The sequence below is a fragment of the Photobacterium aquae genome (assembly GCF_001029445.1).
Taxonomy (GTDB): domain Bacteria; phylum Pseudomonadota; class Gammaproteobacteria; order Enterobacterales; family Vibrionaceae; genus Photobacterium; species Photobacterium aquae.
Genome location: NZ_LDOT01000008.1, coordinates 1 through 56,110, shown reverse-complemented (window position 1 = coordinate 56,110; position 56,110 = coordinate 1). Strand labels below are relative to the sequence as shown.

Annotated in this window: 54 protein-coding genes, 8 tRNA genes, 1 other RNA gene and 1 pseudogene; 50 read left to right on the top strand and 14 right to left on the bottom strand. The window is 54.7% G+C overall.

Annotation, left to right across the window (positions count from 1 at the left end; translation table 11 throughout):
• Positions 1–262: 262 nt before the first annotated feature.
• On the top strand, positions 263–1,159 hold the full coding sequence (mscS, locus tag ABT56_RS07965; RefSeq protein ID WP_047878348.1) for a small-conductance mechanosensitive channel MscS: 897 nt from the start codon (positions 263–265) through the stop codon (positions 1,157–1,159).
• 66 nt (positions 1,160–1,225) lie between these two features.
• Here the strand turns inward: mscS and ABT56_RS07960 are convergent, their stop codons facing one another.
• Together ABT56_RS07960 and ABT56_RS24645 are read right to left on the bottom strand one after the other, a co-directional pair.
• Positions 1,226–1,732: a YbaK/EbsC family protein gene (locus tag ABT56_RS07960; RefSeq protein ID WP_047878347.1), complete on the bottom strand. Its 507-nt coding sequence runs from the start codon at positions 1,730–1,732 to the stop codon at positions 1,226–1,228.
• Positions 1,722–1,829: pseudogene (locus tag ABT56_RS24645) on the bottom strand (amino acid transporter); the annotation flags it as partial. The gene ABT56_RS07960 and the pseudogene ABT56_RS24645, both read right to left, overlap by 11 nt.
• Before the next feature lie 131 nt (positions 1,830–1,960).
• On the opposite strand from ABT56_RS24645, the gene ABT56_RS07955 reads away from it, so the two are divergent.
• Complete coding sequence (locus ABT56_RS07955; RefSeq protein ID WP_047878346.1) at positions 1,961–2,659, top strand: oxidative stress defense protein; 699 nt, start codon at positions 1,961–1,963, stop codon at positions 2,657–2,659.
• Between the two features lie 67 nt (positions 2,660–2,726).
• Here ABT56_RS07955 and serA read toward each other — a convergent pair whose 3' ends face one another.
• The 5 genes from serA to zapA all read right to left on the bottom strand — a co-directional run bounded on the left by serA (position 2,727) and on the right by zapA (position 6,222).
• Positions 2,727–3,965 (bottom strand): phosphoglycerate dehydrogenase, encoded by a 1,239-nt coding sequence (serA, locus tag ABT56_RS07950; RefSeq protein WP_047878345.1) that lies wholly within the window; start codon positions 3,963–3,965, stop codon positions 2,727–2,729.
• Between the two features lie 263 nt (positions 3,966–4,228).
• The gene (gene rpiA, locus ABT56_RS07945; RefSeq protein ID WP_047878344.1) at positions 4,229–4,888 is read right to left on the bottom strand and encodes a ribose-5-phosphate isomerase RpiA; all 660 of its coding nucleotides are present in this window, start codon (positions 4,886–4,888) and stop codon (positions 4,229–4,231) included.
• Between the two features lie 179 nt (positions 4,889–5,067).
• The gene (locus ABT56_RS07940) at positions 5,068–5,670 is read right to left on the bottom strand and encodes a 5-formyltetrahydrofolate cyclo-ligase (protein ID WP_047878343.1); all 603 of its coding nucleotides are present in this window, start codon (positions 5,668–5,670) and stop codon (positions 5,068–5,070) included.
• Between the two features lie 59 nt (positions 5,671–5,729).
• A non-coding RNA gene (ssrS, locus tag ABT56_RS23540) (6S RNA) lies at positions 5,730–5,912 on the bottom strand.
• Positions 5,913–5,919: 7 nt separating this feature from the next.
• Positions 5,920–6,222, bottom strand: coding sequence for a cell division protein ZapA (gene zapA / locus ABT56_RS07935; RefSeq protein ID WP_047878342.1), 303 nt, complete (start codon positions 6,220–6,222; stop codon positions 5,920–5,922).
• Between the two features lie 263 nt (positions 6,223–6,485).
• Here zapA and ABT56_RS07930 point away from each other — a divergent pair, with 263 nt between their 5' ends.
• The 4 genes from ABT56_RS07930 to gcvH all read left to right on the top strand — a co-directional run bounded on the left by ABT56_RS07930 (position 6,486) and on the right by gcvH (position 10,160).
• On the top strand, positions 6,486–7,121 hold the full coding sequence (locus tag ABT56_RS07930; protein ID WP_047878341.1) for a UPF0149 family protein: 636 nt from the start codon (positions 6,486–6,488) through the stop codon (positions 7,119–7,121).
• Between the two features lie 30 nt (positions 7,122–7,151).
• Positions 7,152–8,339: a 2-octaprenyl-6-methoxyphenyl hydroxylase gene (gene ubiH, locus ABT56_RS07925; protein WP_240478279.1), complete on the top strand. Its 1,188-nt coding sequence runs from the start codon at positions 7,152–7,154 to the stop codon at positions 8,337–8,339.
• Between the two features lie 2 nt (positions 8,340–8,341).
• Positions 8,342–9,553 carry an FAD-dependent 2-octaprenylphenol hydroxylase gene (locus tag ABT56_RS07920; protein ID WP_047878339.1) on the top strand — a complete coding sequence of 404 codons (1,212 nt, stop codon included), beginning with the start codon at positions 8,342–8,344 and terminating at the stop codon, positions 9,551–9,553.
• A 217-nt stretch (positions 9,554–9,770) separates the two neighbouring features.
• Complete coding sequence (gene gcvH / locus ABT56_RS07915) at positions 9,771–10,160, top strand: glycine cleavage system protein GcvH (RefSeq protein ID WP_338048467.1); 390 nt, start codon at positions 9,771–9,773, stop codon at positions 10,158–10,160.
• Between the two features lie 55 nt (positions 10,161–10,215).
• On the opposite strand, the gene ABT56_RS07910 is transcribed toward gcvH, so the two are convergent.
• Positions 10,216–10,419 carry a DUF1107 domain-containing protein gene (locus ABT56_RS07910; protein WP_047878337.1) on the bottom strand — a complete coding sequence of 68 codons (204 nt, stop codon included), beginning with the start codon at positions 10,417–10,419 and terminating at the stop codon, positions 10,216–10,218.
• 525 nt (positions 10,420–10,944) lie between these two features.
• Here ABT56_RS07910 and ABT56_RS07905 point away from each other — a divergent pair.
• The 3 genes from ABT56_RS07905 to nqrM are packed head-to-tail and all read left to right on the top strand — an operon-like array spanning position 10,945 to position 11,917.
• Positions 10,945–11,253, top strand: a complete 309-nt coding sequence (locus ABT56_RS07905; protein WP_047878336.1) for a DUF134 domain-containing protein — start codon at positions 10,945–10,947, stop codon at positions 11,251–11,253.
• Positions 11,244–11,720, top strand: coding sequence for a NifB/NifX family molybdenum-iron cluster-binding protein (locus tag ABT56_RS07900; RefSeq protein ID WP_047878335.1), 477 nt, complete (start codon positions 11,244–11,246; stop codon positions 11,718–11,720). Before ABT56_RS07905 ends, ABT56_RS07900 begins: the two co-directional genes overlap by 10 nt.
• Entirely contained in the window at positions 11,717–11,917 is a 201-nt protein-coding gene (nqrM, locus tag ABT56_RS07895; protein ID WP_047878334.1) for a (Na+)-NQR maturation NqrM, read from the top strand. The genes ABT56_RS07900 and nqrM overlap by 4 nt, the downstream gene beginning before the upstream one ends.
• A gap of 41 nt (positions 11,918–11,958) precedes the next feature.
• On the opposite strand, the gene ABT56_RS07890 is transcribed toward nqrM, so the two are convergent.
• The 3 genes from ABT56_RS07890 to ygfZ are packed head-to-tail and all read right to left on the bottom strand — an operon-like array spanning position 11,959 to position 14,361.
• Positions 11,959–12,897: a LysR substrate-binding domain-containing protein gene (locus ABT56_RS07890; RefSeq protein WP_047878333.1), complete on the bottom strand. Its 939-nt coding sequence runs from the start codon at positions 12,895–12,897 to the stop codon at positions 11,959–11,961.
• Positions 12,898–12,919: 22 nt separating this feature from the next.
• Positions 12,920–13,381, bottom strand: a complete 462-nt coding sequence (locus ABT56_RS07885; RefSeq protein WP_047878332.1) for an aminoacyl-tRNA deacylase — start codon at positions 13,379–13,381, stop codon at positions 12,920–12,922.
• Entirely contained in the window at positions 13,381–14,361 is a 981-nt protein-coding gene (gene ygfZ / locus ABT56_RS07880; protein ID WP_047878331.1) for a tRNA-modifying protein YgfZ, read from the bottom strand. The genes ABT56_RS07885 and ygfZ overlap by 1 nt, the downstream gene beginning before the upstream one ends.
• 277 nt (positions 14,362–14,638) lie before the next feature.
• Here ygfZ and ABT56_RS07870 point away from each other — a divergent pair, with 277 nt between their 5' ends.
• The 3 genes from ABT56_RS07870 to ABT56_RS07865 all read left to right on the top strand — a co-directional run bounded on the left by ABT56_RS07870 (position 14,639) and on the right by ABT56_RS07865 (position 17,245).
• Positions 14,639–14,899, top strand: a complete 261-nt coding sequence (locus ABT56_RS07870) for an FAD assembly factor SdhE (RefSeq protein WP_047878329.1) — start codon at positions 14,639–14,641, stop codon at positions 14,897–14,899.
• Between the two features lie 28 nt (positions 14,900–14,927).
• The gene (locus ABT56_RS23885) at positions 14,928–15,293 is read left to right on the top strand and encodes a protein YgfX (RefSeq protein WP_157037801.1); all 366 of its coding nucleotides are present in this window, start codon (positions 14,928–14,930) and stop codon (positions 15,291–15,293) included.
• 122 nt (positions 15,294–15,415) lie between these two features.
• Positions 15,416–17,245 (top strand): methyl-accepting chemotaxis protein, encoded by a 1,830-nt coding sequence (locus tag ABT56_RS07865; RefSeq protein WP_047878328.1) that lies wholly within the window; start codon positions 15,416–15,418, stop codon positions 17,243–17,245.
• 34 nt (positions 17,246–17,279) lie between these two features.
• On the opposite strand, the gene nadB is transcribed toward ABT56_RS07865, so the two are convergent.
• Positions 17,280–18,899, bottom strand: coding sequence for an L-aspartate oxidase (gene nadB / locus ABT56_RS07860; protein WP_047878327.1), 1,620 nt, complete (start codon positions 18,897–18,899; stop codon positions 17,280–17,282).
• 497 nt (positions 18,900–19,396) lie between these two features.
• On the opposite strand from nadB, the gene rpoE reads away from it, so the two are divergent.
• From rpoE to acpS, 11 genes are all read left to right on the top strand, one after another.
• Positions 19,397–19,975 (top strand): RNA polymerase sigma factor RpoE, encoded by a 579-nt coding sequence (rpoE, locus tag ABT56_RS07850; protein ID WP_047878325.1) that lies wholly within the window; start codon positions 19,397–19,399, stop codon positions 19,973–19,975.
• A 23-nt stretch (positions 19,976–19,998) separates the two neighbouring features.
• Positions 19,999–20,658 (top strand): RseA family anti-sigma factor, encoded by a 660-nt coding sequence (locus ABT56_RS07845; RefSeq protein ID WP_047878356.1) that lies wholly within the window; start codon positions 19,999–20,001, stop codon positions 20,656–20,658.
• 10 nt (positions 20,659–20,668) lie between these two features.
• Positions 20,669–21,643, top strand: coding sequence for a sigma-E factor regulatory protein RseB (gene rseB, locus ABT56_RS07840; RefSeq protein ID WP_047878324.1), 975 nt, complete (start codon positions 20,669–20,671; stop codon positions 21,641–21,643).
• Positions 21,640–22,137 carry a SoxR reducing system RseC family protein gene (locus tag ABT56_RS07835; RefSeq protein WP_047878323.1) on the top strand — a complete coding sequence of 166 codons (498 nt, stop codon included), beginning with the start codon at positions 21,640–21,642 and terminating at the stop codon, positions 22,135–22,137. Before rseB ends, ABT56_RS07835 begins: the two co-directional genes overlap by 4 nt.
• A 76-nt stretch (positions 22,138–22,213) precedes the next feature.
• Positions 22,214–24,010, top strand: a complete 1,797-nt coding sequence (gene lepA / locus ABT56_RS07830) for a translation elongation factor 4 (protein WP_047878322.1) — start codon at positions 22,214–22,216, stop codon at positions 24,008–24,010.
• Positions 24,011–24,167: 157 nt separating this feature from the next.
• The gene (lepB, locus tag ABT56_RS07825; RefSeq protein WP_047878321.1) at positions 24,168–25,067 is read left to right on the top strand and encodes a signal peptidase I; all 900 of its coding nucleotides are present in this window, start codon (positions 24,168–24,170) and stop codon (positions 25,065–25,067) included.
• A gap of 10 nt (positions 25,068–25,077) precedes the next feature.
• A complete protein-coding gene (gene rnc / locus ABT56_RS07820; protein WP_047878320.1) occupies positions 25,078–25,752 on the top strand; it encodes a ribonuclease III in 675 nt (224 codons plus the stop codon).
• Positions 25,749–26,654, top strand: a complete 906-nt coding sequence (era, locus tag ABT56_RS07815; protein WP_047878319.1) for a GTPase Era — start codon at positions 25,749–25,751, stop codon at positions 26,652–26,654. Before rnc ends, era begins: the two co-directional genes overlap by 4 nt.
• An 8-nt stretch (positions 26,655–26,662) precedes the next feature.
• Complete coding sequence (gene recO, locus ABT56_RS07810) at positions 26,663–27,373, top strand: DNA repair protein RecO (RefSeq protein ID WP_047878318.1); 711 nt, start codon at positions 26,663–26,665, stop codon at positions 27,371–27,373.
• A complete protein-coding gene (gene pdxJ, locus ABT56_RS07805) occupies positions 27,370–28,101 on the top strand; it encodes a pyridoxine 5'-phosphate synthase (protein WP_047878317.1) in 732 nt (243 codons plus the stop codon). Before recO ends, pdxJ begins: the two co-directional genes overlap by 4 nt.
• The gene (acpS, locus tag ABT56_RS07800) at positions 28,101–28,481 is read left to right on the top strand and encodes a holo-ACP synthase (RefSeq protein ID WP_047878316.1); all 381 of its coding nucleotides are present in this window, start codon (positions 28,101–28,103) and stop codon (positions 28,479–28,481) included. The genes pdxJ and acpS overlap by 1 nt, the downstream gene beginning before the upstream one ends.
• 73 nt (positions 28,482–28,554) lie before the next feature.
• On the opposite strand, the gene barA is transcribed toward acpS, so the two are convergent.
• Entirely contained in the window at positions 28,555–31,314 is a 2,760-nt protein-coding gene (barA, locus tag ABT56_RS07795; protein ID WP_047878315.1) for a two-component sensor histidine kinase BarA, read from the bottom strand.
• Between the two features lie 187 nt (positions 31,315–31,501).
• Here barA and rlmD point away from each other — a divergent pair, with 187 nt between their 5' ends.
• The 13 genes from rlmD to rpoS all read left to right on the top strand — a co-directional run bounded on the left by rlmD (position 31,502) and on the right by rpoS (position 45,435).
• A complete protein-coding gene (rlmD, locus tag ABT56_RS07790) occupies positions 31,502–32,821 on the top strand; it encodes a 23S rRNA (uracil(1939)-C(5))-methyltransferase RlmD (RefSeq protein ID WP_047878314.1) in 1,320 nt (439 codons plus the stop codon).
• Positions 32,822–32,847: 26 nt separating this feature from the next.
• Positions 32,848–35,079, top strand: a complete 2,232-nt coding sequence (relA, locus tag ABT56_RS07785) for a GTP diphosphokinase (protein ID WP_047878313.1) — start codon at positions 32,848–32,850, stop codon at positions 35,077–35,079.
• 72 nt (positions 35,080–35,151) lie between these two features.
• Positions 35,152–35,952, top strand: coding sequence for a nucleoside triphosphate pyrophosphohydrolase (gene mazG, locus ABT56_RS07780; RefSeq protein ID WP_047878355.1), 801 nt, complete (start codon positions 35,152–35,154; stop codon positions 35,950–35,952).
• Between the two features lie 184 nt (positions 35,953–36,136).
• The gene (locus ABT56_RS07775) at positions 36,137–37,777 is read left to right on the top strand and encodes a CTP synthase (RefSeq protein WP_047878312.1); all 1,641 of its coding nucleotides are present in this window, start codon (positions 36,137–36,139) and stop codon (positions 37,775–37,777) included.
• An 81-nt stretch (positions 37,778–37,858) separates the two neighbouring features.
• Positions 37,859–39,160: a phosphopyruvate hydratase gene (gene eno / locus ABT56_RS07770; RefSeq protein WP_047878311.1), complete on the top strand. Its 1,302-nt coding sequence runs from the start codon at positions 37,859–37,861 to the stop codon at positions 39,158–39,160.
• Between the two features lie 236 nt (positions 39,161–39,396).
• Positions 39,397–39,669 carry a cell division protein FtsB gene (gene ftsB / locus ABT56_RS07765; protein ID WP_047878354.1) on the top strand — a complete coding sequence of 91 codons (273 nt, stop codon included), beginning with the start codon at positions 39,397–39,399 and terminating at the stop codon, positions 39,667–39,669.
• Positions 39,670–39,704: 35 nt separating this feature from the next.
• Complete coding sequence (ispD, locus tag ABT56_RS07760; protein ID WP_047878310.1) at positions 39,705–40,403, top strand: 2-C-methyl-D-erythritol 4-phosphate cytidylyltransferase; 699 nt, start codon at positions 39,705–39,707, stop codon at positions 40,401–40,403.
• A complete protein-coding gene (ispF, locus tag ABT56_RS07755; protein ID WP_047878353.1) occupies positions 40,403–40,876 on the top strand; it encodes a 2-C-methyl-D-erythritol 2,4-cyclodiphosphate synthase in 474 nt (157 codons plus the stop codon). The genes ispD and ispF overlap by 1 nt, the downstream gene beginning before the upstream one ends.
• A 66-nt stretch (positions 40,877–40,942) precedes the next feature.
• On the top strand, positions 40,943–42,004 hold the full coding sequence (gene truD, locus ABT56_RS07750) for a tRNA pseudouridine(13) synthase TruD (RefSeq protein WP_047878309.1): 1,062 nt from the start codon (positions 40,943–40,945) through the stop codon (positions 42,002–42,004).
• Positions 41,985–42,731 (top strand): 5'/3'-nucleotidase SurE, encoded by a 747-nt coding sequence (gene surE / locus ABT56_RS07745; RefSeq protein ID WP_047878308.1) that lies wholly within the window; start codon positions 41,985–41,987, stop codon positions 42,729–42,731. Before truD ends, surE begins: the two co-directional genes overlap by 20 nt.
• 11 nt (positions 42,732–42,742) lie before the next feature.
• Complete coding sequence (locus tag ABT56_RS07740; protein ID WP_205626064.1) at positions 42,743–43,363, top strand: protein-L-isoaspartate(D-aspartate) O-methyltransferase; 621 nt, start codon at positions 42,743–42,745, stop codon at positions 43,361–43,363.
• A gap of 6 nt (positions 43,364–43,369) precedes the next feature.
• Positions 43,370–44,386: a peptidoglycan DD-metalloendopeptidase family protein gene (locus tag ABT56_RS07735; protein ID WP_047878306.1), complete on the top strand. Its 1,017-nt coding sequence runs from the start codon at positions 43,370–43,372 to the stop codon at positions 44,384–44,386.
• Between the two features lie 56 nt (positions 44,387–44,442).
• The gene (gene rpoS / locus ABT56_RS07730) at positions 44,443–45,435 is read left to right on the top strand and encodes an RNA polymerase sigma factor RpoS (RefSeq protein ID WP_047878305.1); all 993 of its coding nucleotides are present in this window, start codon (positions 44,443–44,445) and stop codon (positions 45,433–45,435) included.
• A gap of 103 nt (positions 45,436–45,538) precedes the next feature.
• Here rpoS and mutS read toward each other — a convergent pair whose 3' ends face one another.
• Positions 45,539–48,148, bottom strand: a complete 2,610-nt coding sequence (gene mutS, locus ABT56_RS07725; RefSeq protein ID WP_047878304.1) for a DNA mismatch repair protein MutS — start codon at positions 48,146–48,148, stop codon at positions 45,539–45,541.
• A gap of 129 nt (positions 48,149–48,277) precedes the next feature.
• Between mutS and pncC the strand changes: the two genes are divergently transcribed.
• From pncC to ABT56_RS07655, 14 genes are all read left to right on the top strand, one after another.
• Complete coding sequence (pncC, locus tag ABT56_RS07720) at positions 48,278–48,760, top strand: nicotinamide-nucleotide amidase (RefSeq protein ID WP_047878303.1); 483 nt, start codon at positions 48,278–48,280, stop codon at positions 48,758–48,760.
• Between the two features lie 126 nt (positions 48,761–48,886).
• Complete coding sequence (recA, locus tag ABT56_RS07715) at positions 48,887–49,948, top strand: recombinase RecA (protein ID WP_047878302.1); 1,062 nt, start codon at positions 48,887–48,889, stop codon at positions 49,946–49,948.
• A gap of 92 nt (positions 49,949–50,040) precedes the next feature.
• Positions 50,041–50,502 carry a recombination regulator RecX gene (recX, locus tag ABT56_RS07710; protein ID WP_047878301.1) on the top strand — a complete coding sequence of 154 codons (462 nt, stop codon included), beginning with the start codon at positions 50,041–50,043 and terminating at the stop codon, positions 50,500–50,502.
• Positions 50,503–50,760: 258 nt separating this feature from the next.
• On the top strand, positions 50,761–53,385 hold the full coding sequence (alaS, locus tag ABT56_RS07705) for an alanine--tRNA ligase (RefSeq protein WP_047878300.1): 2,625 nt from the start codon (positions 50,761–50,763) through the stop codon (positions 53,383–53,385).
• 18 nt (positions 53,386–53,403) lie between these two features.
• Entirely contained in the window at positions 53,404–54,588 is a 1,185-nt protein-coding gene (locus tag ABT56_RS07700) for an aspartate kinase (protein ID WP_047878299.1), read from the top strand.
• An 84-nt stretch (positions 54,589–54,672) separates the two neighbouring features.
• Positions 54,673–54,870 (top strand): carbon storage regulator CsrA, encoded by a 198-nt coding sequence (gene csrA, locus ABT56_RS07695; protein WP_036818084.1) that lies wholly within the window; start codon positions 54,673–54,675, stop codon positions 54,868–54,870.
• A 228-nt stretch (positions 54,871–55,098) separates the two neighbouring features.
• Positions 55,099–55,191: transfer RNA gene (locus tag ABT56_RS07690), tRNA-Ser, on the top strand.
• A gap of 36 nt (positions 55,192–55,227) precedes the next feature.
• Positions 55,228–55,304, top strand: a tRNA-Arg gene (locus tag ABT56_RS07685).
• A gap of 51 nt (positions 55,305–55,355) precedes the next feature.
• Positions 55,356–55,432, top strand: a tRNA-Arg gene (locus ABT56_RS07680).
• Positions 55,433–55,442: 10 nt separating this feature from the next.
• Positions 55,443–55,535 (top strand) — tRNA-Ser (locus ABT56_RS07675).
• Positions 55,536–55,573: 38 nt separating this feature from the next.
• A tRNA-Arg gene (locus ABT56_RS07670) sits at positions 55,574–55,650 on the top strand.
• Between the two features lie 62 nt (positions 55,651–55,712).
• Positions 55,713–55,789, top strand: a tRNA-Arg gene (locus ABT56_RS07665).
• 38 nt (positions 55,790–55,827) lie between these two features.
• Positions 55,828–55,904, top strand: a tRNA-Arg gene (locus ABT56_RS07660).
• Between the two features lie 64 nt (positions 55,905–55,968).
• Positions 55,969–56,045, top strand: a tRNA-Arg gene (locus tag ABT56_RS07655).
• The last annotated feature ends 65 nt before the right edge of the window (positions 56,046–56,110 follow it).

Below are 56,110 nucleotides of genomic sequence, written 5' to 3'. Positions count from 1 at the left end.
AACGTGTTGATTTAAAAGCCCGCGAAAGCGGGCTTTTTTGTATCGGTCAAAATAGGGGTGTGACCTGTATCAAATAGTTGTTGGTGTTGTTCGCCGGTGACGTTATTATCCGGCGCGAAATATGGGCGGTAGCATACTGCCTTCTAGCCGGTAAGCCGCCGCAGCGGTGGCCCGGGTAGGTATATTACTTAATTAAGTCTATGATTATCAGTGCTTCCGTGATAAGCGGAAATGAAAATAACAATAGCTGGGTGAGAAAAGTATGAGTGAGAGCGTTGCAAATACCGTAACGGAAACTGTCGTTGATACTATCAAGGACAATGATTTGACGAACGGCGTGCTGAACGCCGGGAACTGGCTGGCAGACAACCACGACCTGTTGATCCAATACGCGGTCAATATTGTCGCGGCACTGCTGATTCTGTTTATTGGTAACATCGTTACCAAGGCCGTTGCCAATGGCGTGGCAAGAATGCTGCGCAAGAAAGAAATGGACGAGGCCGTGGTGGAGTTCCTGCATTCGCTGGTTCGCTACCTGCTGTTTGTCATCGTATTGATTGCAGCTCTAAGCCGCGTTGGCGTGCAGACTGCCTCTGTGGTTGCCGTGATCGGTGCCGCTGGTTTGGCCGTTGGCCTGGCGCTGCAAGGTTCGCTGTCTAACTTCGCCGCAGGTGTTCTGATTGTGGCATTCCGTCCATTCAAGTCTGGTGACTTCGTGGAAGTTGGCGGCGTAGCAGGTCTGGTTGAGGCTATTCAGGTGTTCTCTACTATCCTGAAAACCACAGACAACAAAATGGTCGTAGTACCTAACTCGGCCGTTATCGGCGGTCCAATCACTAACTACTCGCGTCATGCTACGCGCCGTATCGACTTCGTTATCGGTGTGTCTTACAAGGCTGACCTGAAGAAGACGAAAGCGGTTCTTGAGCGTGTTGTCTCTGCTGACGAGCGTGTCCTGAAAGATCCAGCTCCGACCGTGGGTGTGGTTGCTCTTGCTGATTCATCAGTGAATTTCGTGGTGCGCCCTTGGGTGAACACGGCTGACTACTGGGATGTTTACTTCGATCTGCTTCAGGCGATCAAAGAAGAGTTGGATCAAGAAGGTATCGAGATCCCATTCCCGCAGATGGACGTTCACTTGAACAAAATCGAAGGCTGATAGCGCAACGGCGCTGGCCTGAAGGAAAAATGGAGCCATATCGGCTCCATTTTTTTATGCCTGAAATTAGGCCTCAGTCTCGGTCGGCAGCGGCAGAACCGGGTTGGGCAGGGCGGCCAGGAGGTGATTGAGATCAGCACTGGCAAAAGCGAAGGTGTGATCAGGCTTGCCGGGGGTAAACATCAGGTCCTGATAGCTATATACCACCGGGTCGATTAGCAGGGTGATATCGTCAGGAAGCCCGAACGGGCAGACGGCCCCAGGCGCGCAGCCGATGGCCGAAATCATCTCGTCATGGGTACAGACGGAGACCCGTTTGCCCAGTACCTGCTTGACCAACTTGCTGTCGAGGCGGCTGTCACGGTGGGTCAGCAGCAGGCAGTGGCCGCCGCCCTTGATTTTCATGAACAGGCTCTTGGTCGGTGCGGCAGTCCAGCCGAGCGCCTTGCCTATCCGTTCATCGGCCTCGAAGTCGAGGATTGGCTCGTGCTGCCATTGCTGGTAGCTGACGCCTGCTCGGGAAAACAGGGCAAGGTTGGCGTGGTAGATTTCATCGAGTTTGTCAGGCTGCATATTGGCTCCATAGTCCTTGTGCCAGATGGCTGGCGATCACGAACATCATAGCCGCAACGGCTAGGTCAATTCCGCGTTTCACCTTGGGTTTTGATAATCACGTGGCGACCTTTGCTGTGGTATTGATGGAATATAAAAAACATTGTGCAAAAAATTTTATGATTAGGGAATTTTTTGTCATGTGCTGTTGTCCAATAGCCATATTCCGAATAAATATAGGAAAGCACGATGAAAAAACAGTTAGTTGCCGTAATGTTGGGGCTGGGGATGATGGGCGCAAGTGGTATGGCTTCGGCCAATATCGATGTGCCGCATTTGGAGACGACAGGGATCGGTGAGATCACCGTCCAGCCTGATATGGCCGTGTTTTCGGTGGCGGTAGACGAAATGCGCCCTAGCGCCAAGGAAGCCAAGCTGGCAGCCGACAAGGCGGTGACAGCGTTTGTCGATCGCCTGTTGGCGGAAGGGCTTGATCGCAGCCAGATCCAAAGTGCCAATATCAGCCTTCAGCCGCAGTACCATTACCCGAAGGACAAGGCTCCCGAGCTTCAGGGATACCGGGCAACCCGTACCGTGACGGTAACCGTCAGCCAGCTTGACCAACTCAATACCTACCTAGACAGCGCGCTGGGCGATGGTATTAACCGGATCAATAATATCGAGCTGAAAGTGAGCGACGAGTCGGCAGTACAGGAGCAGGCCCGTCTGGCTGCTATCAAAGATGCCCAAACTAAGGCCAAATCATTGGCGGAAGGCTTTGGTCAAAAGCTCGATGGGGTATGGCAGATTTCCTACCAGTCGCATAACCCGCGTCCGGTAATGATGCGAATGGCGATGGATGCCGCACCAGCGAATTCGGCTGGCTACCAGGACACCCAGATCACGGTGCGTGACAGCGTGGATGTGATTTTCAAGCTGGAAGAATAGTCGCCGCGAGTCTAGCGAAAACAAAAAGGAGAGCCTATAGGCTCTCCTTTTTTGGATCGGGGCAATGTTACGGTGCTGAGTGCAGGATCCGTGCACGGATAGTGCCATCGATCGCCTTGAGCTTTTTGAGGGCGGCATCGGCATGCACAGTTTCCACATCGATAACCACATAGCCGATTTCAGGACCTGTCTGGAGGTACTGGGCGGCAATGTTAATCCCGTCAGCGGCAAAAATCGTGGTGATTTGGTTGAGGATCCCTGGGCGGTTCTCGTGGATGTGGAGCAGGCGCGAGCAGCTGCGGTGCTCGGGCAGCGACACTTCCGGGAAGCCAACCGCAGACAGGGTAGAGCCGTTGTCCGAGTACTTGGCCATCTTACCTGCCACCTCGATGCCGATATTTGCCTGAGCCTCCTGGGTCGAACCGCCGATGTGCGGGGTCAGCAGTACGTTGTCGAATTTTGCCAACGGCGTTTCAAATGGATCGCTATTGGTCTGGGGCTCTGCCGGGAACACATCAATGGCGGCACCGGCAATATGGTTGCTTTCAAGGGCGCTGCACAGGGCGTCGATGTCAACCACGGTACCACGGGCGGCGTTGATGAAGATCGCGCCGGGCTTCATGCGGGCGAATTCCTCTGCCCCCATCATATTCTGGGTGTCAGGGGTTTCCGGGACATGGAGGCTGACAACATCGCACTTGTTGAGCAGCTCGGTAAGCAGCGGCAGTTGGGTTGCATTGCCAAGCGAGAGCTTGTTTTCGATGTCGTAGTAGTAGACTTTCATCCCGAGGTTTTCGGCCAGAATGCCGAGTTGGGTACCGATATGGCCGTAGCCGATGATCCCGAGCCGCTTGCCGCGGGCCTCGAAGGCGTGATCGGCTGACTTGAACCATTCGCCCCGGTGGGCCTTGGCATTTTTCTCGGGGATCCCGCGCAGTAACAGCAGGATTTCGCCCAGTACAAGTTCGGCCACGCTGCGGGTATTTGAGAACGGAGCATTGAAGACCGGGATCCCGCGCTTGGCCGCCGCGCGGAGGTTGACCTGGTTAGTCCCGATGCAGAAGCAACCCACGGCAATGAGTTTCTTGGCGGCGCTGAAGACTTCCTCGGTGAGTTCGGTACGGGAGCGGATCCCGACAAAGTGGGCATCGGAAATAGCGGTCAGCAGTTCATCACCGGACAAGGAACCTTTGTGGTATTCGATATTGCTGTAGCCAGCCTGCTGCAGCACCTCGATGGCCGACGGGTGGACCCCTTCGAGCAGCAGAATTTTTATCTTGTCTTTATCCAGTGAATATTTAGCCATTTTGTACTCATCCTTAATACATAGATAGCGCTGGGGAAGCGGGGCAGAGGCAGGAAATGCGGGTGCAGGTATCCTGTGTGCGGGGCTGGCCATATGCGCCATATTCGGTTGTTCTGGAATTACGTTATCAAAAAACAACCAAAATGGGTAAGAATATTACAGAATAGATAAAAAAAACGGCATATATTATGCCGTTTTGAAAGTTGGTAACGAATTTCGCGGCTGAAGGCTGGGTGAAACAGCACAGCCGCGTTGCGAATCCGTTATTTTTCGATTTTTTTCACGCCGTCCGGTGTGCCCATCAGCAGGACGTCGGCACCTCGGTGGGCGAACAGGCCGACGGTCACGACGCCAGGTAGGGCATTGATCGCATCTTCCATGGCTTTCGCATCGGTGATGGCCATGTTGTGGACATCCAAGATGATGTTGCCGTTGTCGGTGATGCAGCCTTCGCGGTAAACCGGATCGCCACCGAGCTTAACCAGCTCGCGGCCGATAAATGAGCGAGCCATTGGGATGACTTCGACCGGCAATGGGAACTGGCCCAAAACGTCAACTTGCTTAGTGTTGTCGACGATGCAGATGAATTGCTTGGCAATGGCTGCCACGATTTTCTCGCGGGTCAGCGCCGCACCGCCGCCTTTGATCATATCGAAGTCGCCGTTGATTTCGTCAGCGCCATCAACATAGATATCCAAGCTGGAGACTTCGTTGGCATCAAAGACCGGAATACCGATTTTTTCCAAGCGCTCGGTAGATGCAACAGAACTTGAAACGGCGCCCTTGATTTCCTCTTTACGGGTTGCCAGCGCGTCGATGAAGTGATTGACGGTTGAGCCGGTGCCCACCCCCACAATACTGCCCTTGGTTACGTATTCTAAGGCAGCCCAGCCTGCGGCTTTCTTCATTTCATCTTGTGTCATGCTTTTCTCCTAGTGGATGACATTGTGCGGAGCGCCGATTATAGCCAAATCCATCGCAGCCGTCAGGCGTTATCTGGCACAATAAAGCCGCAACCCTCAGATTAACAAGACAATTCTATTATTTACATGGGCTTACCCGATGCAATATTTTGCCAAATACCAATCGTTTGCCTTTTGGGCTACCAACGGTAATGGTGGCTGGGGGTGATGATTTCCGGCAACGGGACATCCCAGGACTGACTGGGCAGGGAGGCGACCTGCTGGCAATCATGGGCAAGGCCGATGGGGCGAGGGCCTTCACGGTGGTGGTGCCAGCGTGACAGGGTCCGATCATAGTAGCCGCCGCCCATTCCCAGACGGTGCCCCGTTGCATCGAAGGCGACCAGCGGGGTGCAGACCACATCGAGATTGGCAATCGGACAAACTCGGCGGATATCGAGCACCGGTTCGGCGATCCCGAAGCGGTTGGGTGCCATGGGGGTATTGGGGCTGTAGCCGAGGAATAGGAGATGGCCTTTGCTGAAGGGATGGAGCACCGGTAGGTAAACGTGTTTGCCGGCTTGCCATAACCAGTGGATCAGCGGTTCGGTATCCAGTTCGCCATCGTTGGTTAGGTACAGGGCGATATGGTGGGCTTGTTTCAGGGTATCGGAAACTTGGCAGCGGGCAAGCAAGGCTTGGGCAGCACGATTTTGTTCAGAGGTGCTGAGCGCGCGTCGAGTTTTACGAATAGTTTGGCGAATATGCTGGCGAGTGACTCCAGCGGGAACCGTCGCTCTCATAGGTCATCCGGTGACTGAGTGGGTTCGATGATAGGCACTGTCTGCGTGCCACTGGGAATAGGTGCCCCAAGGTGCCGTTGCGAATAGTTGGCCCTTGAACCAGAGTTCAAGGTGGACCTGCAACATTAACCGTAGGCTTCTCGGTACGAGCCGAGCATGCTCAATAGCTAATAAAAGCAGATCCTGGGTTTTTGCTTATCGGCTCGGGGACGTTAATCCGCTGACGCACACCCCAGGGTCAATTCATTATCAACGCTCAGGCTGATATTGCAATGCTTTCTCCAATAAATCTTGCATTTCATTGATTCTATTGGACATTTTATCAGCATTGCGCTGTTGTTCATGGCGTTCGCTATGCAGTTCGTTGCAAATATTGAGACCGGTAAAGATCAGTAGCTGCTCGGTATTGTTGATATGGGTTCGATCTGCGAGCTCTTTCAGGCGCTGGTCAAAGTCAGCGGCCGCTGCTTTGAGGGCGTCTTCTTGACCCGCAGGACAATTTACCTTGAGGCTGCGGCCCAAAACCTGAATTTCTACTGCCTGGTTACTCATAAGTGTTTAATCTGCTCCGTGCCAGATTGATCAATATGGCATTCCGCTTGCGATACGCGTTAAGACAGCCAATATAGAAAAAGCCCTAGCAACATGCAAGCCGCCTATTCACGCTTTGCGATCAATTGTGTCTGACTAAACAGATATTAACCAGTTTGGCACAAACGTGCGCCTGTCACTCGAAAAGCCAAGTGACGCTGGTTTCTGATAAGTGGTAGCATAACAGTTAATCTAACGAATTCTATACGAAAAGGTGAACAGCCATGAGCGAACTATCATTGCCGGCCTATGAAACCCTTGAGCCGCTTCTGAAAGAACAGGGGCTTGCGGTCAACCCAGCCGAGCTGCACGGCCTGCTTAGCGGGATGATTTGCGCTGGTCTGGCGACAGACGGTGAGCACTGGCTGGCGCCAGTTGCCGATTATGCTAATCAGGGCGAGCCGCTGACTGACGGCGCCAAGGCGGTTGTGCGCTCGGTGTTTGATCCGGCAGCCAGCCAGTTGCAGGGCGTATTGAGCACCTTGCTAAATTCGACGGCGTCTGAATTGGCCGAGATTGAGTTCACCGTGTCGCTGCTGTTACCGGCAGAAAATACCGATCTCATGCTGCGTGGCGAGGCACTGGGCGAATGGGTGACCAATTTCATCTCCGGCCTTGGCCTGATGGGCATGCGCAAAGAGACCCTCTCCGATGACGTGACCGAGGCGATTGCCGCCCTGCAGGAGATCGCCCAGTTGGGCATCGACGAGGACGAGGATATGGAAGAGCAGGCGATGCTGCTAGACAATATTGTGGCCTACGTCCCTGAATGTGTTCTAGTGTGTTTGGTTGGTCTGAGCCAGCGTGGCGAGCTCGACGAGGCGGTGCACGAACAGGACGGCAAGCCAACCTTGCATTGATCTATGGGCGAATGTGATAGAGGGCATACCGTGAAGCAGTATGATGTCGTTATTGCTGGAGGGGCGATGGCCGGGGCAACCTTGGCTATTGCGCTCGATACGTTGGGCGGCGGTCGATTGAAAATCGCCGTGGTAGAGGCTGTCGAGCCGTGTCTTGACCAGCACCCGGGCTATGATGCCCGCAGTATAGCGTTATCTCTTGGTTCATCCGAACTGCTGGCCTCGATTGGGTGCTGGCAGGCGTTGTCCGATATGGCTACACCGATTTCGGATATCCATGTTTCTGACCGTGGCCATGCCGGTATGCTGCATATCGGTGCCCGCGAACAGGCTGTCAACGCACTCGGTTATGTCATTGAGCTGGCTGATGCAGGCAAGCTGTTTCACCGTCAACTGGCTGAACGCGAGTCGATAGACCTGTTGTGCCCGGAGACCATCGAGGCCATTGAACGGGATCTCGAGGGCAACATCCTCACCTTGGCCAGCGGCAAGCGTTTGGCCTGCTCGCTGGTGGTGGCGGCTGACGGTGCCGTGTCGGGATGCTGTGAGATGCTGGGGATCGGGCGCGATGAGTATGACTTCCAGCAAATTGCGGTGATTGCCAATGTCACGACTGCCGAACATCACCAGGGACGGGCTTTCGAGCGCTTTACCCCTGACGGCCCTGTTGCTTTACTGCCGATGTCGGAGGGGCGCTGTTCGCTGGTATGGTGTATCCGCCCCGAGTCGCAGGCCGAAATCATGGGCCTTGACGACGAGGCGTTTCTGGCTCGCCTTCAGCAGGCGTTTGGCTGGCGGTTGGGCCGTATGCAAAAAGCCGGGCGGCGAGATGCCTATCCGTTGCTGTTGCGTTGCTCTCAGCGGCTGGTTTCCCATCGGGCTGCGGTGGTAGGCAATGCAGCCCAGACCCTTCACCCGATTGCCGGTCAGGGGTTCAACCTCGGGCTGCGCGATGTCATGAGCCTTGCCGAGGAGATCCTGCGCGGAACGGCCGAGGGGCTCGATGCCGGTCATCAGCGGATACTGAGCCGCTACCGCCAGCGCCGGACACCGGATCGCGATGCCACCGTGATGATGACGGCTGGACTGGTCGGGATTTTTGCCAATGAAAGTCTCCCTTTTGTCGTCGGCCGCAATGTAGGGTTGGCTGCGATGGGATGGAGCGATGTATGTAAGGCCCCGCTGGTGCGTCGGGCTATGGGACAGGTAGAACGATAATCATGATGCAAAATGTGGATGTCGCCATTATTGGCGGCGGAATGGTGGGATTGGCTCTGGCTGCGGCATTGGCCGATACCGAGTTGCGGGTAGCTGTGATCGAGGGGCGTGAGCCTGAGCGGGAATTGTCCGCTCTGCCCGATATCCGAGTCTCGGCCCTGAGCCGAGCCAGTGAGCGTATTTTGCGTCAGGTCGGGGCATGGCAGGGGATTGAGGCACGCCGACTGGCCCCCTATGACAAGATGGAAGTCTGGGAGCAGGACAGCTTTGCCCGGATTGCCTTTGATGCAGCCCGACTCGCCCAGCCGGATCTCGGCCATATCGTCGAGAACCGGGTGATTCAGCTGGCCTTACTTGACCGGGTGAGCCAATTGCCGAACGTGACCTTGATGATGCCGGAGCAGTGTCAGAGCATGGCGTTCGGTGAGCATGAGGCTTGGCTCAGTCTGGCATCGGGCAAGCACCTGACGGCCAAGCTGGTGGTCGGTGCCGATGGTGCGAATTCTTGGGTACGCCAGCAGTTGGATATCCCATTGACTCACTGGGATTATGGCCACAGCGCGATCGTAGCCAACATTCGCTGTAGTGATCCGCATGGTCAGACCGCCCGCCAGATTTTCCGCCCTGATGGGCCGTTGGCCTTCTTGCCGATGGGCGAGCCGGATCTGTGCTCGATTGTCTGGTCGCTGCCGCCCGAGCGTGCCGCCGAGTTGGTGGCAATGCCGGAGCAGGCGTTCAACAAGCACTTGACCGCGGCCTTTGATCACCGTTTGGGCTTGTGCCAGGTGGAAGGTGAGCGTCAGGCGTTCCCGCTGCGGATGCGTTATGCGCGTGATTTTGTGCGTGAGCGGGTGGCCTTGGTTGGAGATGCCGCCCATACCATTCATCCACTAGCGGGGCAGGGGGTGAACCTTGGTCTGTTGGATGCCGCGAGCTTGGCTCAGGAAATCAAGGCGCTGTGGCAGCAAGATAAAGATATCGGTGCCAAGGCTAATCTGCGCCCTTATGAACGATGGCGAAAAGCAGAGGCGGCCAAGATGATTGCGTCTATGCAAGGTTTCCGAGACCTCTTTTCCGGAAGCCACCCGGCCAAGAAGCTGGTCCGTGATATCGGTATGCTGTTCGTCGACAAGGCCCCGGGCCTGAAAGACGAATTCATGCGCCGGGCATTAGGGCTGAGTGGTCATTTACCCGAATTGGCCCGTCCCCGTTGATGTTTTGCCAAGCCGCCTTCGGGCGGCTTTTTTGTTGGTATTTTTTATTACTCATTTTGGGACTTTTTCTCCTACATTAAATATCAGTAGAGCGGGCCGAGGTGGCTTGCTCGTGGCCGAGGGCGGCAAAAGCCCTCTGTATGTCTTGTTTCTGCTTTGTTCGCAAGTGCGTGTGGCAAAAGGCAGGCTTTCAAAGGGAAGTTTAACCATGAGCTATATTCCTTCTGAGTTGAAGTTTACCAATACCCATGAGTGGGTACGCCCCGAGGGGGATGGGGTATATACCATCGGGATCACTGATCATGCCCAGTCAATGCTGGGGGATATGGTGTTTGTCGACCTGCCGGAAATAGATGCTGCCGCAGAGGCCGGGGAAGACTGTGCTGTGGCCGAGTCGGTAAAGGCTGCCACGGATGTATACGCGCCGCTTACCGGCTATGTCGTTGCGGTTAATGAAGAATTGGAGGGGGCCCCCGAATTGGTAAACAGCGATCCGTATGGTGACGGCTGGTTGTTTCAATTGAAAGTGGATGATGAAAGCGAGGTGGCAGATTTGCTTGATGCAGATAGCTATCTTGATTTGATCGACGAGGATAGCGACGACTAGTGGTGATAAGTAAAAAGCCCACCGAGGTGGGCTTGCTGCGCAGACAGGAATGGGATTAGGCGTATTCTTTCAAGCGCCTTATTTCACTGTTGATTTCTTTTACGGTTTGAAAATGGTGTTGCTGGGCCTTGATAGGTACAAGCAACTGGCCATTTTGGAACTCGTAGCCCCCCCTGCCATCAATGTAGATCCTTCCACGGAATAAACGACTAACGTGCTTTGCGATCATCTGGGGCACGTAGTGTTTGAACATGCGCATATTTTGCCAACCTTCCTTTTGCCAACGTCGTCGCAAATTATAAAACAACATGCATGAACCTTTTGTGACGACTTCAGCATAATCGCGATGTTAAAGAGATCTTGATTTATAAATTCTTTTTAATCAAAGCATCAATACAGAGTTTTATTCTGCTCCGTATCTCTCAATAACAAATGTGCACCATTGCATATTATTCATGCTCTTCTGAATGATTCCCAATTATCTCCTATTTATTAATGGTTTAAATAGGATTCCCCTTCACATCGATACAGCCTGAACAGATCTTTTATCGGTGATTTTTCCATATGATCGGTAGCTTGCCAGGCAGAAAGGGGGAGGTGGCAGGAGAAAATGCTGATGAAGTTAAATGGTCTGATCTGCCTCTTTGCCCGTTGCTCATTGGCATAGGCTTTTTTCGCTGGAATTGTGCTGGCAACGGGGAAACATGGCATCCGTCTGCGCTAGATCAATACAAGTTATTGGCATATGCCAATAATAAAGTGGTGAATATGATAGGGGGACACAATGCCAAGACCCAAACTACAGCGGCGGATCAGCTGCCGCCCGGCTTATAGCTGCTATAAGCCCAATGGGGTGCCGATGTCCCAGCTCCCGACCTTGATGTTGGCAGCTGACGAGCTTGAGGCCCTTAAACTGGTTGACCGCGATGGTCATAACCAGCTTGAGGCCGCTCGCCAGTTGGGGGTCTCCCGACAAACATTAGGCAATATTATCGCCAGTGCCCGACACAAAGTCGCCAAGGCCCTGGTCAATGGGATGGCTCTCGAATTAGAGCCGGTCACCGTTACAGAGAAGGAAACAACATGTCGTTAGCAATTGCCGTTACTGCCCGCAGGGAAGTGGCTGGCCATTTTGGCAAGGCTGCAGCATTCTTGCTGTTTGATGATAAAGGTGTGCAGGTCGCGGAAGTTGAGAACAGCGGCAGTCGCGAGGTCGGCTGTAAGCACAAGAAGCTGATCCAGCGTCAGTTGGCCGAATACGGGGTGACCCATTTAGTGGTTGGCAATATCGGTCAGCGCTCACTGGCCCGTTTGCTCAATGCCGGCTGGCAGGTCAGCCGAGTTGCCCCGCGCTCGCCGCTGGAGGCGATTGTCTCCGGCAAGGTAGCCCGCGAGGCCCTGACGGCCGCCGAGCAGGGGCGTCCCTGCAAACGTGAGAAAGGCGACTGTGGTTGTGGTTGCGGCAGCAAGAAAAAGGCGGCACCTGCTAAAATTGGCATGAAGGGACATGCGCCGCGACTAACCGGTGGCCTGTTTCGCCTAGGAGGGTTCACACGATGACATACCTATTGACGGTGATTGTTTTTCTGCTGGTGATTGCGGGCATGGCCATTGGTTGGGTGGTGAAGCGCAAATCGATTCAGGGCAGCTGTGGTGGCTTGGCCAATGTCGGGGTCGAAAAGGAGTGCGGTTGCAAGGAGCCTTGCGATGAGCACAAGCTCTACCAGATCCAAGAGCCGGGAGACAAGGTCTCCTGAGTGGGGTTCGTTGAAGGCCGGTGACTACCGGCCTTTTTTGATCAGTGCAGCTTGCGCAGTTCTTCTACCCGTTCGGTCACTGCATGGTGAACACAGCGGCGCAGCCATTCCTGACGGGGGTGGGCTGCATTGCGCTGGAGCCAGAGCATGTTGATATCGAAATCGGGGATGTGAACCGGAGGGCTGCATTGGCAGAGGTTGTCATGGAACACATCCAGTTTTGCCATCAGGGTCGAAACAACGCAGAGCAGGTTGCGTCCGGTCAGAAGGTGGCGGATGGTGAGGAAGCTACTTGAGCCGACAGCGATGTGGCGCTGGAAGCCTTGCTGCTGCAACTGGTTGTCGACGTTTGTCGCCAGTTTTCCGTCTGGGGTGACCAAGGCTTGCGGGGTCTGGATGTAGCGGGCGAGGTCGATGGGGCTGCCCAGCCCGGTTGCACTGGGGTCAAACAGGCAGACATGATCCTCGGTATAGAGGTATTGGTGGTCGAACTCGCGGGGGATATCGGTCATGCTGCCAATAATCAGGTCGATTTTCTGCTCTTCGGCAGCACGTTGGTAGTTGTTGCGGTCTACATTGCAAAAACTCAGCTGGCTGCGCGGTGCGGCAGCCTGGATGGCGTCGAACAGGGCTGGGGCAAACAGCAGCTCGGCGTAATCGGTCAGGCCAATACGGAACGTACCGTCGTATTGATCGGGGACGAAGGTGCCGGGGCGCAGAACCTGGCTGGTGACCATCTGTAAAATCTGATCGACAACCGGGGCCAGTTCCAGCGCCCTGTCGGTGGCAATCATCTGGTGCCCTTGACGTTCGAAAAGCGGATCATCGAGCAGGCCCCTGAGCCGAGAGAGGTTGTGGCTCATGGCTGACTGGCCGATGGATAGCTTGTCGGCCGCCTTGGTCACGCTGCGGGTTTCCATCAGGGCCGAGAAGGCGACCAGCAAGTTGAGGTCGACCCCGCGCCAGTTGATTGCGCTCATGTTCATTCCTTTATTTGTGAGTCTAGCGGCAGATATCGGCCAGCATCGGATCACAGAGCAGCAACAGATCGTCGGTGGCCAGTTCAATGCCAGCCATCCGATCCCCGCTGCTGATATTGACGAAGTCATGGCCCGTGATCGTGTGGTCAAAGATCAGTGGCAAGGGCTGCTTGAGCCCGATAGGGGCGACGGTGCCGATGATTAGGCCGGTAATTTTCTCGACATCGCTGGCATCGGCGCATGTCATCCGACGGCAACCGAACATATCGCGTACCTTGCGCGGGTCTACCTGAGCCGGGCCGGGCACACAGGCCAGGACGTGGAATCCACTCATATCCCTTAGCAGTATCGACTTGACCATCTGCTCGGGGGCAACGCCGCGCTCGCGGGCTGCCTCCTCGATGGTTTTGGCTGGCTGGCGATGGGGAAGAAGGCGGTATTCCACGCCTTCTTGTTCTAAGTAACGGGTGACAGGCGTGATCATTACGCGTCGTCTTCCAGAGAATAAGGCAGGGCTAGACGGTGCCAGATAGCCTCGCTGCCAGCCAGGCGGAAGCGTGTTTCCTCTTCTAGATCGTTCGGCAGGCCGGCCAGCGCAATTGCCTGCCCGTCATTGAAACGGTAGCCAGCAATGATAGTGCCGCCCTTGCGCCAGTTGTCACCGACATTACGATCCAGCGTATCACCGGCCAGCGGTGTGTGATCTGCCGGGCCGCTGAGGATGTACATTGCACGCTTGTTGATGCCGCGGTACTTGGCGCGGGCGACGGTTTCCTGCCCGGTATAGCAGCCTTTTTTGAAGCTGATTGCACCGAGTGCTTGCAGGTTGACGGCTTGGGGAATGAACTCAAGCGCCGTGGCATCGTCGATGCGCGGGATTGCGTGGCGGATGTCGTACAGGTCCCATAGCGCGTCATCGCTCAGGGTGGCCTGTGGTGCAAGCTTCTCTACCAGTGCCTTGGCATGAGTTTGCTCAAGTGCCAATAGCCAGCGCTCGTCGTCGATTTGTACGGCGCTGCCGCCAGTTATGGCACGTACCGCATCGCCGGCACCGAATAGGGCATCAATGGTTTCGGTCGCCTGCGGGCCGGTCAGGCCGAGCAGGACATCGTCACTCTCGGCGATATCGACCTTGGAGAACACGGCGTATTTCTTCAGTTCCGGCAATTGGGTCGCCAGAATGCTGCGGCGCTGGAAGAAACCGTAACCGTCATTGTGGTGGAACAGGCGGAAAACGGTGCGCAGCTTGCCCTTGGCATCACAGTGGCCGCCGAGGGTTGACTGGGCGGCACCAAGGCCAACTACGTCACAGGTAACCTGACCGTGAAGGTATGACTTTTTGTCGTCACCGATCAGGGTAACCAGCGCCCAATTTGCCAAGTCAACCAGTGCCAGTTGAGGCAGGGCGTCGTGGGATGAAAGGGAAAGAGTATCGAACAGGTAGTTTTCAGACCAAGTGCTCATAGGGATTCCAGACTGTAATTGCTGCGGCATGCAGGAATGGGTTTGAAGATATGGTAAAGCGAAGGCTGCAATTTGTCAGCTCTCTGATGACTGCAGTGGTATTGGTGCGGGTTGGCGTGGCGAAAATGGCGCTAAGTTCTCATCTTGGCGCTTTGCTTGCGCTGGCGCATGGTCGAGATGGAGGTGGGCTGCTAGTATTGGCCCTAGCTATATCACTCAGAGACCGGTATCAGCGCTATGCGGTACAGGGCTCAAGGAATACATTTGAGGTTGTTACATGTTGAGTGCAGAAGAAAAAGCACGGGTTAAGTGGGCATGCCGCCGTGGGATGCTAGAGCTGGATGTGATCATTATGCCGTTCTTCGAAGAGTGCTTTGATGCGCTGCCGGAGTCTGAGCAACAGGATTTCATAGCGTTATTGGAATGCGATGATCCTGATCTGTTTACCTGGATGATGCGCCACGGCCGCAGTGACAACCCTGCCCTTGCTGCGATGGTTGACAAGATTGTTGCCCACAACAACAACAAGCTTCGCTGATTTCAGGCTGAGACCTTCCATTTTTTTATTGAGCGCACTGGTAGCCTTGTATGCCGGTGCGTTGTTTTTCTTGGCGTTCTCCTCCCTTCGTAGTGATTTCCCCATTCCGCTTTTCTTGCTGATGTCATGGTGGTTGTGCCATGAGGCTGAGGCCAGGTACATCGACTACAGCCGCTATCGTGGCCGGCTCTGCCTGTACCGTGATGGGACGGTTGGCTGGGCAGGGTACCGTTGGCTGGTTTGTCAGACCAAAATATGCACATCAGTGGTCATCGTGCTTAAGCTGCGTGGCCGAGAGGGGCAGCGTGGCTGGCTGGTGGTCTCCCCGAGTAGTTGTCGTGAACCGGATTACCGGAGTCTGGCGTTATTTTCCCGCTATCTAGTAGCTTCCTGAGTATACGGGCTTTTCTTTTTATCCCTCTGGCACATTCTTTACCTCAAGCTTTTTTGTGCTTGGCCGACATGGTCTCAAAGCCGAATATAAGTCGGTTGCCATTATTTGAGAAGGGAAGTCCGATGAAGATAAAACATAAATTATTGGGATTGACGGCCTTGTCGGTTGTCGCTCTTGTGGCCGTGATGGCGGCAAGCTGGTTGGCCAATGACAGGATTGTTCGGATCAATCAGGCGGTTACCACTGTGAGTGAAATGGAAGTTGCCTTGCTCAACTTACGCCGTAACGAAAAAGATTTTTTGATGCGCGGTGCCTTGAAGTATCGCGAGACGTTCTTGGCTAACTTTGCCAAGTTTCAGCAATTACAGCAGTCGCTCAACCATACACGGGAAGCTCTGGGTATCGCGTTGCCTGAATTGACACCGATGGCGCAGGCAATGGATGAATACCGAAGTGGGATGATGGCGTTGATGGAGGGGTATCAGGTGTTTGGGCTGTTGGCCGAGGAGGGGGTCAAAGGGGCATTCTTGGCGGCGTCGGGCGATCTGATCACTCAGGCTTCTGAACAGCAGTATGCTGTGGTGCCGGTATTTCGGTTGGTGAGTGCGGGCAAGATGCTGGTACTGGCCCCTAGCCAAGCCGCTGCCGACGATTTTAACAGGCAGCTGGAGGATCAATCGGCACAACTTGCTCCTGTTTTGGGGGAGGCCTATGCGAACTACCATCGCAAGGCGCAGGCTGTGCTGGCTCAGTTGGCGGTGATCGGATTGGATCAGAACCACGGTTTGCAGGGGGCGATTCGAAGCCAGTCGCACAAGGCCGAAGCTATTTTTGCTGAACTCAAGCAGCAGCTTGAATCCGAGGTTGTGAAGGCCGAGAAGGCTACGACCGCAACGACGTTGATTGCGGTGCTTATCGTGGTATCGGGGTTGCTGGTGTTGTCGATGGCGATTGGACGTTCGATTCAAGGGCGTCTGGCATCTTTGAGCCAATTGATGGCAGAGATCACGACAAGCCATGATCTGACTCGCCGGGCGTGTGGCGACGGGCAGGATGAGTTGGCTGAGATGGCAAATAATTTCAATTATCTGCTTGCAAGCCTTAGTCAGCTTGTCGGTAATGTGCAGCAGGCGGTTGCCGAGCTGGGGCCGGAATCTCAGTTGCTGTTATCTCGTAGTCAGGAGGCAGGGCATGCTCTGCAGCGCCAGTTGGCGGAGACTGATTCGGTAGCGACGGCCATCACACAGATGGGCGGGACTATCAGGGAGATCGCCAGCAACACCGAAGTGGCGGCAGGCAATGCCGATCGTTGTTACCAAGGGGCCGAAGCGGGATTGGCGGAAGTGAGTGCGACTAAGCATCAGGTTGACGGGCTGTCGCAGGACTTGGCACAGGCGAGTGACGAAGTGGCGAATTTATCTGGGCTATCGGGTGATATTGGTGCCGTGCTTGATGTGATCCGTACGATTGCCGAGCAAACTAACCTGCTGGCGCTCAATGCGGCGATTGAGGCAGCCCGTGCCGGTGAGCAGGGGCGTGGTTTTGCCGTGGTGGCGGATGAGGTCCGCTCTTTGGCGATGCGTACCAGCCAGTCGACCGAGGAAATCACATCGATTATCGAGTCGCTCCAGACCCAGATCGAGCAGGTAGTCACGCACATTGGCCACTGCCGTGAGCTGGGTGAGACGAGTGTTGGTCAGGCCGAAGGGGCCGAGGGCAAAATTCGCCTGATCATGGAGGATATGCAGCAGATTATGGATACCAGTACCCAGATTGCAGCCGCTGTCGAGCAGCAGAGTTTGGTGTCGGACGATATCCGGGCCAATGTGACGGCAATCCGCGATTTGGCCGGAACCAATGTTGCGTTGGTTGAGGACAACGCCGTGGCGGCAAATACGGTTTCGCAGCATGCCGCTGAGTTGGCCGGTGCGATCAGTAATTACCGGGTCTGACAGCGGAGGGGGCCCGCTGCCAGACCTAACCGGATCAGCAGGGCTGATCCGGGGTGAGGATGGTTGGGTGTGGATCACCCGCCGCCTCGGGATAGTCGAGGGTGTAGTGAAGCCCGACGCTTTCTTTTCGCTTCAGGGCGCAGCGGACCATCAGTTCAGCGACGTCGAGTAAGTTTCTCAGTTCGAGCAGGTTGTTGGAGACCCGGAAGTTGCTGTAGTACTCGTGGGTCTCGTCCTTGAGGAGTTGGATCCGGCGCATGGCACGCTCAAGGCGCTTGGTGGTGCGGACAATACCCATGTAGTCCCACATGAACAGGCGAAGCTCGTGCCAGTTGTGCTGGATCACCACTTCTTCGTCGGAGCAGCCGACTTGGCTTTCGTCCCAGCCGGGCAGTTCATCCGGCAGGCTGACACTGTTGATTTGGTCCGCGATGCTCTCGGCCGCCGACCACGCGTAGACCACACATTCGAGCAGTGAGTTGGAAGCCATTCGGTTTGCGCCGTGGAGGCCGGTATAGCTCACTTCACCGATGGCATACAGCCCCTCGAGGTCGGTTTGGCCGCTCTGGTTTACGACCACGCCACCACAGGTGTAGTGCGCCGCTGGCACGATAGGGATCGGCTCTTTGGTGATGTCGATGCCATAAGTCATTAGCTTTTCGTGGATCATCGGGAAATGCTTGCTCACGAAATCAGCAGGCTTGTGGCTGATATCGAGGTACATGCAGTCGGCCCCGAGACGCTTCATTTCAAAGTCGATGGCACGGGCGACGACATCTCGCGGGGCCAGTTCGCCACGTTCGTCGAAGTCGAGCATAAACCGGCTGCCGTCAGGGCGGCGCAGGTAAGCCCCTTCGCCGCGCAGGGCTTCGGTCAGCAGGAAGTTGCGGGCATCGGGGTGGAACAGGCAGGTGGGGTGGAACTGGTTGAACTCGAGGTTGGCCACCCGGCACCCGGCCCGCCAGGCCATGGCAATTCCGTCACCGGAAGAGACATCGGGGTTGGAGGTGTACTGGTAGACCTTCGATGCGCCGCCAGTGGCAAGGACGACAAATTTTGCCCGCACCGTTTCGACAGCTTCGCGGTTGCGGTTCCAGACGTAGGCGCCGAGTACCCGGTTTGGCTGGTGGAGGCGACCTAGCTTCTGGTTGGTGATGAGGTCGAGGGCATTATGGCGCTCGAGGACGGTGATATTGGGGTGCTGGTGGACATTGTCTTGCAGTGAGGTCTGTACCGCCATCCCGGTGGCATCTGCCGCATGGAGGATCCGGCGGTGGCTGTGGCCGCCCTCACGGGTCAGGTGGTAGCGTGGGCTGCCATCGCTGCCGCTACCTTCTTGGTCGAAGGGGACGCCTCCGTCAATCAGCCACTGGACGCAATGCTTGGCATTCTCGGCAATGAATCGCACCACGTCCTCGTCGCACAGGTTGGCCCCGGCAATTTGGGTATCCTCAACATGGGAGTCAACGCTGTCTGACTCGTCGAAGACGGCGGCGATACCGCCTTGCGCGTAATAAGTAGCCCCTTCGCTACGCGGTCCCTTGCTAAGTACGATTACCTTGCCGAGTGGGGCGAGGCGCAGTGCCAGTGAGAGTCCTGCGGCACCACTTCCGATAACAAGCACATCGCATTGATGTTCACGGTTTTCGTTCATCATGATTCCATATCCCTTTGGTAGTGCGGTCATCTTATCAAATTTTGAACAAATTGTTCATTTTTGACTAGGGCTTCACAATTTTGCGGATCTGGCTGGTATAACTGAGAGAGTGAATATCGGTATCGGGCGTTGCCTGTTAAGGCGGGGGCGTCTGTTGGCTTTACCCCTGTGCCGGATTCGCAAATTGTAGCCGTAACAATCAGTTTCGGCTGTTTTGGGTATATAATCCCCCGTATAACCCCCATAGGCGGTACTCGCGGTATCGTCCCAGTCGCGGTGATGTGCAAATTTATTTCGTTCCAGCGGAACTTTATTGTCTGCGCCGGGTCATAAATAGTGCTCACGCTCATACCGTTTTATCCTTCCGTTTGGATTGGACATGGTAAGCTACCTATCAGCAGATTGATGGGATTGCACTGGGTAATTGGCGCAATGATAAGCGAGCCAATAGCGATAAAATGACGAGTGCATTTGATATAGGAGTACACGCTCGGATGAGCGAGCAGCAAACTGATCAGGTATTAATTGAGCGGGTACAGCGCGGCGACAAACAGGCATTCAACTTGCTGGTGATGAAATACCAGAACAAGGTGTGCAACCTTGTTGCCCGGTATGTGAACAACCCCGGCGATGTGCCGGATGTTGCTCAGGAGGCATTTATCAAAGCTTACCGGGCGTTGCCGACGTTCCGGGGAGAGAGTGCCTTCTATACATGGCTGTACCGCATAGCCGTTAATACGGCGAAGAACTACTTGGTTGCTCAGGGACGTCGCCCGCCGGCCTCGGATGTTGATGCCGAAGAGGCTGAATATTATGAGTCGGGCAATGCGTTGAAAGAAATTTCGAACCCTGAGAGCCAGATGTTGTCAGATGAATTGAAGCGGGTTGTTTTTAGTACCATCGAAGGATTGCCTGATGACTTGAAGACGGCGATTACCCTGCGAGAGCTGGAAGGCTTGAGCTACGAGGAGATCGCAGAAGTTATGGACTGTCCGGTGGGAACGGTACGATCACGAATTTTCCGGGCGCGGGAGGCGGTTGAAAAACGCATCCGTCCTCTTATGCAGCGCTAGTGTTAGGCCAAACGGTGAAAAAGATGGCTGATAAAGAAAAAATCTCCGCGTTATTAGATGGCGAAGAGCTAGATCAGAGCATTATCAATGCATTGGCAGTCGATGAAGACAGCCAGCAAACCTGGCAGCATTTCAACCTCGTTGGGGATGTGATGCGCGGGGAGGCACCGAACAGCAAGGATTGGGACATCGCGGCAAGGGTAGCACTGGCACTGGAAGATGAGCCAGCGCATACCGGTACGGCTCCTCTGGTCAGCGAGCCGGCACCAGTGGTCGAACTGGCAGCGGCGCGCGAGGCGCGTATTGAATCCCAGCCAACGCCACAGCAAGCCAAGCGCTTTATGCCAGCCTGGCTGACCCAGCTGGGTCAGGTCGCGGTGGCTGCAAGCGTGTCGCTGGCGGTGATTGTCGGGGTGCAGCAATACAATGGTAGCGATGACGGCCTGGTGCCGACAGCCGATACCCAGCTTCCTGTACTGGAGACCATTCCGTTTTCAGGCACCGCCGAGCCGGTGAGCCTGACGCGAGATTCTGTGCGCACAAGCCACCATACCGGCCCGAGCGAAGAGCAGGTGATGGAACAGCGTCGCCGGATCAACGCCATGTTGCAGGATTATGAATTGCAGCTGCGTTTGAATGCTGAAGACGGTAGTATTGACCGTTCGTTGCTTGAATCGAATTAATGGCGGGGAAATGAAGAAATTACTGGTCGGTGTGATGACACTGGTCAGCCTTGCGATGCCATATCAAGCCTCTGCTGAAGAGCCTGTCGCTTCAGCAGAGGCTTTGTTGCATCAAATGGATGAGGCTAGCCGCGAGCTCAGTTATGAGCTGTCGTACATCCTAATCAAGAAAAACAGTATTGAGCCTCTACGTTACCGGCACGCGCTGGAAGAGGGGGAAACCTATGCCCATTTGGTCTATCTCAGCGGCCCGCCGCGCGAGGTGATCCAGCGCGGCAACGAAGTGAGTTACTTCGAGCCGGGCCTGGAGCCTTTTACGATTGACAGCAACAAGATGGTTGCCCCGCTGCCGCCGATCATGCGCAGCGATATCCATGAGCTGTCAGGATATTATGATTTTATCTCGATGGGTCGGGCCCGCGAGGCCGGCGTTGCCTGTGATGTGGTTCGAATTGCGCCCAAAGACGGTGCCCGCTACTCCTATTTGTTGTGGATTGATACCCGCAGCAAGCTGGTAATGCGAGCCGACCTGCTGGACCGCGACGGCGAGCCGCTCGAGCAGTACCGTGCCGTATCGTACGTGATCAACCCGAAAGTCGCTGATGTCCTGAAAAGCCTCAAGAACGTCGAGTTGCCGGCGGTGGTGCAGTTGCCGCCCCAGCCGCAGGCCGATCTGAACTGGAAGGTCAGTTGGCTGCCGCGTGGCTTTGAGTCGGTGTCGCGCAACCGCCATCGTTTGATGATGACCGACCGACCGGTTGAGAGCAAAATGTTCAGCGACGGTTTGTTCAGCTTCTCGATTTATATCTCGGCGGCTGACAACTTCACCGTGCGCGAACAGTTGGTGCGCCAGGGACGCCGTACCTTGCATAGCTACCTGATCAAAGACAAAGAAGTGACCGTGGTGGGAGATATTCCCCCGGCGACGGCACGGCGCGTTGCCGAGTCGGTTGTATTTGCGCATGGCGGGAGCAATGAGCAATGATGCGTTCGCTGGCTACCGTGGTCGCTGTCGAGCGCGGAAGTATTACCGTTAGCTGCCAGCAGCAAACCAGCTGTGGCAGCTGCGCCTCGCGCGATAGCTGCGGGACAGGCTTGGTCAGCAAGGCACTGCCTGGCCGCCGTCATGAGCTGACCATCGCAACCAAGCTCAAGGCCAACGTCGGGGATACTGTTGAAATCGGCCTTGCCGAGCGTAGTATGTTGACTTCTGCTTTGCTGGTCTATGTCTTGCCTCTGCTATGCTTAGTGCTGGGTGCTATCTTTGGTCAGTGGTGGTTTGTGTCGCTGAGCGGTGGCGGAGAGCTTGGGGTGATAGCCTCGGCGTTTGCCTTTGCCGGCGGCGGATTGTGGCTGGCTCGCCGCTATGCTCGTCGTCTTGAAGGGCAGTCGGCCTATCAGCCAACACTTGTACGGGTGCTAGGTAGCCCTGTTTCAGACAATCTGATAACAAATGCTGCAGCGAAGGATAGCGACTAGCGGCGAAATTCGGTAGAATCCGTCAACTTGATCTATTGATCCCATTCATTTAATCACGAGTTAGTCACGCCAATTCATGAAGCACATTCGTAACTTTTCGATTATTGCACATATCGACCATGGTAAATCGACCTTATCTGACCGCTTGATCCAAGTTTGCGGTGGCCTTTCCGATCGCGAAATGGCAGCCCAGGTTCTCGATTCCATGGACCTTGAACGTGAACGCGGTATTACTATTAAGGCCCAGAGCGTGACGCTCGATTACACGGCCAAAGATGGTGAAACCTACCAGTTGAACTTTATCGACACCCCAGGACACGTTGACTTCTCGTACGAAGTATCGCGTTCACTGGCGGCCTGTGAAGGTGCGCTGTTGGTGGTGGATGCCGGTCAGGGCGTAGAAGCACAGACACTGGCAAACTGTTACACCGCGATTGAAATGGATCTGGAAGTCGTACCGATCCTGAACAAGATTGACCTGCCAGCCGCCGACCCTGAGCGCGTGGCCGAGGAAATCGAAGAGATCGTCGGTATCGATGCGATGGAAGCTACCCGTTGTTCGGCCAAGACTGGCTTGGGCGTTGACGACGTGCTTGAGAACATCGTGTCGGCGATCCCAGCGCCAGAAGGCGATGCTGATGCGCCGCTGCAGGCGCTGATCATTGACTCATGGTTCGATAACTACCTGGGTGTTGTCTCTCTGGTTCGTATCAAGAACGGCGTACTGAAGAAGAACGACAAGATCAAGGTAATGAGCACCGGCCAGACTTGGGGCGTAGACCGTCTGGGTATCTTTACCCCGAAACAGGTCGATAAAGACGTCTTGCGTACGGGCGAAGTTGGCTGGGTAGTGTGTGGCATCAAGGACATCCTTGGCGCGCCAGTGGGTGATACCCTGACCCATTCTAAAAACGGCTGTGAAAAACCATTGCCAGGCTTCCAGAAAGTGAAGCCGCAGGTATATGCGGGTCTGTTCCCTGTATCATCAGACGATTACGAGAACTTCCGTGATGCACTTGGCAAGCTGAGCCTGAACGATGCGTCGTTGTTCTACGAGCCAGAAAGCTCGGCGGCACTGGGCTTTGGCTTCCGCTGTGGTTTCCTTGGCATGCTGCACATGGAAATCATCCAGGAGCGTCTGGAGCGTGAATACGACCTTGACCTGATCACCACGGCACCGACCGTAGTGTACGAGGTGAAGAAAACCGACGGTACGACTATGTATGTCGACAGCCCGGCAAAACTGCCTGCTGTCAACGACATCGAGGTTGTCGGCGAGCCGATTGCCCGCTGTAATATCCTTGTACCGAGTGATTACCTAGGTAACGTTATTACCCTGTGTGTCGAGAAACGCGGTATGCAGGTTGACATGGTTTACCACGGTAACCAGGTTGCCCTGACTTACGATATTCCGATGTCTGAAGTGGTGCTTGATTTCTTCGACCGCCTGAAGTCGACATCCCGTGGCTACGCGTCACTGGATTATAACTTCCAGCGTTACGAAGAGTCTGACATGGTACGTGTTGATATCCTGCTTAACGGCGACCGCGTCGATGCGCTGGCTATCATTACCCACAAAGACAACGCTCAGCACCGTGGCCGCGACTTGGTTGAGAAGATGAAGGAATTCATCCCTCGCCAGATGTTCGACATCGCGATTCAGGCTGCCATCGGCAACCACATCATTGCCCGTTCAACCGTGAAGCAGCTGCGTAAGAACGTAATTGCGAAATGTTACGGCGGTGACGTGAGCCGTAAGAAGAAACTTCTGCAGAAGCAGAAGGAAGGTAAGAAGCGTATGAAGCAGATCGGTAACGTTGAGCTGCCTCAAGAAGCATTCTTGGCCATTCTTCATGTTGGCAAAGACAAATAATCAGTAACCTCTTGTTCCTGGCGAGCGGGATAGTAGCGAGTGCGACTATTTTTGCTGACCGGTAACAACTGGCAATGCAGCGGGCTGGTCTTGCTGCATTGTTTTATCAAGCGGCGGGCAAAGCTCGCCCTTGGTAGTTCATTGAGTAGGGATAAATATGGCTAATACTTTTTCGCTTATTTTGGTACTGGCGACGCTGGTCACCGGGATCATCTGGGCACTGGACAAATTTGTCTGGGCGCCTAAACGTCAATTGAAAATTCAAGCGGCGGCGGCGAATGCCGGCGATCAGGTGGATGCTGAAACCCTACAGCGTGTTGCACCGCAACCGAGCTGGGTCGAGTCGACCAGTTCAATGTTTCCGGTGATCGCGTTAATTATGGTATTTCGCTCATTTATTTATGAGCCGTTCCAGATCCCATCCGGTTCGATGATGCCAACCTTGCTGGTTGGTGATTTCATCCTGGTTGAGAAGTTTGCCTATGGCCTGAAAGACCCGGTTTTCCGCCATCAGTTGGTTGAAACTGGCAAGCCTGAGCGTGGTGATGTGGTGGTGTTTAAATTTCCGCCGCAGCCAAGCGTCGACTACATTAAACGTGTAGTGGGCATGCCGGGTGATACCGTGCGCTACAGCGACCATAAGCAAATTTGCATTGCCCCGAAAGGTGCGAGCGAATGCAAGCCAGTGTCGTTGTTCGATATGACTGACAGTGAATTTAGCCAGGGCATGACCCGCTTGGTGCAGTTTAACGAGCAGCTGGGTAAACATGATCACCAGATCTTGATCAACCCGCTCAAACGTGACCGTACCATGATGTATCAGCCGCGTCCTGGTGTGAATGAATGGGTCGTACCCGAAGGCCAGTACTTCGTGATGGGCGACAACCGTGATAACAGTGCAGATAGCCGTTACTGGGGCTTTGTCCCAGAGGCCAATCTGGTCGGTAAAGCGGTCGGGATCTGGATCAGCTTTGAGTTTGAACGAGGTGCTGACAGTGCACTTCCATCTTGGATTCCTACCGGTGTGCGTTTCAGTCGCATCGGTGGCATAAACTGATCGGGAAAAAATGACCACTCCTGCTAACAGACTACAGCGCAAGCTGGGTTACCAATTTAATAATCTGGATTTATTGACCTTGGCACTGACACACCGCAGTGCCAACGGGACACACAACGAGCGCCTTGAGTTTCTGGGCGATTCGATTCTGAGCTTTGTGATCGCAGACGATCTCTATCACCGTTTCCCTAAAGTGGACGAAGGTGACATGAGCCGGATGCGTGCCACACTGGTGCGAGGCAAGACACTGGCTGAATTGGGCCGTGAGTTTGATCTTGGTGACCACTTGCTGCTGGGGCCGGGCGAGCTGAAGAGTGGCGGTTTCCGCCGTGATTCGATTCTGGCTGACTGTGTCGAGGCGATCATCGGTGCAATTTATCTTGATAGCGATATCGAGATGGTGCGTAAAATCGTGCTGAAGTGGTACCAGAGCCGCCTAGAGACGATCAAGCCGGGTATCAACCAGAAAGATCCTAAGACCCGTTTGCAGGAATGCCTGCAGGGTCGTCGCCAACCGTTGCCTGCGTATGTTGTTACCAAGGTGCACGGCGAAGCGCATAACCAGGAATTTACGGTGCAGTGTGAAGTGGCAGGGCTGGATGCGCCTGTTATCGGTAAGGGCGGCAGCCGGCGCAAGGCAGAGCAGGCAGCAGCAGAACTGGCACTTAAGCAGTTAGAATCATGACAGACAAGACACATTGCGGCTTCATTGCCATTGTAGGCCGACCGAATGTGGGCAAATCGACCCTTCTCAACCGCTTGGTTGGCCAGAAGCTGTCGATTACCTCGCGCAAGCCACAGACGACCCGCCACCGCATCATGGGTGTTGATACCCGTGACGGCTACCAGGCGGTATATGTGGATACCCCGGGCCTGCACATCGAAGAGAAGCGTACCATCAACCGTTTGATGAACCGTGCGGCGAGCAGCTCGCTGACCGATGTTGAGTTGGTATTGTTCCTTGTCGACGGCACCATGTGGACTGCGGATGACGAGATGGTACTCAACAAGCTGGCCAAGTCCCAGCTGCCGACAGTACTGCTGGTCAACAAGGTCGACAATGTGAAAGAGAAGTACGATCTGTTCCCGCACCTTCAGGAGCTGGCGAGCAAGATGGACTTCGTCGATGTCGTACCGGTATCGGCCAAGCACGGCACCAACATTGATGCCGTCGAGAAGATTGTGCGCAAGCACCTGCCGGAAGGCCAGTTCTACTTCCCCGAGGAGTACGTGACCGACCGTTCGCAGCGCTTCATGGCGTCGGAGATCATCCGTGAGAAGCTAATGCGCTTCACCGGTGACGAGCTGCCGTATTCGGTAACCGTTGAGATCGAGCGTTTCGACTACAACCCGGATACCGATGGTTTTGATATCAACGGCCTGATCCTGGTTGAGCGTAATGGCCAGAAGAAGATGGTGATCGGCAAGGGCGGCGAGAAGATCAAGACTATCGGCCGCGAGGCCCGTCTTGATATGGAAGATCTGTTCGAGCGCAAGGTCTACCTCGAGCTATGGGTGAAAGTGAAGTCCGGCTGGGCCGATGACGAGCGAGCACTGCGTAGCCTAGGCTATATTGACGATCTATAAGGGCCGTAATGGAAGGGCTACAGCGTTGTTTTGTCCTCCATTCTCGTCCCTATAGTGAGACGAGCCTGATCCTCGATGTCTTCAGCGAGGATGCAGGCCGTCTTACTCTCCTGTCAAAAGGGGCGCGGCGCAAGCGTTCCAACCTCAAAGGGGCACTCCAGCCTTTTACCCCCCTGTTTATGAAATGGTCCGGCAAAGGCTCAATGCCGGTGCTGACCCATGCCGAGCCTATCAGTATCGGGCTGCCGATGCGCAGCTATATCCTCTATTCGGCGATGTACGTCAACGAGCTGTTGGCGCGGGTTGTCGAGCCCAATACCCCTTATCAGGTGCTGTTTCTGGATTACCTGAACGTGCTGCGCGAGCTGGCACAGGCAGAGAATCCAGAGCCCGCATTGCGCCGTTTTGAGCTGGCACTGCTGGATCATCTTGGCTATGGTGTGGACTTCTTCCATTGCGCGGGTAGTGGCCTGCCGGTGGACGATACCATGACGTATAACTACCGGGAGCAGCGTGGCTTTATTGCGTCGCTGACCATCGGCCAGCTGACTTTCACCGGTGAACAACTTAAGGCGATAGCCGCACGGCGGTTCGAAACCCCAGAGCAGCTCAGGGCTGCCAAGCGTTTCACCCGTATCGCCCTTAAGCCATTTCTTGGCGGCAAGCCATTAAAAAGCAGGGAATTGTTTATCCCTAGAGGAAGGAGTACCGGAAAATGAACAACATCTTACTCGGCGTGAATATTGACCACATTGCCACATTGCGAAATGCCCGCGGGACGCGCTACCCGGATCCGGTTCATGCCGCAGAAGTCGCCGAGCGTGCAGGTGCGGACGGTATTACCATCCATTTGCGCGAGGACCGCCGCCATATCAAGGATCGCGACGTCCGTATCCTGCGCGAGACCATCCAGACCCGGATGAACCTCGAAATGGCCGTGACTGATGAGATGGTGCAGATTGCCCTTGAAACTCAGCCTGAGTTTGTTTGTCTGGTGCCGGAAAAGCGCGAGGAGCTGACAACGGAAGGCGGTCTGGATGTTGCCGGGCAGTTGGACAAGGTCAAGGCGGCTACCGAGGCGTTGTCTGCTGCCGGGATCAAGGTGTCGTTGTTCATTGATGCCGACCGAGGCCAGATTGATGCGGCTGTGGCCTGTGGCGCGCCGTTTATCGAGTTGCACACCGGCCATTATGCCGATGCCGAGACCGAGGAAGAGCAGCAGGCCGAACTTAAGAAAATTGCGGCCGCGGCGAGTTATGCCCATGACAAGGGGATCAAGGTCAATGCCGGTCACGGCCTGACGTACCATAACGTCAAGCCGATCGCAGCTCTGCCTGAGTTGTACGAGCTGAATATCGGCCACTCGATCATCGGCCGTGCGGTGTTCGACGGTCTGGACAAAGCGGTTGCCGACATGAAGGCAATCATGCTGGATGCCCGTCGCTAATGGCAATTGTCGGATTGGGCACGGATATCGCCGATATTGAGCGGGTGACCAAGGTGTATGCCCGTAGTGGCGATGCGTTCGCCGAGCGTGTATTGGCCCCCTCTGAATTGGCGATCTTCCACTCCCTGAAATTGAAAGAGCGCTATTTGGCCAAGCGGTTTGCTGTCAAGGAGGCCGGAGCCAAGGCGATCGGTACGGGTATCGCCTGTGGCGTGAGCTTTCAGGATTTTACCGTGAGCAATGACGAATACGGCAAGCCGGTACTGGCATTGTCAGGCAAGGCTGCCGAGCTGGCGGCGCAGATGGGGGTGAACCATGTTCATTTGACCATTGCCGACGAGAAGAAATACGCGGTTGCGACCGTGATCCTAGAGCGCTAGTCTGGGGTTAAATAAAACAAAGGCGAGCCATCTGGCTCGCCTTTTTCGTTGTTGCCCGATAGGGCTGCTGGTATTACGGGCGGTAGCTTTTGGATGCCTTGACCACGTTGTTCATCTCGTCGATGAGTTCGTACAGCTCAGGCTCGATGTCCTCGCTGCTGGCCCCTGCCTTGAGCGCCGTTTCGATGGTATGGCACAGGTTCTTCAGGCGCGGCACACCGCTGTAGGCGCAGCTGCCATGGAGCTTGTGGATAGGCGGCCACAGCTCGATCTCCTTGCCGTCCAGCACCTCGTTGACCAGCAGTTCGACCTCGGGCATGAAGTCGAGCAGCATCTGCAACATGTCTTTGGCCAAGTCCTCTTTGCCGGCGGCTTGCTTGAGCGCTAGAGCCCAGTCCCAGCTGACATTGCTGTTGGCCGGCTCTGGCTGGCTCTGGTTGGTTTGTGCTGTCAGGGGCGCCGGCTCTTTTCCGGTCGGTGCCGCCCACTTAGACAGGATTTGCAGCAGGATATGCTCTTCGATGGGTTTGGTCAGGTAGTCGTCCATCCCCGCTTCGATTAGGCGCTCGCGTTCTCCTGCCATGGCATGGGCCGTAACGGCGATGACAGGCGTGTTGTGGTTGAGATCGGTTTGGTGGATTGCCTGGCAGGCACTGACCCCGTCCATTTCCGGCATCTGGATATCCATGAAGATCAGGTCGAATTGCTTTTGGCGGGCATATTCGACCGCCTTGCGGCCGCCGGTTGCGGTGATCACGGTTTCGACCCGCTCGCTGAGCAGGGCGGAGATCAGTTTCAGGTTGGCCGGGTTGTCGTCAACCGCCATCACGGTGAGCGGCTGGACGGTTTGAGCCTCGTCCTCGTCCGGTAGCAGCTCAGGCTCGCTGAAGATGTCCGGCTGGCAGCACAGGGCTTCGAATAGCTTGCGGTGGCCAAGCGGCTTCGGCAGGCAGGCGGATACCCCGGCATTGATCAGTCGTTCGGACAGGGCCAGCTCGGTGGTCGGCAGGCTGACGATAACCTTGTCGCTAAGCTGCTCGGCCTTGAACACGGTATCGAGCAGGCTGGCCAGCGGTGGCTGTTCGCCCGGCGAGAGGTTGAGCAGGGTAAAGTCGTGTTGCTCTGCCTCATCCGGCATGGTCGAGCGGTAGGTCACGTGGATGCCCGCCCGGATCAAGCGTTGCTGCAGTACCGATGCCGCCTGCATGTTCGGCTCGATCAGCAGTAGCTTCTTGTTGCTCAGCTGGCGGGTATCGATAGGTTGCGAGACGGGTAGGTCGGTCTTGCTCAGGCGCAGGCTGAACCAGAAGGTCGACCCCTGATGGAGCCGGCTGGTCAGGCTGATTTCCCCACCCATCTGGCTGACGAGCTTCTGGGTGATCACCAAGCCAAGGCCGGTACCGCCGTAGCGTCGTGAAATACTGGCGTCAGCTTGGCTGAATGCTTGGAACAGCTGGGCCTGCTGGCGCTCCGAGATCCCGATCCCGGTATCGCGAACCATGAATTGAAGTTCGATGAACTCGTCCTTGTCGTTGCGCATCTCCACCGCGACATCGATGTTGCCGCGTTCGGTGAACTTGACCGCGTTGCCGATCAGGTTGGTCAGAACCTGCTGGATCCGCAGCGGATCGCCAATCAGACCCGCTGGCACGCGGTGGTCGATCTTGAGGGTGAGTTCGAGGCCCTTTTCGTGGGCACTTGGTGCCAGCAGCTTCATTACCTCATCGAGGGACTCGGTAAAGTCGAACGGGATATTCTCTAGCAACAGTTTGCCAGCCTCGAGCTTCGAGAAGTCGAGGATGTCGTTGATGATTGTCAGCAGGTTGTTGGCCGACTTCTCGATAGTCTGCAGGTAGTCCTGCTGGCTGGTGCTCAGGCGGGTCTTGAGCATCTGGCGGGTAAAGCCGATGACACCGTTGAGCGGGGTGCGCAGCTCGTGTGACATATTGGCCAGAAACTCGGATTTGACCCGTGCCGCTTCCTGGGCGCGTTTCTTGGCGATGTCGAGCTCGACATTCTGGATTTCGAGCTGCTCGAGGGTCTCGCGCAGATCCGAGGTGGCCTGGTCGATGCTCTGCTGCATTTCGATATGGTATTCCGACAGCGAGATGGCCATCGCGTTGATCCCGTTCTTGAGGGTATCGAGCTCGCCGAGCAGTTGCCCTTCGATTCGTACATCGAGGTGGCCGCGGCGGATTCGGTCGACTACGCTGACCATGTGCGAGATCGGGCGGGTAACGTCTTTCATCAGCCGGTAGGCGAACAGCGACGACAGGGTCAGCCCGAACAGCAGTACCATCAGGGCTGTGAATATTTCTTGGTATTGCTGCAGGCGCAGCGAACTGAGATCCAGCTCAACCGCGATGTAGCCAATGGCCTCGGCTTGGTAGCCTGCGCTGATACTGCTGCCGAGCGGCCCTTCCTTTAGGATCGGGGCGCGCAGGATCAGGGAGTTGTCGTTGAGCCGGGTTTCGAGCAGCATCGGGATCGGCTGGTCGGCCGGGTACATCAGCGCTTCGAAATTGCGGTGGAAGTTCGAGGTGACGAACAGATCGTTGGACGGAGTGAATACAGCAATGCTGCGGACAATCTGCGAGTGTTTGCGATGAGCATAACTAATCAGCCGTCTAACGGCTTCGCGGTTTTGGTCGGCCATACCGTATTCGGTCGAGATGGCAAGCGGCTCGATAATACTGGCACCGGTCGAGATAAGTTGGTGCTCAAGGTCGCGGTACCGGCTCATGGTAAAAAATGCGCTCAAAAGCAGGCCAATAATCAGGGTCGGTGCTAATGTCAGGGTGAAGACCCTGGCACGAAGTCCATATTTGGTCATGGTTCACTTAATTACAAGAATGCGATTCTGTGGGAGAATTGGTGCTTATTTCCCTGCGAATGATGAAAGGTCGCGGGGTGTATTAGGTCGATAGCTTAATGAAACTAGGGCTATTCGACAACGAACGAATAACAAACTGTAGTGGATGTCACTCAGTTTGACTACCTGCACTGTGAGTCGAAACACTATGGCACGCTTTTTCAAGCCTCAGAAACGTAAAATTACGGATACCAAGCACAAAGAAATCACCATTAACCGCTTTGATCATCAGGGTGCCGGTATCGGTCATCTTGACCGCAAGCCGGTTTTTGTTGATGGCGCCCTGCCGGGCGAAAAGGTGGTGGTACAGCTCACCGAGGACAAGAAGCAGTATGCCCGTGCCAAGGTGATGCGCCGCTTGAACGACAGCGACCAGCGTGTTGCCCCTGCCTGTCCGCTGTATGCGGAATGTGGTGGCTGCAACCTTCAGCATCTGTCGCACGATGGCCAGGTTGCTGCCAAGCAGCAGGCATTGGGTGAGTTGATGGGCAAGTTCGCCAAGGCGGGCCATATCGAGCAGGCTGAGCCGATTGCCAGTGCGCCATGGGGTTACCGCCGCTGTGCTCGCTTTGCCGTACTGCCTGCCGGCGGCGGTCTGCGAGTGGGCTTCCGCAAAAAGCAGAGCAAGGAAATTGTCGATGTCGAGCACTGCCCGGTATTGGCTGAGTCCCTCAATGCGCTGCTCCCTTCGCTCCGAGAGGTATTGGGCAAGCTGCAGGCGCGCAAGGCGCTGGGCCATGTTGAGCTGGTTGAGGCCGACAATGGTCGAGTGGTGCTGATCCGCCACCTCCAGCCGTTTTCTGACAAAGATATGACCCTGCTCCGTGAGTTTGCTGACACCCATCAGCTAATGTTGTTCTTGGCGCCAACGGCCGATCAGCTCGATGCGATGTCAGACAAAAAGCCATATTATGAACTTGATGGTCTGGAGTTGGTGTTCTCGCCGAAGGACTTTATCCAGGTCAATGCCGAGGTGAACCGCAAAATGGTGGCTCAGGCGATGGACTGGCTGGCGGTGGCGCCGGGGGACCGGGTGCTGGATCTGTTCTGCGGGTTGGGGAACTTCAGTTTGCCGTTGGCAAAGCAGGCCAAAGCGCTGGTCGGTGTTGAAGGCATCGACGAGATGGTGCATCGTGCTGGTGACAATGCCCAGCACAACGGGCTGGCAAATGCGGCATTTTTCCAAGCCAACCTTGAAGACGATGTGACCAAGATGGCGTGGGCGAAGGAGCGCTTTGACAAAGTGCTGCTCGATCCGGCCCGTGCCGGTGCGGCCGGGGTGATGCAGCATGTGGTGGGGCTACGTCCTGAGCGGGTCGTCTACGTTTCGTGTAACCCTGCCACCCTTGCCCGAGATAGCCAAGTGCTCTTGGAGCAGGGGTATCAGTTGGAAAAGCTTGGTATGATGGACATGTTCCCCCATACCGGGCATTTAGAGTCAATGGCGTTGTTTGTTAAACAGCCTTAGCCATTACAGAAGAACAGGAAAGAAACATGGTCGCAGTACGCGGTGCGCACTTAAAGGAAAATGATAAATTTGAGCTTTCATCCTGGGTGGAAAGCCTCAAGCAGGATGCCAAGGTGGCAGAACGCATCAGGCAAACTTACCAGCGGTGTATTGATCTCACGGCAAATGTCGACTCGGGGCCACTTTTGTTGTGGCGCGGGCGCGAGATGGTCGAAATTCTTGTCACCCTGAGCATGGATAAGGATACCCTCACCGCTGCGTTGCTGTTCCCGCTGATGGAGGCGGGCGTATATGAGCCGGAGGCTTTGAAGGAAGACTACAGCGCGACGATTTTGCAGATGGTTACCGGGGTCAGCCAGATGGCGGCGATCGGCCAGCTCAATGCGACGACCGAAGGGGCGGAGCAATCGGTTCAGGTCGATAATATCCGCCGGATGCTGCTCTCCATGGTGGATGATTTCCGTTGCGTGGTGATCAAGCTGGCGGAGCGGATCTGCAACCTTCGCGAAGTGAAGGACGAGCCGGACGAGGTTCGCCGCGCCGCCGCCAAGGAGTGTGCCAACATCTATGCCCCGCTGGCTAACCGTTTGGGGATCGGCCAGCTTAAATGGGAAATTGAAGATTACGCCTTCCGTTACCGTCATCCAAATACCTACAAGCAGATCGCCAAGCAATTGGCCGAGCGGCGGATCGACCGAGAGCACTATATCGAGCATTTCGTGACGGATCTGGCCGATGCGATGAAGGCATCGTGTATCAAGGCTGAGGTACAGGGGCGGCCGAAGCATATCTACAGCATCTGGCGCAAGATGCAGAAGAAGAGCTTGGCGTTCGACGAGCTGTTCGACGTGCGGGCGGTGCGGATCATCGCCGACGAGCTGCAGGACTGCTATGCCGCGCTTGGTATCGTTCACACCAAGTATCGTCATTTGCCCAAAGAGTTTGACGACTATGTGGCCAACCCGAAACCTAACGGTTACCAGTCAATCCATACCGTGGTACTGGGGCCGGAAGGCAAAACCATAGAAATCCAGATCCGAACCAAGCAGATGCACGAGGAGTCGGAGCTGGGTGTTGCCGCCCACTGGAAGTACAAGGAGAGCGGCTCGTCGTCCGGTGGTGCCAAGTCGTCCTACGACGAGAAGATCAACTGGCTGCGCAAGCTGTTGGCGTGGCAGGAGGAGATGTCTGACTCCGGTGAGATGATCGAGGAGCTGCGCAGTCAGGTGTTCGATGATCGGGTCTACGCCTTTACCCCGAAGGGGGACGTGGTCGACCTGCCGCTCAATGCGACGCCGTTGGACTTTGCCTATCATATTCACTCCGAAGTTGGACACCGCTGTATCGGCGCCAAGGTGGAGGGGCGGATTGTACCGTTTACCTATCACTTGCAGATGGGGGATCAGGTCGAGATTATCACCCAGAAGGAGCCGAATCCATCGCGTGATTGGCTCAACCCGAACCTCGGCTTTGTCACGTCGAGCCGTGCTCGTGCCAAGGTTCATGCTTGGTTCCGCAAGCAGGACCGAGACAAGAATATCGCGGCGGGCCGTGAAATCTTGGAGCACGAGCTGGGTAAAATCGGTGCGACGCTCAAGGATGCCGAGGCCTATGCCCTTAAGCGCTTCAATGTTAACTCGGCCGATGAATTGTACGCTGGTGTCGGCAGTGGTGATTTGCGAATCAACCAGGTGCTCAACCACATCAATGCGCTGGTCAACAAGCCGACGGCTGAGGAAGAAGACCAGCAACTGCTTGAGAAGCTGACGGGGGCGGGCAGCAAGGCTCCTGGCTCCAAGAAGCCACAGCGTGACGCCGTGGTGGTTGAAGGGGTCGATAACCTGATGACCCATCTGGCCCGCTGTTGCCAGCCTATTCCTGGCGATGAGATCCAAGGTTTTGTGACACAGGGGCGTGGTATCTCGGTCCACCGTAGCGATTGTGAGCAGCTTGAGGAGCTACGCCATGTTGCCCCGGAGCGGATTATCGATACCGTATGGGGCGGCGGCTTTGTTGGCAACTACAACATCACGGTGCGGGTAACGGCATCCGAGCGTAACGGTTTGCTCAAGGAGTTGACCAACACCTTGGCCAACGAAAAGGTCAAGGTGGCGGGGATGAAGAGTCGGGTTGACTTCAAAAAGCAGATGTCGATTATGGACTTCGACCTTGAGCTGACGGATCTTGATGTGCTGGGGCGGGTGCTTAAGCGGATTGAGCAGGTGCGCGATGTGGCAGAAGCCAAACGTCTGCACTAAGCCGTAGGCGACAAACCAAAGAGCGGGAGCGAAGGCTGCCGCTTTTTCTTTTCTAACCAGAGAATGGTATTTATGAGCAAGACACAGAGCCCGATTGAACAATTGGTTGAGATTATGGCTACCCTGCGCGATCCGGAGCAGGGTTGTCCGTGGGATCGCAAGCAGACATTTGCCACTATCGTGCCGCATACCCTCGAAGAAGCCTACGAGGTGGCGGATGCCATCGGGCAGGAAAATTGGGGCGATGTCCGTGAGGAGCTGGGTGATTTGCTGTTTCAGGTTATTTTTTACAGCCAGCTGGGCAAGGAGCAGGGGCTGTTTGATTTTGACCAAGTGGTGGCTGGGCTCAATGAGAAGCTAATCCGTCGCCATCCTCATGTTTTTGCCGGTAGCGAGTTTGCCAGCGAGGCGGAGATCAGCGCCAACTGGGAGGCGGAGAAAGCCAAGGAGCGAGCCGACAAGGGCGAGGACACTAGCGTGCTGGCCAATATACCGCGAGCCCTTCCTGCCCTGACTCGGGCAGACAAAATCCAGAAGCGCTGTGCCAAGCATGGCTTCGATTGGGATACGCTGGGGCCGGTGGTCGACAAGGTCCATGAGGAAATCGACGAAGTGCTGGAAGAGGTTATCCAAGTGCCACAGGACCAGGACAGGATCGAGGAGGAAATGGGGGATTTGCTGTTTGCCGTGGCCAATTTCAGCCGCCATTTGCAAGTCAAACCCGAGCATGCCCTTCAGCGCGCCAACCAAAAATTTGAACGGCGATTTCGCGAAGTGGAGAAAAATGTGCTAGAAAAAGGGAGGCAGCTCGAAGACTGTACTTTGGCCGAATTGGACAAGATTTGGGAGCAGGTCAAGGCTGCGGAAAAGTGAGCGGCGGGGGGATTTGCTATTGACTATACGGTTGATAGCACTCCAATTATGCAGAATTGATTTGAAACAAAAAAAAACCAATCCTGCTGTGATAGTTTTCACGTTGTGGCGATAAAACGTGTCTGGTATACTAATTTCCCGTCTAGATACATTTTATCCTCTATACCAATCTTCCAGGTAAAACATGACAACGAATTACATTTTTGTTACGGGCGGGGTCGTATCCTCACTAGGTAAAGGCATTGCTGCTGCATCTCTAGCAGCTATTCTAGAAGCTCGTGGTCTTAACGTGACCATGATGAAACTAGACCCTTACATCAACGTTGACCCAGGCACAATGAGCCCAATTCAGCATGGTGAAGTATTCGTTACGGAAGACGGTGCAGAGACTGACCTTGACCTAGGTCACTATGAGCGTTTCATCCGCACCAAGATGACCAAGCGCAACAACTTTACAGCAGGCCGCGTATACGCGGACGTTCTGCGTAAAGAGCGTCGCGGTGACTACTTGGGTGCAACTATTCAGGTTATCCCTCACATTACCAACGCGATCAAAGAACGCGTTATCGCCGGTGCACAAGGTCACGATGTTGCTATCGTGGAAGTGGGCGGTACCGTTGGTGATATCGAATCTCTACCATTTATGGAAGCTATCCGTCAGCTTGCTGTAGAACTAGGCCGCGAGCGCGCGATGTTCATGCACCTGACACTGGTACCATACTTGGCTGCGGCTGGCGAAGTTAAGACTAAGCCGACCCAACACTCTGTTAAGGAACTGCTGTCTATCGGTATCCAGCCTGACGTGCTGATCTGCCGTAGCGACCGCATGATCCCTGCAAACGAGCGTGCGAAGATTGCCCTGTTCTGTAACGTGCAGGAAAAAGCCGTTATCTCAATGAAAGACGTAGATTCAATCTACAAGATCCCTCAGCTAATCAAAGCACAGGGTCTTGATGATCTAGTGTGCCAGCGTTTCGGCATTACAGCGCCGGAAGCGGATCTGTCTGAGTGGGAACAGGTTATCTACGAAGAAGCAAACCCAACCGGCGAAGTGACTATCGGTATGGTCGGCAAGTACATTGAACTGCCGGATGCATACAAGTCTGTGAACGAAGCACTTAAGCACGCGGGTCTGAAAAACCGTCTGTCAGTGAAAATTCGCTATGTGGATTCTCAGGACGTTGAGTCTAAAGGTACTGAAATTCTTGAAGGCCTTGACGCAATCTTGGTACCAGGTGGCTTCGGCAACCGTGGTGTTGAAGGCAAGATCCTGACAGCACAGTATGCTCGTGAAAACAAAATCCCTTACCTTGGCATCTGCCTGGGTATGCAGGTTGCACTGATCGAGTTCGCTCGTAACGTTGCTGGCTTGGAAGGCGCGCACTCAACAGAGTTCAACGCTGAAACTAAGCACCCTGTTGTTGGCCTGATCACTGAGTGGGTAGACAACGAAGGTAACGTTGAAGAGCGTAGCGAGAAGTCTGACCTAGGCGGTACGATGCGCCTTGGCTCTCAGCTATGTCACCTAGTTGATGGCACCAAGGCTCGTGAGCTGTACGGTAACCCAACTGTACACGAGCGTCACCGTCACCGTTATGAAGTAAACAACAAGTACGTCGCTCAACTTGAGAAGGCGGGCTTGAAGATTTCTGGTCTGTCTGCAGACAAGAAGCTGGTGGAAATCGTTGAGAACACGGGTCACCCATGGTTCGTGGCTGCTCAGTTCCACCCAGAGTTCACCTCAACGCCTCGCGATGGCCATCCTCTGTTCGAGGGCTTTGTGAAAGCGGCTGGTGCGAACCAGCGTGGTGAGCTAAACAAGTAAGGATTACGGATAGCTGCGGCAGGTGTTAGCTGCAGCTATTTTTTTAGCTTTTAAATTCAAGATAAAGCAAGAGGAAACACAATGTCTAAGATCGTTAAAGTTCTAGGTCGTGAAATTATCGATTCACGCGGTAACCCAACTGTTGAAGCGGAAGTACACCTAGAAGGCGGTTTCGTAGGTATGGCTGCTGCACCATCTGGTGCATCAACTGGTTCTCGTGAAGCTCTTGAGCTACGCGACGGTGACAAGTCTCGTTTCCTAGGTAAAGGCGTTCTTAAAGCTATCGAAGCTGTGAACGGTCCTATTGCAGAAGCTCTAGTAGGTAAAGACGCGAAAGCTCAGGCTGAAATCGATCAGATCATGATCGACCTAGACGGTACTGAGAACAAGTCAAACTTCGGCGCAAACGCAATCCTAGCAGTATCTCTGGCAAACGCTAAAGCAGCTGCAGCTGCAAAAGCTATGCCTCTATACGAGCACATCGCTGAGCTAAACGGCACTCCAGGCGTATTCTCTATGCCTCTACCAATGATGAACATCATCAACGGTGGTGAGCACGCAGACAACAACGTAGACATCCAAGAGTTCATGATTCAGCCAGTTGGCGCTAAGACTCTTAAAGAAGCTCTACGCATCGGTGCGGAAGTATTCCACAACCTAGCTAAAGTTCTTAAGTCTAAAGGCTACAACACAGCTGTTGGTGACGAAGGTGGTTTCGCTCCAAACCTTAAGTCTAACGCTGAAGCTCTAGAAGTTATCTCTGAAGCTGTTGCTGCTGCTGGCTACGAGCTAGGCAAAGACGTTACTCTTGCTATGGACTGTGCAGCATCTGAGTTCTACGACGCAGAGAAGAAAGAATACAACCTGAAAGGCGAAGGTCGTATCTTCACTTCAAACGAATTCTCTGATTTCCTAGAAGAGCTAACTAACCAGTTCCCAATCGTTTCTATCGAAGACGGTCTAGACGAGTCTGACTGGGATGGTTTCGCATACCAGACTGAGAAACTAGGTAAGAAAATCCAGATCGTTGGTGACGACCTGTTCGTAACTAACACTAAGATTCTTGCTGAAGGTATCGAGAAAGGCATCGCTAACTCTATCCTTATCAAGTTCAACCAGATCGGTTCTCTAACTGAAACTCTAGCTGCAATTAAGATGGCTAAAGACGCTGGTTACACTGCAGTTATCTCTCACCGTTCAGGTGAAACTGAAGATGCAACTATCGCTGACCTAGCGGTAGGTACTGCTGCTGGCCAGATCAAGACTGGTTCTATGAGCCGTTCTGACCGTGTTGCTAAGTACAACCAGCTAATCCGTATCGAAGAAGCACTAGGTGAGCGTGCTCCTTTCAACGGTCTTAAAGAAGTTAAAGGCCAGGCGTAATATCCTGCCTTGACGCAAGTTTTACTTGCCTTCGAAAAACCGCCCTTATGGGCGGTTTTTTTATGGGCGAATGACAGGACGGAGCTAGTGTCAAACTACGCTTTATGGGATGATAATCAGCTCGTACCAGACCGCTGTAGAAATGGAATCAAGACCTTATACAGTGTGATTGCCGGCTTATCGGAAGCAGGCAAGAAATGGTGCGCTATGATTATCAATTTAGCCAGGGGGAGCGGATGCGCCTGTTAACACTGACATTGCTGATGATCTTGGGCTGGCTGCAGTATGATTTCTGGCTGGGCAAGAACGGGATGGTGGACTATCTGGCCGTTCGCGATAATGTAGCCGTTCAGCAGCAGGCCAATTCTGAGTTGGCCAAGCGTAACCAGCAGATGTATGTTGAAATCCACGATTTGAACCGTGGGCTGGAAGCGGTTGAGGAACGTGCCCGCAATGAGCTAGGCATGGTTCGCCCTGATGAAACGTTCTTCCGCATAGTCGGCGATTAATCCAACTCACTGGCCGCAGGCCGATTACGATATCCATGAGCAGTGAAATGATAGCGGTAGTTCCTGCCGCCGGGGTCGGCAGCCGCATGGCGGCAGATCGCCCGAAGCAATACCTGCAGATAGCAGGTAAAACCATTCTTGAACATACCGTGGCACGCCTGCTGAAACACCCTTCGATCGAGAGGGTGGTAGTGGCCGTGAGCCCGGATGACCCATATTTCCCAGCGTTGCCATTGGCCTCGGATCCCCGTGTCGAGCGGGTCAACGGCGGCGCAGAGCGGGCCGATTCAGTATTTGCAGGGCTCGCTGCCATCGGGGATAGCAATGCATGGGTATTGGTCCACGATGCGGCCCGGCCTTGCTTGCGCCATGAGGACTTGGACAAGCTGATCGCGGCGGCGAAGGCCAGCGAGTTCGGCGCAATCCTTGCCGCGCCGGTGCGCGATACCATGAAGCGCGGCAATGGCAGTGGTGCGATCGCCCAGACTGTTGACCGCAGTGATCTCTGGCATGCCCTTACCCCGCAGATGTTCCGTGCCGGCCAACTCAAGCAGGCATTGGAGTCGGCATTGGCCGATGGCGCAGTTGTGACCGACGAAGCCTCTGCACTCGAACATTGTGGCATGACACCTCAACTGGTGGCGGGACGTGCCGATAACCTGAAGGTGACCCAGCCAGAAGATCTGGCCTTGGCGGCCTTTTATTTGGAAAACTTATTGAGGGACGAGCAATGATGCGAATTGGACACGGCTTTGACGTACACAAGTTCGGTGGCGAAGGCCCGGTGATTATCGGTGGTGTTGCCGTACCTTATGAACAGGGGTTGCTGGCCCACTCTGATGGTGACGTTGCCCTGCATGCGGTATGCGATGCCTTGCTAGGGGCGATCGGTGCCGGCGATATTGGCCGCCACTTCCCAGACACTGATGCAGAGTGGAAAGGAGCTGACAGCCGGATGTTGCTGCGCGACGTGTACAGCAAGGTCAAGGCCAAAGGCTATCTACTGGGCAACCTGGATGTCACGATTATTGCCCAGGCCCCGAAAATGGCACCGCACATCGAGGCGATGTGCCAAGCGATTGCCGCCGATCTTGAAACGGCAGTTGAGAATATTAACGTCAAGGCGACCACCTCGGAGCGTCTTGGCTTTACCGGCCGTAAAGAAGGCATCGCCTGCGAAGCGGTCGTTTTGATTTGTAAACAATAATTACGTTGCCGTGACGGCGGGAAACTTTTTTCCTGGCCGATCCGGAGCGAACACTATGGTGTAAATATGTCTGGTATTATGGAGCATTTCAGCTGGTTATACGGAGCGCCAAGCTGTCAGGGTCGCATTAAGGTCGAGCCTGAAGATTTTGTGGTGAAGGAAAACCTGGGCTTTGCATTTGCCGGCACCGGCGAGCACTTCATGGTGAAAATCCGCAAGACGGGTGAGAACACCAAGTATGTCGTCAACGAGCTGGCCAAGGCTTGCGGCGTGAAGTCACGTGATGTCAGCTGGGCTGGTCTCAAAGACCGCCATGCCGTTACCGAACAGTGGCTAAGTGTCCACCTGCCGGGTAAGCCGGATCCAGACTTAACGGATTTTGTTGCCGAGCACCCTGGGGTTGAGGTTATTGAAACGGCTCGCCACGACAAGAAACTACGCCCTGGCGATTTGTCTGGCAACTGGTTCGAGTTGCGTCTGCGTGATCTGGACCAGCCAGACGACGTCGTGGCAAGGCTGGCGAAGATTGCCGAGCATGGTGTACCGAACTATTTCGGTGAGCAGCGTTTTGGCAATGGTGGCAACAACGTCACCAAGGCGCGTGCGTGGGGCAATGACGAGTTCCGTGTGCGTGACAAGAGCAAGCGCAGTTTCTATCTTTCTGCGGCTCGTTCTTGGTTGTTCAATATGGTGTTGTCCGAGCGTATCGCCAAGGGTCAGGTACACCAGTTGATGGCGGGTGACTGGGTTGAGGATAGCAATGAGTCCGGCTCTGTCGTCGAGGCCGTGACGGCTGAACTGCAGCAGGCGGTTGATACCGGTGCGTTGCAGATCACCGCTCCGATGATGGGTGATAACGCGCTGCCGACAACGGCTGATGCCGAGGCGTTCGAAATGTCGATCGTCGAGCGCGAGCCGCTGTTGCTGAAATTGATCCGCGATAACCGGATGCGCCATGAGCGCCGTCCGCTATTGCTAAAGCCAAGTGATATGGTTTGGCAGCTGGATGGCGATTCGGTGACGGTGTCTTTCTCTTTGCCTGCGGGCTGCTTTGCGACAGCAGTTGTTCGCGAGCTCATGGTAGAGCAAGAACAACAGGACGAGAATCATGAGAATTCTGATCAGTAACGATGACGGGATCTTTGCCAAGGGGATTAATACCTTGGCATCCGTTCTGAGCGAGCTGGGTGATGTGGTGGTGGTTGCGCCTGATCGCAACCGCTCCGGTGCCTCCAATTCTCTCACGCTGGATTATCCATTGCGTATCCGCGAAGAGGGTGAGGGGCGTGTTTCTGTCGAGGGAACGCCGACGGACTGTGTCCACTTTGCCTTGAATGAATGGCTCGATTACCGCCCGGATGTTGTGGTTGCCGGAATCAACCACGGTGCCAATCTGGGGGATGATGTGCTGTATTCTGGCACTGTGGCTGCGGCGACGGAAGGGCACTTTCTAGGGGTACCGGCTATCGCGGTATCCCTTGTTGGCGATACCCATTTTGAAACGGCGGCAGAGGTTGTGAAGCAAGTTCTGCTAAATTTAGCCAAAACACCCTTGCCAACTAATAAAATACTCAATATTAATGTTCCTGATGTCACCTTTGATGAACTGGGTGACTGGCAGGTGACACGGCTTGGAGCCCGTCATCGAGCTGAGAATATGGTCAAGGACGTCGATCCTCGCGGCAAACCCCTTTACTGGCTAGGGCCTCCAGGTGCCTGTCAGGATGCCGGACCGGGAACAGATTTTTACGCCGTTGAACAGCGCTGCGTGTCGATCACCCCCTTGCAGGTTGATTTGACCGCCCATGATGCCATGGCAGCGATCCGTGATTGGCTTCACCAGGAGAAACAATAAGAATGCGCTATGTGGAAGAGCGGCATGCCTTGCTGAATTATTTGCATCAGCAGGGGATCCGTAATGACAAGGTGCTCGAAGCCATCGGATCTATTCCGCGCGAGTGGTTTATTGACGAAGCCCTGTCACACAAAGCCTATGAAAATAATGCCCTGCCGATTGGCAGCGGGCAGACAATTTCGCAACCCTATATCGTCGCTAAGATGACCGAACTGCTGGCGTTGGACGAGCATTCTCGGGTGCTGGAGATCGGTACGGGATCGGGTTACCAGACGGCTGTTTTGGCCAAGTTGGTCGGGCATGTTTGTTCTGTTGAGCGAATCAAGTCATTGCAGTGGCAGGCTAAACGGCGTTTTAAGCGTCTTGATCTTCACAATATCTCAACCAAGCACGGTGACGGCTGGCAGGGGTGGCGTAGCAAAGCACCATTTGATGCTATCATTGTTACCGCAGCTGCAGCAGAGATCCCGGTTGAGTTACTGGCCCAGCTTGCCGATGGCGGGCGCCTGATCATTCCTGTAGGTGAAGGCTCTCAGGTGCTCAAGCTGATCACGCGTGAGGCAGATCGCTTTGCCTACCGGGATATCGAAGCCGTCCGTTTTGTTCCGTTGGTTCCGGGTGAGTTGGCATAACTGAATATGGCTAGACAGGGTTTGGGTAAGTCAAAATGGTATCGTTGGGCGCTCGCAGGCACCTGTTTGCTGGTGAGTGCTTGTAGCTCGCATACACCCGCACCGGTGACGAGCCTTAACAAGGATTACGCATCGCTGGAGCGTGGGAGCTTCAGGGGGAGCTATTATCAAGTCCAAAAGGGCGATACCCTCTATTTCATCTCGTATATCACCGGCCGTGATGTGAGCGAGTTGGTGGCTTATAACAACCTGTCTAAGCCATATACTATTTTCCCCGGCCAGCGACTGCAGCTGTGGAAACCGCGTTATGTGGCTCCTGAATACGGCAAACGTGTCGAACCTAAGCCTCCGGTGGTAAAAGCCAAGCCTAAGCCAAAAGCGAAACCGGTAGCGCCTAAACCCGTGGTTAAGCCGACTCCGGTGGTCAAGCCAGCTCCCGTTGCGGTAAAGCCGGCACCTAAGCCAACGCCTAAGCCAACGCCGAAACCTAAACCAGTAGTAGCGTCGCCGCCTCCCCAGAAGGTGGCAGCAAAACCGCAACCTGTGCAAAAAAACATCAATAAAAATATTGATCCAGCTCCCACAAAGGAGTACTCTCAAAAACCTAAAAGTAACAAAGTTGTTACAAGTAAGCCAAAACCTGTTAGCAACAAAGTGGCGTCATGGGGATGGCCAGCCAAAGGGCGGGTGATTGCGAGGTTCTCTAGTGCCAATAATGGCAATAAGGGGATCGATATCGCTGGTCAGAGAGGACAGGCCATCAACGCAGCCGCTGGTGGCGTGGTGGTATATGCAGGTAACGCCCTACGGGGTTATGGCAACCTGGTCATTATCAAGCATAGCGATGACTACCTCAGCGCCTATGCACACAATGACCAGTTATTTGTCAAGGAGCAGCAACCGGTGAAGGCCGGGCAGAAAATCGCGTCGATGGGCAGCTCGGGCTCCGCCAACGTAAAACTGCACTTTGAGATTCGTTACAAAGGTAAATCCGTTGATCCAATGCGGTATTTACCGCGATAGTCAACATGGCATAGTCAGGTTGTAATGTCTTGCTAACTCGCCATCTGGGAGGCGCTATGAGTAGAAGCAATACTGCTACAGATATTGATGACTTTGAATTCGACGCTGAAATGGAGCTTGAAACCGAGACCGAAGAGACCCCTGCTGAAGCTGTTAAGAGTGCTGATGAGGGAATTGACCTTTCGCGTTATGGCACGACGCAAAAAGCCCTCGATGCCACTCAGCTCTACCTTGGTGAAATTGGTTTTTCGCCATTGCTGACCGCCGAAGAGGAAGTGTTGTATGCCCGGCGGGCACTGCGAGGGGATGAGGTTGCCCGCAAGCGAATGATTGAGAGTAATCTTCGTTTGGTTGTAAAAATTTCCCGCCGCTATAGCAACCGCGGCTTAGCCCTGTTGGATCTGGTTGAAGAAGGCAACCTTGGTCTTATTCGGGCGGTTGAGAAGTTTGACCCTGAACGGGGATTTCGCTTTTCGACGTATGCCACGTGGTGGATCCGCCAGACCATTGAGCGGGCCATAATGAACCAAACCCGCACTATCCGTTTACCTATCCATGTCGTAAAAGAACTTAACGTTTACCTCCGCACTGCCCGCGAACTGGCGCAAAAACTCGACCATGAGCCCACCGCCGAAGATATTGCTACCAAGCTCGATAAATCTGTCGAGGATGTGAATCGTATGCTGCGACTCAACGAACGGGTCGGCTCGGTCGATAACCCGATCGGCGGCGATTCGGAAAAAGCGCTGCTTGATATTATTCCTGATGAAAAAAGCGGGGGCCCTGAGACGTCAACCCAAGATGATGATATTAAAGTATCGATTGTCCATTGGCTGCAGGAGCTCAACCCCAAGCAACGCGAGGTACTGGCAAGGCGTTTCGGCCTGTTGGGCTACGAGGCTTCGACGTTAGAGGATGTCGGCCGTGAAATAGGCCTGACCCGCGAGCGGGTTCGCCAAATTCAAGTCGAAGGACTACGCCGGCTGCGCGACATGCTGACCCACCAAGGGCTAAGCATTGAATCTTTGTTCAATCAGGAGCTACAGTAACTTTTCTCCTCCATTTTGCGGCTGCGGGTGAACAAAGCACTAAACAAAAAGGGTTGATGCCAAGCATCAACCCTTTTCTATTTCATCTGCACAGAAGCGCCGTTTACAGTAGCGCCCGTAGACGGTAAAGCTCCTCGAGTGCCTCACGAGGCGTCATTTCATCCGGGTTGATCCGGGCCAGAGCCTCTTCGATTTCGCTCGGCTCAGGGATCAGGCTCAGTTGCTGCTCTTCGCGCGGGGCGGCCGAAGCCGGTGCAACGGCTTGCTGGTGGCCGCTGGCCTCGAGTTGCTGGAGCTTGATTTTGGCCCGCTTGATCACTGATTTCGGTACCCCGGCAAGGCTGGCAACGGCAAGGCCGTATGATTTGCTGGCCGCGCCTTCTTGTACTGCGTGCATGAAGGCAATTTCATCACCGTGTTCGACCGCATCAAGGTGGACGTTGGCCAGGCCATCGATCAGTGATGGCAGTTCAGTCAGCTCGAAGTAGTGGGTTGCGAACAGGGTCATGGCCGCAATTTTGTCAGCCAGCCATTCAGCGCTCGCCCAAGCCAATGACAGGCCGTCATAGGTACTGGTACCCCGGCCGATTTCGTCCATCAGCACCAAGCTGTTCTGGGTGGCGTTGTGGAGGATGTTGGCCGTTTCTGTCATTTCGACCATGAAGGTCGAGCGTCCCGATGCCAGATCGTCCGAGGCGCCGATGCGGGTGAAGATCCGATCCAGCGGGCCGATCTTGACGGCTTCGGCCGGTACGAAAGAGCCGACATGGGCAAGCAGTGCAATCAGGGCCGTTTGGCGCATGTAGGTCGATTTACCACCCATATTAGGGCCGGTGATGATCAGCATCCGGCGGTCGCGATGAAGCGAGATCGGGTTGGCGATAAACGGTTCGCTCAGTACCTGTTCGACAACCGGGTGGCGGCCTGCGGTGATTTCGATCCCGGTGTTTTCCGTCAATTCAGGGCGGCAGTAGTTGAGACTGTCGGCACGCTCGGCCAGGTTGGCAAGAACATCCAGCTCGGACAGGGCACTGGCGGCATTTTGCAGCTGCTCCAGATGCGGCAGCAACTGGTCGAACAGCTCTTCCCACAGCTTCTTCTCCAGAGCCAGAGCTTTGGATTTCGAATTGAGTACTTTGTCCTCGTGCTCTTTGAGCTCGGGGATGATGTAGCGCTCGGCATTCTTGAGGGTTTGGCGGCGCACATAGTGGCTAGGTACCAGATGGCTTTGGCCACGGCTGACCTGGATATAGAAACCGTGGACTTGGTTGAAGCCCACTTTCAGGGTATCGATATCATGGCGTTCGCGCTCGCTGGCTTCCAGCTCTTCGAGGAACTTGGTGGCCCCGTCAGCCAGATCGCGCCATTCGTCTAGCTCGGCATTGTATCCCGGTGCCAGTACGCCCCCGTCGCGGATCACGACAGGCGGGTTTTCGATAATGGCACGCTCGAGCAATTCGCACAGCTCATCCATCGGCGCGGCATACTGGGCCAGTTCGCCAATTCGCTGCTGGGGAATGTCGGCGAGCAGATCGGAAAGCTCCGGCAAGTATTGGAGGGCGGTGCGCATCCGGGCGAGGTCGCGAGGACGAGCCGAGCGCAGGGCCAGTCGGGCAAGAATACGCTCGAGATCCCCCATGTGGCGGAGAACGCCGGCAAGATCGACAAACAGACCGCTGTCCTTGAACGTCTCGATGGCGTCGAGACGGCCGTTGAGCTGGTGCTGGTCGCGGATTGGCTGGTGCAGCCAGCGTTTTAGCAGGCGGCTACCCATCGGCGTCGCGGTCTGGTCCAGTACCGATGCCAGCGTGTTGTCATAGCCCCCCGCCAGATTCTGGGTCAGCTCTAGGTTGCGGCGCGTGGCTGCATCGAGTATCACCGCGTGATCTTTGGTATCCAAGGTAATGGCGCGGATGTGAGGCAGGGCGGTGCGCTGGGTGTCTTTCACATATTGCAGCAGGCAACCGGCTGCGCATAGGCCACGCTCGGCCTGCTCGACGCCGAAGCCAACCAGATCGCGGGTGCCGAACTGCATAGTGAGCTGCTGGCGGGCCGTTTCGAGGTCGAACTCCCAGACCGGGCGGCGGCGGCTTCCTTTGATGCTCTGAAGCAGGCCAGGCAGGGCAAAGTCTTCTGGGTAGAGCAGCTCTGCCGGGCTAGTGCGCTGCAGCTCGGCCTGCATCGCCTCTTCGGTTTCCGGTTCGGTGAGCATGAAGCGGCCGGAGGTGATGTCCAAGGTCGCATAGCCAAATTTATCGCCTTCGTGGTAGATGGCGGCAATCAGGTTGTCGTGGCGCTCGTTGAGCAGGGCCTCGTCGCTGACGGTTCCCGGGGTGATGATCCGCACCACTTTGCGCTCTACCGGTCCCTTGCTGGTTGCCGGATCGCCAATCTGCTCGCAGATGGCCGCAGAGACGCCCTGCTGGACGAGCTTGGCAAGATAGCCCTCGATGGAATGGTAAGGGACTCCTGCCATCGGGATCGGCTGGCCGTTGGAGGCACCGCGCTTGGTCAGGGAGATATCCAGCAGTTGCGAAGCGCGTTTGGCGTCGTCAAAAAATAGTTCGTAGAAGTCACCCATCCGGTAGAACAGCAGGACCTCGGGGTTCTCGGCCTTGATCTTCAAATACTGCTGCATCATTGGGGTATGCTTTTCTATGCCTTTTACTGTCACGATTTTGCCTGCTACATTGTGCCGGGTGGAGGAGAGCATTCCACCTTATCCGGTGAATTTTCTGGTCGCCTAGGATACGTGAATCGGTCCGGTCGGCAAAGAGGGTGCGCCGGAATTTTAATCATCTGAGCGAGCTCGTACTGGGCTGCGGGAAGAAGGAAAACGGAGATGGAATTAGCAACGGCATTGGGTGAGCAGCTCGCTCGCCTGCAATGGGTCGCAGCCACGGCAGAATCATGTACCGGTGGCGGGGTAGCGACGGCGATTACGGATATCGCGGGCAGCTCGGCATGGTTTGACCGTGCTTTCGTAACCTATAGCAACGAAGCCAAACAGGAGATGCTCGGTGTCGCGGCGCAAACTCTCGATAGTCACGGTGCAGTAAGTGAAGCCGTGGTCAGGGAGATGGCCGCAGGGGCTCTGGCGCATTCTCGGGCCGATATCAGTGTGGCGATCAGCGGTATTGCCGGACCGGGCGGCGGTTCGGAGAGTAAGCCGGTAGGGACAGTTTGGTTCGCGTGGGCAGATCGGCATGGCTGGATCTCGGCCGAAAGGTATCTGTTTGAGGGGGATCGCTCGGCTGTTCGAGCGCAGGCGGTCACGGTGGCGCTGGAGGGAATGCGCAAGCGGATGGTTGCGCTTGAGCCATGATGACAGGCAGTCAGCAGATTGAAAAAAAAGTTCACACAGTACTAGACGCTGTATGAATAGACAGTATACTAGTAATCAATATCAGTACTTAATCTCAGCATTTATTCAGTATCCCTGGAGATTCGAATGGACGACAACAAGCAGAAGGCACTTGCCGCGGCCTTAGGTCAAATTGAAAAGCAATTCGGTAAAGGCTCGATCATGAAACTGGGCGACAACCGTACTATGGATGTCGAAACCGTCTCTACGGGCTCGTTGTCACTTGACATCGCCTTGGGTGCTGGTGGCTTGCCAATGGGCCGTATCGTTGAAATCTTCGGTCCGGAATCATCAGGTAAGACAACACTGACCCTTGAGGTGATCTCAGCTGCGCAGAAGCAGGGCAAGACCTGTGCCTTCATCGATGCAGAGCACGCTCTAGACCCTATCTATGCCAAGAAGCTGGGCGTAGATATCGATCAGCTGTTGGTGTCTCAGCCAGATACCGGTGAGCAGGCGCTTGAAATTGCCGATGCACTGGCGCGTTCAGGCGCTGTCGACATTCTGGTTATCGACTCCGTGGCCGCGTTGACGCCGAAGGCGGAAATCGAAGGTGAAATGGGCGACTCGCACATGGGTCTGCAGGCGCGTATGCTGTCTCAGGCAATGCGTAAGCTAACGGGTAACCTTAAGCAGTCAAACTGTATGTGTATCTTCATCAACCAGATCCGTATGAAGATCGGTGTGATGTTCGGTAACCCAGAAACCACTACTGGTGGTAATGCGCTGAAGTTCTACGCTTCTGTTCGCCTTGATATTCGCCGTACCGGTTCAATCAAAGACGGTGACGAAGTCGTTGGTAACGAAACCCGTATTAAGGTAGTCAAGAACAAGATTGCCGCGCCGTTCAAGCAGGCTGAAACCCAGATCCTTTACGGTATCGGCTTTAACCGCGAAGGTGAACTGGTTGACCTTGGCGTGAAGAACAAGCTGGTTGAGAAAGCTGGTGCCTGGTACAGCTACAAGGGTGACAAGATCGGTCAGGGCAAGGCGAATGCGTGTAAGCACCTGCAAGAGAACCCTGAAATCGCGGCGGAAATCGAAAAGCTGCTGCGTGATATGCTGCTAAGCACCGCCGAGGAAAATGCGGCAGCCGCTGGCGAAGACGCAGCCTTGGAAAAAATGGATGCAGAAGATCAGGAATTCTGATCCAGCCAAGCAGATTGAGCAACAAGATTAACCAAACGGGCGGGTAGGCGACTACCTCGCCCGTTTTTGCATGTAAGCGAGTGAGACCGACCATGAGAAAGCAACCACCTAAGCAGAGTGTGAAAGAAGCCGCCGTGGGCTATCTTTCGCGCCGTGACCATGCCGAAAAGGAGCTGAGGCAAAAGCTGAAGAACCGGGGCTACGAGAGTGCCGAGATCGACGAGGCCGTGGCCTTTTGTCAAGACTACAACTGGCTTGACGATGCTCGCTTTGCCGGTCAGATGCTGCGCAATGGGCTCGCCAAGGGGTGGGGATTACTGCGGATCAGGCAGGAGCTCAAGCTAAAAGGAGTGCATGAGGTCGTGGTGCGTCAGCTGCTCGATGAGGATGAAACCGATTGGTTCGAGCATGCCCGAGCAGTGGCCCGGCGCAAATTCGGTGAAACGCAGGCCGATACCCCGAAGGAGCAGGCCAAGCGGGTGCGTTTTATGCAATATCGGGGGTTTGATTTCGAGCAGATCAAATATGCCTTCGGGGTCGACGAGGAATATTAGGCGGGAGGCCGTGTGATCTCGCCTCCTTCACCGTCAGTACGAGTGGCTGCCAAGGGGTAGAAAATGTCCCATTTGACCACATAACATTTCCTGTTACGCCTGCCGTTGTTTTACAATATCAGCCAAAGCATTTATTTTAGTCCAATCACGGCCTGCCCGAATTGTCCCGCCAAGGGCATGGCGGAGTACCCGGGCCTGCTAGTACGAAAATAAATTCGTTCATTCAGTTTACATGAAAGCACTATTCAGGAATTGCCAATGTACATGAGCACTGATGAGGTACGCAACGCGTACCTCAAGTTCTTTGAAAGCAAAGGACACCAAATCGTAGATAGTTCATCGCTAGTTCCACACAACGACCCGACCCTGCTGTTTACTAATGCAGGTATGAACCAATTTAAGGATTGCTTCTTAGGCCTTGAGAAACGAGCCTATACTCGAGCGACTACGGCTCAGCGCTGTGTACGTGCAGGCGGTAAGCACAACGACCTAGAAAACGTAGGCTTCACGGCCCGTCACCATACTTTCTTCGAGATGCTGGGTAACTTCAGCTTCGGCGACTACTTCAAGCACGATGCCATTCAGTTCGCGTGGGAATTCCTGACTGAAGTTCTTCAGCTGCCAAAAGAGCGCCTGCTAGTTACTGTTTACAAAACCGATGACGAAGCATTCGACATCTGGAACAAGACGGTAGGTATCCCTGCGGAGCGTATTATCCGTATCGGTGACAAGGAAGGCGGCAAGCCGTTCGAGTCAGACAACTTCTGGCAGATGGGCGACACCGGTCCTTGCGGTCCATGTACCGAAATCTTCTACGACCACGGCGACCACATTGCCGGGGGACCTCCTGGCTCACCAGACGAAGACGGCGACCGCTTCATCGAGATCTGGAACAACGTATTCATGCAGTTCAACCGCCATGCGGATGGCACTATGGAGCCGTTGCCGAAGCCGTCGGTTGATACCGGTATGGGCATCGAGCGTATCTCTGCAATCATGCAGGGCGTTCACTCAAACTACGAAATCGACATCTTCCAGACGCTGATCAAAGAAGCCGCCAAGGTGATTGGCTATGAAGATCTGTCTAACCAGTCACTGCGCGTTGTCGCGGACCACATCCGCTCTTGCGCCTTCCTGATTGCCGATGGCGTTATGCCTTCGAACGAAGGCCGTGGCTATGTATTGCGCCGTATTATCCGTCGCGCTGTGCGTCACGGTAACAAGCTAGGTGCCAAAGGTGCCTTCTTCTTCAAGCTGGTTGGCCCTCTGGCTGACGTGATGGGTTCTGCAGGCGAAGAGCTGAAGAAGCAGCAGGAAATGGTTGAGAAAGTACTGAAAATCGAAGAAGAGAACTTCGGTCGTACTCTTGACCGTGGTATGGCAATTCTTGCCGAAGCACTGGATGCGCTAGATGGCGAAGTGCTGGACGGCGAGACAGTGTTCAAGCTGTACGATACTTACGGCTTCCCTGCTGATTTGACCAACGACGTTGCTCGCGAGCGCGGTTTCTCTATCGATGAAGAGGGCTTCAACGATGCAATGGAAGCCCAGCGTCAGCGTGCCCGCGAAGCAGGCCAGTTCGGCGTTGACTACAACGACGCGATCAAAGTCGATGCGGACACTGAGTTCTGCGGCTACAGCGCGACGGAAGGTGATGCCACAATCGTTGCTCTTTACCGCGAAGGCCAGAGTATTGATAGCGCTGCCGAAGGTGAAGAAGTACTGGTTATCTTGGATAACACGCCGTTCTACGCGGAATCAGGCGGCCAGTGCGGTGATACCGGTGTGATGAGTGCTGAAGGCATTCAGTTCGATGTTACCGATACCCAGAAGTTCGGCAATGCAATCGGCCACAGCGGCAAAGTGGCTGCGGGCAGCCTGACTGTTGGCGGCAAGATCAAAGCGGTTGTCGATGCGGCTCGCCGTGCCAAGATCAGCCTGAACCACTCTGCAACGCACCTGATGCATGCTGCACTGCGCAACCTGCTGGGTGAGCACGTAGCACAGAAAGGCTCTTTGGTTAAGCCAGAAGGCCTGCGTTTTGACTTCTCGCACCTAGAAGGCGTGAAGCCGGAGGAACTGCGCGAAGTTGAGCGTGTGGTGAACGAGCAGATCCGCCGTAACCATGTTATCAGCACTGATGTTATGGACATCGATGCAGCCAAAGAGAAAGGTGCGATGGCACTGTTTGGCGAAAAATATGATGACGAGGTTCGCGTCCTGAGCATGGGCGACTTCTCTGTCGAGCTTTGTGGTGGTATTCATGCCTCTAAGACCGGCGACATTGGCCTGTTCAAGATCATCTCCGAAGGGGGTATCGCAGCCGGTATTCGCCGTATCGAAGCGGTAACTGGCGAAGCGGCAATTGCTGCTCTTCATGAGCAGGAAGCACTGCTGGCCAAAACTGCGAACCTGGTGAAGTCTGATGCTGCCTCTGTTGCAACCAAAGTAAGCGCCTTGGTTGCCCACAGCAAGCAGTTGGAAAAAGAAATCCAGCAGCTGAAAGACAAGCTGGCTGCGCAAGAGAGCGCGGGCCTAATCAACCAGGCGAAAGAAATCAATGGCGTTAAAGTATTGATCGCCAAGCTTGACGGCGCGGACAACAAAGCCCTTCGCGGCATGGTTGACGAGCTGAAGAACCAGCTGGGCAGCGGTATTGTTGTTCTTGGCAACGCAAGCGATGACAAAGTTGGCCTGATTGCAGGTGTGACCAAAGATCTTATCGGCAAAGTAAAGGCCGGTGAGCTGATCAACATGGTTGCCCTACAGGTTGGCGGTAAAGGCGGCGGCCGTCCTGACATGGCTCAGGCGGGTGGTACCGATGCAGCAGCCCTTCCTGCGGCGCTGGAGTCTGTGACACCTTGGCTGGCGGAGAAGCTGTAATTACACTGGAGTAGTAAAGTGGCATTGTTGGTGCAGAAGTTCGGTGGTACCTCGGTTGGGAGCATCGAACGTATTGAAGCAGTCGCTGAGCGTGTGATCAAAGCGCGCCAGCAGGGGCATCAAGTTGTCGTGGTCGTATCGGCAATGGCCGGTGAAACCAACCGTTTGCTGGGCTTGGCCCGGCAGGTGGATGAAGTGCCGACCCCGCGCGAGCTGGATATGCTGCTGTCGACCGGCGAGCAGGTGACCATCGCCTTGCTTGCTATGGCACTGAACAAACGGGGCTACCCGGCGGTGTCGCTGACAGGCGACCAGGTGGCAATCCGAACGGATGATGCCTTCAACAATGCCAGTATTCTCCAGGTAGAGACAGAGACTCTCGAAAAATGGCTCGGTCAGGACCACATTGTGGTGGTGGCCGGGTTCCAGGGACGTGATAGCGGAAACAATATTACGACCCTGGGTCGCGGTGGTTCCGATACCACCGCGGTAGCCATCGCAAGTGCGTTGGATGCTGACGAATGCCAGATCTTCACCGATGTGGACGGGGTATATACCACCGATCCGCGCTGGGTGGACGACGCGCAGCGATTATCAGAGATTCATTTCGATGATATGGCAGCGATGGCACGTCATGGTGCAAAAGTGCTACAATTACAGTCGGTTGAATATGCAAGGCAACATAAAGTGCCATTGAGGGTACTGTCTTCCTTCGATGACGGAGAAGGTAGCCTGGTATGCTTCCAGCCCATGAGCCCGCAACAGGGGGCCGTTGGTCTGGCTATGAAGAGTCAGCATTGTCTTGTCGTGGTATCTGAGCCTATAGGGCAGATAGAGCCACGCTTGCAGCTACTGGGACTGGACGCATGGTGTTATGCCGAGCAAGCGCATTCGACCGGCATTATTATTGCCAGTGATGAGCTGGCACGTTTGCGATTGGTGCTGGCGTCTGATATCGCCAATCACCTACCTGATGTCGCTGTGATGACTCTGGTAGGGGAGGGGGTGGCGCAGATCCGCGACCAATTGGAAACGGCAATGGCAGAGGCGGAGGTGATGGTTTACCATAGTAAATCTACATCCCGTTGTATGTCCCTGCTTATTAATGGGCAGGATCAACAATTAGCGGCGAAAATCATCCACAAAAAATTTGTGGTTGAGCCAGAAAGTCTGGATAATCGACTGCTTCTCGCTGTTTCTTGAGCAGTGACCATTTACGAAAATGTAAAAATTGTTGGATAATAGACTTAACTCTTATAAGACTGAGATTACTCAAGGAGCACACGAATGCTAATTTTGACACGTCGCGTAGGTGAAACGCTGATGATTGGTGATGAAGTCACTGTCACCGTATTGGGCGTTAAAGGTAACCAGGTTCGCATTGGTGTAAATGCACCAAAAGAAGTTTCTGTGCACCGCGAAGAAATCTACATGCGCATTCAAGCAGAAAAAGAAACAGGTTCCCAGGGTTCTGGTAACTACTAATTCGGAAAAGGTCAGCATTGTTTGCTGGCCTTTTTTGTATCCATACGCTGCCGTCTGTTTTTCTGTCTTCTTCTTCAGAAACCCAGAAATAAGCCAGTAAGTCGATGTTCGCGTTTGATTAATTGCCTACTTGGCTATTAAGTATTCATACGCGCGAAAGAAGTCATTTTTTCACAACAAAGTGTTTGACTTATTTTTGGCTAGCAGTAATATGGGCCCCCGCAAGACGGTGAGGTGGCCGAGAGGCTGAAGGCGCTCCCCTGCTAAGGGAGTATACGGTTTATAGCCGTATCGAGGGTTCGAATCCCTCCTTCACCGCCATTCTTGCTTCAAGATTGTTTCTTGAGAAATGCCTGCGCGTCCGTAGCTCAGCTGGATAGAGTACCTGGCTACGAACCAGGCGGTCGGAGGTTCGAATCCTCCCGGACGCGCCATTATTTAAAAGCATTGCCTTAGGGCGGTGTTGTAAAAACCGAATTAAGTGTGCGCTCGTAGCTCAGCTGGATAGAGTACCTGGCTACGAACCAGGCGGTCGGAGGTTCGAATCCTCCCGAGCGCGCCATAATTTGTGTGGTGAGGTGGCCGAGAGGCTGAAGGCGCTCCCCTGCTAAGGGAGTATACGGTTTATAGCCGTATCGAGGGTTCGAATCCCTCCTTCACCGCCATTCTTCCTTCAAGAGATCCTTGAGAAAGAATTGCCTGCGCGTCCGTAGCTCAGCTGGATAGAGTACCTGGCTACGAACCAGGCGGTCGGAGGTTCGAATCCTCCCGGACGCGCCATTATTTCAAAGTATCAACGGATTGCTACTCAAAAACCGAAAGGTTACAATCAGATTCATTGCGCGCTCGTAGCTCAGCTGGATAGAGTACCTGGCTACGAACCAGGCGGTCGGAGGTTCGAATCCTCCCGAGCGCGCCATCTTTAAAGTAATCTGCCATTGGCAGAATACAGCCTGCGCGTCCGTAGCTCAGCTGGATAGAGTACCTGGCTACGAACCAGGCGGTCGGAGGTTCGAATCCTCCCGGACGCGCCATTATTTTTAAAGTATCAATGGATTGTTACTGAATGACCACAAGGTCAAACATCAGATTTACTGCGCGCTCGTAGCTCAGCTGGATAGAGTACCTGGCTACGAACCAGGCGGTCGGAGGTTCGAATCCTCCCGAGCGCGCCATTATTTTGAAGCAATAGCTTATTGCTATTACTTTATTGCCGAAAGGCACACAATCAGATTTACTG

Excerpts from the sequence above, each read along its gene's own strand:
- mscS (WP_047878348.1), top strand. The coding sequence starts at position 263 with ATGAGTGAGAGCGTTGCAAATACCGTAACGGAAACTGTCGTTGATACT.
- ABT56_RS07960 (WP_047878347.1), bottom strand. The coding sequence starts at position 1,732 with ATGCAGCCTGACAAACTCGATGAAATCTACCACGCCAACCTTGCCCTG.
- ABT56_RS07955 (WP_047878346.1), top strand. The coding sequence starts at position 1,961 with ATGAAAAAACAGTTAGTTGCCGTAATGTTGGGGCTGGGGATGATGGGC.
- serA (WP_047878345.1), bottom strand. The coding sequence starts at position 3,965 with ATGGCTAAATATTCACTGGATAAAGACAAGATAAAAATTCTGCTGCTC.
- rpiA (WP_047878344.1), bottom strand. The coding sequence starts at position 4,888 with ATGACACAAGATGAAATGAAGAAAGCCGCAGGCTGGGCTGCCTTAGAA.
- ABT56_RS07940 (WP_047878343.1), bottom strand. The coding sequence starts at position 5,670 with ATGAGAGCGACGGTTCCCGCTGGAGTCACTCGCCAGCATATTCGCCAA.
- zapA (WP_047878342.1), bottom strand. The coding sequence starts at position 6,222 with ATGAGTAACCAGGCAGTAGAAATTCAGGTTTTGGGCCGCAGCCTCAAG.
- ABT56_RS07930 (WP_047878341.1), top strand. The coding sequence starts at position 6,486 with ATGAGCGAACTATCATTGCCGGCCTATGAAACCCTTGAGCCGCTTCTG.
- ABT56_RS07920 (WP_047878339.1), top strand. The coding sequence starts at position 8,342 with ATGATGCAAAATGTGGATGTCGCCATTATTGGCGGCGGAATGGTGGGA.
- ABT56_RS07910 (WP_047878337.1), bottom strand. The coding sequence starts at position 10,419 with ATGCGCATGTTCAAACACTACGTGCCCCAGATGATCGCAAAGCACGTT.
- ABT56_RS07905 (WP_047878336.1), top strand. The coding sequence starts at position 10,945 with ATGCCAAGACCCAAACTACAGCGGCGGATCAGCTGCCGCCCGGCTTAT.
- ABT56_RS07900 (WP_047878335.1), top strand. The coding sequence starts at position 11,244 with ATGTCGTTAGCAATTGCCGTTACTGCCCGCAGGGAAGTGGCTGGCCAT.
- nqrM (WP_047878334.1), top strand. The coding sequence starts at position 11,717 with ATGACATACCTATTGACGGTGATTGTTTTTCTGCTGGTGATTGCGGGC.
- ABT56_RS07890 (WP_047878333.1), bottom strand. The coding sequence starts at position 12,897 with ATGAGCGCAATCAACTGGCGCGGGGTCGACCTCAACTTGCTGGTCGCC.
- ABT56_RS07885 (WP_047878332.1), bottom strand. The coding sequence starts at position 13,381 with ATGATCACGCCTGTCACCCGTTACTTAGAACAAGAAGGCGTGGAATAC.
- ygfZ (WP_047878331.1), bottom strand. The coding sequence starts at position 14,361 with ATGAGCACTTGGTCTGAAAACTACCTGTTCGATACTCTTTCCCTTTCA.
- ABT56_RS07870 (WP_047878329.1), top strand. The coding sequence starts at position 14,639 with ATGTTGAGTGCAGAAGAAAAAGCACGGGTTAAGTGGGCATGCCGCCGT.
- ABT56_RS07865 (WP_047878328.1), top strand. The coding sequence starts at position 15,416 with ATGAAGATAAAACATAAATTATTGGGATTGACGGCCTTGTCGGTTGTC.
- nadB (WP_047878327.1), bottom strand. The coding sequence starts at position 18,899 with ATGAACGAAAACCGTGAACATCAATGCGATGTGCTTGTTATCGGAAGT.
- rpoE (WP_047878325.1), top strand. The coding sequence starts at position 19,397 with ATGAGCGAGCAGCAAACTGATCAGGTATTAATTGAGCGGGTACAGCGC.
- ABT56_RS07845 (WP_047878356.1), top strand. The coding sequence starts at position 19,999 with ATGGCTGATAAAGAAAAAATCTCCGCGTTATTAGATGGCGAAGAGCTA.
- rseB (WP_047878324.1), top strand. The coding sequence starts at position 20,669 with ATGAAGAAATTACTGGTCGGTGTGATGACACTGGTCAGCCTTGCGATG.
- ABT56_RS07835 (WP_047878323.1), top strand. The coding sequence starts at position 21,640 with ATGATGCGTTCGCTGGCTACCGTGGTCGCTGTCGAGCGCGGAAGTATT.
- lepA (WP_047878322.1), top strand. The coding sequence starts at position 22,214 with ATGAAGCACATTCGTAACTTTTCGATTATTGCACATATCGACCATGGT.
- lepB (WP_047878321.1), top strand. The coding sequence starts at position 24,168 with ATGGCTAATACTTTTTCGCTTATTTTGGTACTGGCGACGCTGGTCACC.
- rnc (WP_047878320.1), top strand. The coding sequence starts at position 25,078 with ATGACCACTCCTGCTAACAGACTACAGCGCAAGCTGGGTTACCAATTT.
- era (WP_047878319.1), top strand. The coding sequence starts at position 25,749 with ATGACAGACAAGACACATTGCGGCTTCATTGCCATTGTAGGCCGACCG.
- recO (WP_047878318.1), top strand. The coding sequence starts at position 26,663 with ATGGAAGGGCTACAGCGTTGTTTTGTCCTCCATTCTCGTCCCTATAGT.
- pdxJ (WP_047878317.1), top strand. The coding sequence starts at position 27,370 with ATGAACAACATCTTACTCGGCGTGAATATTGACCACATTGCCACATTG.
- acpS (WP_047878316.1), top strand. The coding sequence starts at position 28,101 with ATGGCAATTGTCGGATTGGGCACGGATATCGCCGATATTGAGCGGGTG.
- barA (WP_047878315.1), bottom strand. The coding sequence starts at position 31,314 with ATGACCAAATATGGACTTCGTGCCAGGGTCTTCACCCTGACATTAGCA.
- rlmD (WP_047878314.1), top strand. The coding sequence starts at position 31,502 with ATGGCACGCTTTTTCAAGCCTCAGAAACGTAAAATTACGGATACCAAG.
- relA (WP_047878313.1), top strand. The coding sequence starts at position 32,848 with ATGGTCGCAGTACGCGGTGCGCACTTAAAGGAAAATGATAAATTTGAG.
- mazG (WP_047878355.1), top strand. The coding sequence starts at position 35,152 with ATGAGCAAGACACAGAGCCCGATTGAACAATTGGTTGAGATTATGGCT.
- ABT56_RS07775 (WP_047878312.1), top strand. The coding sequence starts at position 36,137 with ATGACAACGAATTACATTTTTGTTACGGGCGGGGTCGTATCCTCACTA.
- eno (WP_047878311.1), top strand. The coding sequence starts at position 37,859 with ATGTCTAAGATCGTTAAAGTTCTAGGTCGTGAAATTATCGATTCACGC.
- ftsB (WP_047878354.1), top strand. The coding sequence starts at position 39,397 with ATGCGCCTGTTAACACTGACATTGCTGATGATCTTGGGCTGGCTGCAG.
- ispD (WP_047878310.1), top strand. The coding sequence starts at position 39,705 with ATGAGCAGTGAAATGATAGCGGTAGTTCCTGCCGCCGGGGTCGGCAGC.
- ispF (WP_047878353.1), top strand. The coding sequence starts at position 40,403 with ATGCGAATTGGACACGGCTTTGACGTACACAAGTTCGGTGGCGAAGGC.
- truD (WP_047878309.1), top strand. The coding sequence starts at position 40,943 with ATGTCTGGTATTATGGAGCATTTCAGCTGGTTATACGGAGCGCCAAGC.
- surE (WP_047878308.1), top strand. The coding sequence starts at position 41,985 with ATGAGAATTCTGATCAGTAACGATGACGGGATCTTTGCCAAGGGGATT.
- ABT56_RS07735 (WP_047878306.1), top strand. The coding sequence starts at position 43,370 with ATGGCTAGACAGGGTTTGGGTAAGTCAAAATGGTATCGTTGGGCGCTC.
- rpoS (WP_047878305.1), top strand. The coding sequence starts at position 44,443 with ATGAGTAGAAGCAATACTGCTACAGATATTGATGACTTTGAATTCGAC.
- mutS (WP_047878304.1), bottom strand. The coding sequence starts at position 48,148 with ATGCTCTCCTCCACCCGGCACAATGTAGCAGGCAAAATCGTGACAGTA.
- pncC (WP_047878303.1), top strand. The coding sequence starts at position 48,278 with ATGGAATTAGCAACGGCATTGGGTGAGCAGCTCGCTCGCCTGCAATGG.
- recA (WP_047878302.1), top strand. The coding sequence starts at position 48,887 with ATGGACGACAACAAGCAGAAGGCACTTGCCGCGGCCTTAGGTCAAATT.
- recX (WP_047878301.1), top strand. The coding sequence starts at position 50,041 with ATGAGAAAGCAACCACCTAAGCAGAGTGTGAAAGAAGCCGCCGTGGGC.
- alaS (WP_047878300.1), top strand. The coding sequence starts at position 50,761 with ATGTACATGAGCACTGATGAGGTACGCAACGCGTACCTCAAGTTCTTT.
- csrA (WP_036818084.1), top strand. The coding sequence starts at position 54,673 with ATGCTAATTTTGACACGTCGCGTAGGTGAAACGCTGATGATTGGTGAT.